We start from the raw sequence: 57149 nt of genomic DNA on the forward strand, positions 1-57149 counted from the left end.
CCTCCTGCGGCAGCGACCGCATCTACAACGGCCGCTTCGAGGGTCTTTCTGTGGCGGGCGAGGGCATGACCACGGCCCTGCTGCGCCACCACGGCATCCGGGTATTCAGCGAGGATCAGCTGCCCGAGCTGGCCTCGGCGCTCGCCTTGGCTGCCTGCGGCTCAGCCTGAGCCGCCGCATCGGCTGCCTGCCACTGCGCCAGCACGGCGTCCTTCTCCTGCCAGCGCTGGTTCAGCCACTGCTGGAAGCCGCGTTTGAACTGCTTGTCGTTGAAGTAATCCCCCACCAGCTGCTCATCCACCGGCAGCTCCTCGATCCGTACCCGGATGCGCTTCATCCGCCCCATCAGGAAATCCTTGAAGGGGGTTTCAGGGTTGTCCGGGTAGCTGATGGTGACGTTGATCAGGCTGTCGAACTGCTCTCCCATGGCCGCCAGGGTGAAGGCCAGCCCTGCCGCCTTGGGCGACATCAGGTGCTGGTAACGGGAGCGGGAGGCGTCGCGTTTCGCCTCGGTGAAGCGGGTCCCCTCCACGAAATTGATGACGGTGGTGGGGATGTGGCGAAACTTCTCGCAGGCGTTGCGGGTGGTTTCGATGTCCTTGCCGCGCAGGTGCGGGTTCCTCAGCAAAAATTCCCGTGAGTAGCGACGCATAAAGGGCATGTCGAGCCCCCAGCAGGCCAGCCCCAGCAGCGGGATGTAGATGAGCTCGTGCTTCATGAAGAACTTGGGCACCGGTAGCCGGTCGCGAAACAGATGACCCAGCACCACGATATCGGTCCAGCTCATGTGGTTGCTGACGATCAGATACCAGCCATCCTTGCGCAGCCGGGTGTCATCCTCCACCTGCCAGTCGATGCGGGTGGTGAGGCGGATGACCAGGGCGTTGCAGGCCAGCCACAGGCGCATGAAACGGTTGTTGAGGCGACTGCAGGCACGGCCAAAGGCCGGGATCGGCAGCAGCAGCTTGGCCAGTGACACCAGCAGGATCAGGCTGGCGCACAGGGCGGTAAACAGTATGGTCAGGCCGGCGCTGATGAGCAGCACCAGCGGACCCGGGAGCAGGGTTAGCATGGCGTCGTTGAGGGCGTCTTGTCCGCCAGCAGCTGATCCAGGGTCTGGTCTTTCTCGTGCCAGATCCCGTTCAGCCACTGTTGAAACTCTTGTTGGAACTCGGGGTCATTGAAGTAATCCCCCACCAGATTGCGTTCGATCGGCAAAAAGCGGACTCGAACCTTGATCTCCTTGACCCGACCGCACATGAAGTCCCAGTAACTGGGGATGCCGTCCGGATAGGCAATGGTCACATCCACCAGCTTGTGCAGCTGATCACCCATGGCCGCCAGGGTGAAGGCGATGCCGCCAGCCCGCGGGTGCAGCAGGTGGCGATAGGGTGCTGCCTGTTTGTCGTGTTTGCGGGCGGTGAAGCGGGTGCCCTCCACGAAGTTCATCACACTCACCGGAATATGGCGGAACTTGGCACAGGCCTGGCGCGTGGTCTCTATGTCTTTTCCCTTCAAATGCGGCTTCTTTTCCAGCAACTTGCGCGAATATCGCCGCATGAAGGGGAAATCCAGCGCCCACCAGGCCAGGCCGAGAAAAGGTACCCAAATCAGTTCTTTCTTGAGGAAAAACTTCAGGAAGGGGATTTTTTGATTAAAAATCCGCTGCAGTACCAGTATGTCGACCCAGGATTGATGGTTGGCAATCACCATATACCACTCATTCCGGCGCCCTTTGTCCACTCCGACCACATCGAAAGGGGTTCTGATGATGGTTTTCTGGATCAGGTTGTTGAAACCGATCCAGCAGCCGGCACTGCCATCCAGCAGCGCGTTGCAGAGGGTGCGCCAGCCCTTGAGGGGCAGCAACAGCTTGAGCAGGCCCAGCGTGAGGATGGGGATAAACCAGAACAGGGTGTTGAAAAAATAGAGCAGGGTCGAGAGGCTGCCACGCAGTCGCTCAATCAGCTTGTTGGGCATGGGTCGGGTCCGTCTTGCTGTCGATAAGGGGCCATCAAGTGGTCAGATCTGTGGGCATAATATCAGCCGACGGCCCGCGAGACCATGCGAGGGGCCATCGTGGTCGCTTCCTGCCCCGTATCAGCCGCTGCGCAGCCGTGACAGCAGCCGGTCCATGGCCCGGTAGCCGAGCGCCTCGATCAGGTGCTCCTTGCCGATGGCGGGTTGTCCGGCCAGATCGGCTATGGTGCGCGACACCCGCAGGATGCGGTGCCAGGCCCGGATGCTGAGCCCCAGCTTCTGGATGGCGTTCTCCAGAAACTCGGCATCCTGTGACGACAAGCGGCAAATTCCTTCGATTTCACGGCTATCAAGCAGGTTGTTGAGTTTGCCGTTGCGGCTCAGCATGCGCTCCCGCGCCCCCAGCACCCGTTCTCGGATCTGCTGGCTCGACTCCCCCCGCTCCGCCTTGCCGGTCAGGCTGCCCTTGGGCAGCAGTGGCACCTCTACCGTCAGGTCGAAGCGGTCGAGAAAGGGGCCGGAGAGCTTGCTGAGGTAGCGCAGGATCTGATCCGGGCTGGAGCGGGTCTGGCCATCGCCATAGTGGCCGCAAGGGCTGGGGTTCATGGCGCCGACCAGCTGGAAGCGGGCGGGGAAATCCACCTGGCGGGCGGCCCGGCTGATGGTGATGTGGCCGGTCTCCAGCGGCTCGCGCAGGGAGTCGAGCACCTTGCGCTCGAACTCGGGCAGTTCATCCAGAAACAGCACCCCGTTGTGGGCCAACGAAATTTCACCGGGCCGCGGGTGACTGCCACCTCCCACCAGCGCCACCGCCGAGGCGCTGTGGTGCGGCGTTCGATAGGGCCTGTGATGCCAGTGACCGGCGCGCGGGGTGAGGCCGCCGATGGAGTGAATGGCGGCGGTCTGCTGTGCCTCCTGTTCGCTGAGCGGTGGCAAGATGCCGGGCAAGCGGCTGGCCAGCATGCTCTTGCCGGTGCCTGGCGGGCCGATGAACAGCAGGTTGTGGCTGCCGGCGGCGGCGATCTCCAGCGCCCGCTTGGCCTGGGACTGGCCGATCACGTCCTGCAGGTCCGGCACATCGGGCAGGGCATCCGTGGTCTGGGGATCCGGCAGCGGCAGCTCGTACTGGCCTGCCAGCCAGGCGGTAACGGCCAGCAGCTGATGGGCGGTACGCACCTCGGCATCCTGGATTAGCGAGGCCTCGGGGCCGTTTTCTCGTGGTACCAGCAGGGTGCGACCCGCATCGCGGCAGGCGAGCACGGCGGGCAGCACGCCGAGCACGGGACGGATCTCGCCGGTCAGGGCCAGTTCACCTAAAAATTCGTGATCGAGCAGGTATTTTGCGGGTATTTGCTTGGAAGCTGCGAGAATGCCGATGGCGATGGCCAGATCGAAGCGGCCCCCCTCCTTGGGCAGATCGGCGGGGGCCAGATTGACCGTGATGTGTTTGCTCGGGAACTCGAAATTGCCGTTGAGCAGGGCGCTGCGCACCCGATCCCGCGACTCCTTCACCGAGGTTTCCGGCAGGCCCACCATGTTGAAGGCGGGCAAACCGTTGGAGAGGTGCACCTCCACCGTCACTTGCGGGGCCGCGACACCCAAGCTGGCACGGCTATAAACCACAGCTAATGACATAAATCCCGTCCTTGGTTTGATATATGTGCTGGTTAACCGTTTTTTATTAGTTTTTTGTTCCAATCGACGCGTTCGGACTCAGTCAAAATCAGAGTCTTGTCAGGCAAAAAACGCTTGCCCAATAAAAGTCACCGTGCTAGTTCTAATAGCCATTCGCGGTAAAAACCGCCCAATTTCACAGGATTTCCGGTTGTAACTATGAACATGGCCTCCCGTTTCGTCAGCATTATTGTGGTCCTAGTGGTGATTATTATCTCACCGCTCGGGGCTCGTTTAGCTGCACGGAACAAGGGATAGACCCACCACCGGACAGAACGAAACAAGCGACCCCCGAGCCTCACAGCTCGGGGGTTTTTTTTCGACCACAGGACAGGATTTTCCAGATGAACGGCGCGCAGTTTTTGGTACAGGCTCTCAAGCAACAGGGTGTGACTCAGGTGTTTGGTTACCCGGGCGGGGCCATCATGCCGGTCTACGATGCCCTGTATGACGGTGGCCTAGCCCATCAGCTCTGCCGCCACGAGCAGGGGGCTGCCATGGCGGCGGTGGGTTATGCCCGTGCTTCCGGTCAGGTGGGGGTCTGCATCGCCACCTCCGGCCCCGGCGCCACCAACCTGGTGACAGGCCTCGCGGAGGCGCTGCTCGATTCGGTGCCGCTGGTGGCCATCAGCGGTCAGGTGCCGTGTGCCGCCGTCGGGACCGATGCCTTTCAGGAGGTCGACGTGCTCGGCATGTCCCTCTCCTGCACCAAGCACTCCTTCATGGTGACGGATGTGGCCGATCTGCCGCAGGTGATCGCCGAAGCCTTCGCCATCGCCAGTGAGGGGCGCCCGGGCCCGGTGCTGATCGACCTACCCAAGGATGTGCAACTGGCCAAGGTGCCAACCCAGAGCCCGCTGTTTGCGGTGGCTGAGCCCGAGCATCTGAGCCAGGCCGAACTGATGGCCGCCCGCACCTTGCTGGCCGCCGCCGAGCGCCCGGTGCTCTACGTCGGTGGCGGGGTGGGCATGGCCAATGCAGAGCAGCAGCTGCGCGAGTTTGCCGCCGCAACCGGCATGCCGGCGGTCACCACCCTCAAGGGGATAGGGGCGCTGGATCCCGACAGCCCCGTTTATCTCGGTATGCTCGGCATGCACGGCACCAAGGCTGCCAACTATGCGGTACAGCAGTGCGACCTGCTGCTGGTGGTGGGTGCTCGTTTCGATGATCGGGTGACCGGCAAGCTGGAGGAGTTCGCCCCCGAAGCCAAGGTGATCCACCTTGATGTGGACGCCGCCGAGTTCGGCAAGCGCCGCGCCGCCGAGGTGGGTATCACCCAGGATCTCAAACAGGTGCTGCCGCGCCTCGCCATGTCCCTCTCCATCGACCCCTGGCGTGAGCATTGCGCGAACATGGCCCGCGAGTACGCATTTCGCTACGACCATCCCGGCCAGCCCATCTATGCCCCGGCGCTGCTCAAGCAGCTCTCCGCCAGGTTGCCGGAGAGCAGCGTGGTGGCCTGCGACGTGGGTCAGCACCAGATGTGGGTGGCCCAGCACATGCGCTTCACCAGCCCGCGCAACCACCTCTCCAGCGCCGGTCTCGGCACCATGGGCTTCGGCCTGCCGGCCGCCATCGGCGCCAAGATGTCGCGTCCGGAGGATGAAGTGGTGCTGGTGAGCGGTGACGGCTCCTTCATGATGAACGTGCAGGAGCTCGGCACCATCCGCCGGGCCCAGCTCAAGGTGAAGATGGTGCTGCTGGACAACCAGCGCCTCGGCATGGTGCGTCAGTGGCAGGAGCTGTTCTTCGACGGCCGCTACAGCGAGACCATCCTCTCCGACAACCCCGATTTCATCGCCCTGGCTGCCGCCTTCGGCATCCCCGGCGAAACCATCACATGCAAGGATCAGATAGCCGGCGCCCTCGATCGCCTGCTGGCAAGCGAGAGTGCCTACCTGCTGCATGTGGCCATTTCAGAGGAAGAAAACGTCTGGCCCCTGGTTCCGCCAGGAGTCGCCAACCACCAGATGATGGAGCAACGCCCATGAGTCAGTTCAATACCTTGCAAATCCATGCCCAGCCCAGACCCGAAGTGATGGAGCGGGTGCTGCGGGTGGTTCGTCACCGCGGTTTCAACCTCTGCGCCCTCAACATGGAGCAGGATTGCCAACAGCTGCGGATCACGGTTACTGTCGAGTCGGTGCGTCCCATCCAGCAGTTGTGGAGCCAGCTGGTGAAGCTGGTGGACGTTTCCCGGGTCGATGCACTGGAACAGCAACCCCGGATCAGAGCTTAAGGAGCCAAGCCAATGTCACAGCCTTCCCAATCCGCCACCCACCCGCAATACATCTGGTTCAACGGCACACTGGTGCCCTGGCAGGATGCCCAGGTGCACGTGATGAGCCACGCCCTGCACTATGGCTCCTCGGTGTTCGAAGGGGTGCGCGCCTACGATACCCCCAAGGGCACCTGCATCTTCCGTCTGCAGGAGCATACCCGCCGCCTGTTCGACTCCGCCAAGATCTACTGGATGGACGTCCCCTACAGCGAGGCCGACGTGAATGAAGCCTGCCGCACCGTGGTGCGCGAGAACGGCCTGAAGAGCGGCTATCTGCGCCCGCTGGCCTTTGTCGGCAACGTGGGGCTGGGGCTGCATCCGCCGCTGGATGCCAAGGCCGACCTGATGGTAGCTGCCCTGCCGTGGGGCGCCTATCTGGGGGAAGAGGGGCTGAAAAACGGGGTGGATGTCTGTGTCACCTCCTGGAACCGGCTCGCACCCAACACCATTCCCACCGGCGCCAAGGCCGGCGGCAACTATTTGTCCTCCCAACTGATCAGCCGCGAGGCCAAGCGCAACGGCTTCGCCGAGGGGCTGGCGCTGGATGTGAACGGCTACCTGAGCGAAGGGGCGGGGGAGAACCTGTTCCTGGTGAAGAACGGTGTGCTGTTCACCCCGCCCGCTACCGCCGCCATCCTGCCCGGTATCACCCGCGACACCATCATGACGCTGGCCCGCGACTTGGGTTATGAGGTGCGCGAGCAGGCGCTGCCCCGCGAGGCCCTGTATGTCGCAGACGAAATCTTCATGACCGGCACGGCGGCCGAGGTGACCCCGGTGCGCTCCGTCGATCGGATGAAGGTGGGCGCTGGCTGCCGCGGCCCGGTGACCGAGCAACTGCAAAACGCCTTCTTCGGCCTGTTCAACGGTCAGACCGAAGACAAGTGGGGCTGGCTGACGCCAGTCAACGACTGATGAGAGAGGGGAGGCATCATGCCTCCCCTAGTCGCTTCCGGTCAGGGCACTGCGCTGCGCCCTCACCAGGATCGATTCCCGATCCGAGAGTCACTTTTTCATTTCCAAAGATAATGAGCCCGCTGGGCATTCAGGGAGTAGAGACATGCCGAAGTTGAGATCCGCCACCACCACCCACGGACGTAACATGGCCGGGGCCCGCGCCCTGTGGCGCGCCACCGGAATGACCGATCAGGATTTCGGCAAGCCCATCATCGCCGTGGTCAACTCCTTCACCCAGTTCGTACCGGGCCACGTCCACCTCAAGGATCTGGGCCAGCTGGTGGCCCGCGAAATCGAAGCCGCTGGCGGCGTCGCCAAGGAGTTCAACACCATCGCCGTGGATGACGGCATCGCCATGGGCCACGGCGGCATGCTCTACTCCCTGCCGTCGCGCGAGCTGATCGCCGACTCGGTGGAGTACATGGTCAACGCCCACTGCGCCGACGCCATGGTCTGCATCTCCAACTGCGACAAGATCACCCCGGGGATGCTGATGGCCGCCCTGCGCATCAACATCCCGGTGATCTTCGTCTCCGGCGGCCCGATGGAAGCGGGCAAGACCAAGCTCTCCGACCAGATCATCAAGCTGGATCTGGTGGACGCCATGATCCAGGGCGCCGATCCCAAGGTCTCCGACGCCCAGAGCGAACAGGTGGAGCGCAGTGCCTGCCCCACCTGCGGCTCCTGCTCCGGCATGTTTACCGCCAACTCCATGAACTGCCTGACCGAGGCGCTGGGTCTTTCCCAGCCGGGCAACGGCTCGCTGCTGGCGACCCACAGCGACCGCGAACAGCTGTTCAAGCTGGCGGGCCAGCGCATCGTGACCCTGGCCAAACGCTGGTATGAGCAGGACGATGCCTCGGCACTGCCGCGCAACATCGCCACCAAGGCGGCGTTCGAGAACGCCATGGCGCTCGACATCGCCATGGGCGGCTCCACCAATACCGTGCTGCACCTGCTGGCGGCGGCCCAGGAGGCGGGCGTCGACTTCACCATGGCCGACATCGACCGCATGTCGCGCAAGGTGCCCCAGCTGTGCAAGGTGGCGCCCTCCACCCAGAAATACCACATGGAAGATGTGCACCGTGCCGGCGGCGTGGTCGCCATTCTGGGCCAGCTGGAAAAAGCGGGTCTGGTGCACGGGGATACCCGCAACGTGCTGGGGACCTCGCTGGTGGAGCTGCTGGCCGAATACGACGTCAGCCGCCAGCCCAGTCAGGAGGTGGTGGACTTCTATCGCGCCGGCCCGGCCGGGATCCGCACCACCAAGGCGTTCAGCCAGGATTGCCGCTGGCCGGAGCTGGATCTGGACCGCGCCGAAGGCTGCATTCGCTCGCTGGACAACGCCTACAGCCTAGAAGGGGGCCTGGCCGTGCTCGCCGGCAACCTGGCGCTGAACGGTGCCATCGTCAAGACCGCCGGGGTGGATGAGGAGAACCTCACCTTCCGTGGCCCGGCCCGGGTATTCGAGAGCCAGGACACGGCGGTTGCCGGCATTCTGGACGGCACCGTCAAGGCCGGTGAAGTGGTGGTGATCCGCTACGAAGGCCCGAAAGGGGGCCCAGGCATGCAGGAGATGCTCTACCCCACCACTTATCTCAAGTCCATGGGGCTCGGCAAGGCGTGCGCCCTGATCACCGACGGTCGCTTCTCCGGCGGTACCTCGGGCCTCTCCATCGGCCACGTCTCGCCGGAGGCGGCCTCCGGCGGCACTATCGGTCTGGTGGAGGATGGCGACATCATCAACATCGACATTCCGGCCCGCAGCATGGTGCTGGAGGTGGCCGACAGCGTGCTGGCCGCCCGCCGCGTTGCCGTCGAGGCCCGTGGCTGGAAGCCGCTCGATCGCCAGCGTCAGGTCTCCTTTGCCCTGCGCGCCTACGCCATGTTCGCCACCAGCGCCGATAAAGGTGCGGTGCGCGATCGTTCGATGCTGGGGGAATAAAAATGAATGCCAATATGAAATATGAGCAATCGCCCCGGTTGGTCGGTCTTTGCGCCGACAAAGGGTTGGTGTGGCGCAATCGCTCGATGCTGGGGGAATAAACCATGGTCTCTGCGGCTGATTATCTACGCAAGGTGCTGCTCTCCCCCGTCTACGAGGCGGCACGGGTCACCCCCCTGCAAACCCTGAAGAAACTCTCCGAGCGGCTCGGCAATCACGTCAGCCTGAAGCGGGAGGACCTGCAACCGGTTCACTCCTTCAAGCTGCGCGGCGCCTACCACAAGATTGCCACCCTGACCGAGGAGCAGAAGGAGCGCGGCGTCATCGCCGCCTCCGCCGGCAACCACGCCCAGGGGGTTGCCCTGTCGGCCGCCAAGCTCGGCATCAAGGCGATCATCGTGATGCCCAAGACCACGCCGGACATCAAGATCGACGCGGTGCGCCGGCAGGGCGGCAACGTCATGCTGTTTGGCAACAGCTTCGATGAGGCGTACGGCGAGAGCCGCCGTCTCGCTGAATTGGAAGGCTACACCCTGATCCCGCCGTTTGACGACGTCGAGGTGATCGCCGGGCAGGGCACCATCGGCAAGGAGCTGCTGGAGCAGGATACCCACCTCACCCACGTGTTCGTGCCGGTGGGTGGCGGCGGACTGGCCGCCGGGGTGGCGGTCTACATCAAGCAGCTGCTGCCGGATGTGAAGGTGATCGGGGTGGAGGCGGAGGGCTCCGCCTGCCTCAAGGCCGCGCTGGCAGCGGGCGAGCCGGTCAATCTGGAGCGGGTCTCCCTGTTTGCGGACGGGGTGGCGGTCAAGCGCATTGGCGAGGAGACCTTCCGGCTGTGCAACCAGTATCTGGACGAGGTGGTGACCGTCTCCAATGACCAGATCTGCGCCGCGCTCAAGGACATCTTCGACGACTGCCGCGCCATTGCCGAGCCGTCGGGGGCCCTGTCGCTGGCCGGCCTCAAGTCCTACAGCGAGCGGGAGCAGGTCAAGGGGGGGCGGATGGCGGCCATTTTGTCCGGCGCCAACGTGAACTTCCACAGCCTGCGCTACGTGTCGGAGCGCTGCGAGATTGGCGAGAAGCGCGAGGGCATGCTGGCGGTGACCATCCCCGAGCGCAAGGGGGCCTTCCTCGACTTCTGCCGTCAGCTCGGGCCGCGCATGGTGACCGAGTTCAACTACCGCTATGCGGATGCCGAGCAGGCGTCGCTGTTTGTCTCGGTGCGCCTCACCGGCGGTGACGAGGAGCTGGGCCAGATCATCGATCAGCTCGGCGGCAACGGCTATCCGGTGGTCAACATGACCGAGAGCGAGCTGGCCAAGAACCACGTGCGTTACATGATTGGCGGCCGCCCGGCCCGGCCCCTCGGTGAACGTCTCTACAGCTTCAAGTTTCCGGAGCAGCCTGGCGCCCTGATGCGCTTTCTGGAGACCCTCGGCTGTCGCTGGAACATCAGCCTGTTCCACTACCGCAACCACGGTGCCGACTATGGCCGGGTGCTCTGTGCGTTTGAGCTGCCGGACGAGGACGTGGCGGCTTTTCACGACTACCTGCACGAAATTGGCTACGGCTGGAAAGAGGTGAGCGACGATCCCGCCTACCGGCTGTTTCTGGCCAGTTAGGCGCGCTGCAAGCAGCAAGAGGGGGGCCATCGGCCTCCCTTTTTCATGGCGCTGGCCGGCACATCCGCGGATACCCCCTGCATGGGGCGTTTTCCTGCCGGGAATGCCGGGCGCTTCACACTCTTGAGTCCCAAGTCATTTGAGGCTGGCAACAGATGGGATAACCTGATGGACGGGGCCGGGTTTGCCCCATCAGGGAAGAGAGGCGCAAGAGCGCCCATCACGACTCATTGCAGAGGCTTTCACCATGAACAAATCGATACTTGCCGTGCTGGTCAGCGGCCTGCTCGTCAGCGGGGCCGTGCAGGCTGCCGCTCAGGACAACACCTGGTACGTCGGCGGCAAGGCCGGCTGGTCCAAGTTCTTCGACGTGGATCAGAAGCAGGTCGTCTCCGACACCCTGGGGGCGCTGCAGAACACCAGCACTAGCAAGGATACGCTCGGGCTGGGCGCCTTTGCCGGCTATCAGCTCAACCCCAACCTGGGCTTCGAATTCGGTTATGACTGGTTCGGCAAGTACACCTCGTCCGGCGAATTGAGCGGGGTGAGGGTGGAAGGGGAAGCCAAGAGCCAGATGATCCAGACCACCATGAAGATAGGGTTCCCGGTCAACGATGCGCTGGATCTCTATGGCCGGATCGGCGGCGGCTACGCCTGGACCAACAGCGAACTGTCGGCCCAGACGGCCACCGACTTCATCAAGGATACCGGCAACAAGCATGGCGCCGTGTTCGTCGGGGCGCTGGGGGCTGAATACGCCATCGACCGTGACTGGGCTGCCCGCCTCGAATACCAGTACACCACCCCGCTCGGGGATACCTCCCTCGATCGTGCCGGCATCGAGATGGACAACGGCATGCTGGCGTTTGCCATGCTCTATCGCTTCGGCCAGCAGGGCGGTGAAGTGGCGGCGCCCGCACCGGCCCCTGCTGCGGCGCCTGCTCCCGCCGTGGTGGTGGTGCCCAAGACCTTCAGCCTGAGCTCGGACGTGTTGTTCGAGTTCAACAAGGCGACCCTGAAGCCGGCTGCCAGCCAGGCGCTCGACAACCTGTTCAGCCAGATAGTGGCGGCCAATCCGAAAGACGGGGTGGCGACCGTGATCGGCCACACCGATCGCATCGGCTCCGACGCCTACAACCAGGCGCTCTCCGAGCAGCGCGCCCGCAGCGTCGCCGACTACCTGATCGCCAAGGGATTGTTTGCCGACAAGGTGCGGGTCGAGGGACGCGGCAAGTCCTCCCCGATCACCGGCAACAACTGCAGCAGCGGCTCCAAACCGGCGCTGATTGCCTGTCTGGCACCGGATCGGCGGGTGGAAGTGCGGCTGGAAGGGGTCTCCCAACCGGCGCAATAACTACGGTGACAACATGAACGACAAGGGAGGCTCAGGCCTCCCTTTTCATTGCCGCCAGCGGGAGCGGTTATGTACAGAGGCCGATGCCGCAGCCCCCTGATATAGCCAATCGGTGTTAAGCCCCCCTCGGCAACTGGTCGATAACTGACCAGATGTATGGCGCCGAGGGCGAAGATATGCGCATCGATCACTACGACCTCCAGGGGGAGGTGCAATACCAGCAGCAACAGGCGCAGTCCCGCAAGGTGCGCCGGCTCGGCCCCGTGCCGGCTGCCAGCCAGGCGCAGTCCCCTGCCACGGCGCCTGCGGACTCGACGCCAGCGGCTGGCGGTGGCAGCCAGCTCACCTTCACCCGCAGCAGCCTGCTGACGCTGCAGATGGCCAGCCGCACTGCTGCCGGCCCGGTGCCAGCCGCCCCCACACCGGCACCTGCCAAGCCTGCCGAGACCGGCAAGGGCGAACAGGATGGCATTCCCAACGACGGGCTCGACAACCGCCAGCGGCTCATCAAGCTGATGATCGAGGCGATGTTGGGTCACGAGATAGAGTTGCCGGACCCGATCAAACCGGCCGACCAGAGCGCGGAGGGAGTCCCCGCGCCGACGGGTGAGGGGACCCAGCCCGCCGCCGAGCCGGATCAGCTGGTGGAGGTGACCGACAGCCTGCTGCAAAAAGAGCAGCTCAACGTGGTGGCGGCGGCAAACGTGCAGACCCAGGATGGCCAGACCCTGCAGCTGGATCTGGGTTTTGTGCTGGACTGGCGCCAGCTCGACATCAGCCAGCGCCGCACCACCCTCAATGCCCTCAAGGATCCGCTGGTGCTCAGCCTGGACGGCAAGATAGCCGGCCTGACCGACGCCCGGGTCAATTTCGACATCGATCAGGATGGCAAGGTGGACAGCCTGCCCGGCCTCGGCGAGGGGAGCGGCTTCGTGGCGCTGGATCGCAACGGCAACGGCACCATAGATGACGGCGGCGAGCTGTTCGGGGCCCGCTCCGGCAATGGCTTCGGCGAGCTGGCGACCCTGGATGAGGATGGCAACGGGGTGCTGGACGAGCGGGACAGCCAGTTCTCGGCGCTGCAGTTCTGGCAGCCGGAACAGTCCCCCATCGCCCTGGTGGAGCTGGGGATCGGCGCCATCCTGCTGCATCCCCTCGACACCCCCTTCAACCATCTGGGGGAAAACGGCAATCAGGGGGTGCTGCGCCAGTCCGGTCTCTATGTGACCGAGCAGGGCAAGGGAGGCTGGGTGCAGCAGGTCGATCTGCGAGTCTGAACCCTGCACCCGCATGGCAAACCCGGTCGCTGACGCCGCGCGCCAGCGACCGCTTCACCGTCAGCGACCAGAATCCGACTCAGTTCAGCTCGGTGGGGTCGATATCGAGACTCCAGCGTACCCGCTTGGTCTCGGGCCACCCCTCCAGTTCCTTCACCGCCCAATCCAGCAGTTGGGCCAGTGGCGCCCGGTTCGGCCCCTGCACCAGCAACTGCATGCGGAACTTGCCCGCCTTGCGCTCCATGAAGCCGCTGATGGGCCCCAGTACCTGAACATGGGGATAGCGGGCGCTGCGCAGGGTATCGGCGAGACGGCTGAGGAACAGTTGCACCTCGTCGCGACCGTTGGCCTCGGCCCGAAACAGCCCCTGGTAGCTGAACGGCGGCAGTCCCAGCAGGCGACGCTCTTTCAGCGCCGTGTCGGCGAAGTGGCCATAGCCGTTCTGGGTCAGATCCTGCAGCAGAGCGTGTTCGGGATGGTGGCTCTGCAGCACCACCAGCCCCGGCTTGCTGGCGCGGCCGGCGCGGCCCGCCACCTGGGTGTAGAGCTGTGCCAGCTTCTCGGCGGCGCGAAAATCGGCGCTGAACAGGGCGCCATCCACATCCAGCAGTCCAACTAATGTGACATCCGGGAAGTGGTGGCCCTTGGCCAGCATCTGGGTGCCGATCAGGATCTTGTACTTGCCTGCCTTGATGTCGCCGAGGTGGGTCTCCAGCTCCCCCTTGCGCCGGGTGTTGTCCCGATCGATGCGCACCACCGGATATTGCGGGAACACGGTACTGAGCAGCTGCTCCAGCTGTTCGGTGCCGACCCCGGATCCGATCAGATCAACGCTGCCACACTCGGGGCAGTGGTGGGGCAGCGGACGCACGCTGTCGCAGTGGTGGCAGTGCAGCCGTCGCCCGGCCTGATGCCAGGTGTACCAGGCGTCACAGCGCTCGCAGGCGGCGCTCCAGCCGCACTGGTGGCAAATCAGAGCCGGAGCATAGCCACGGCGGTTGAGAAACAGCATCACCTGGTTGCCCGCCGCCAGATGTTCCGCCATCAGCTGTTCCAGCTGGGGGGAGAGCCCGGCCTGCAGCCGCACGTTCTTGATATCCAGGATCACCTGGCGGGCGGTCTGGGCATTGCCGGCGCGGCGAGTGAGAGTGAGGTGGTGATACTTGCCGCTGCGGGCGTTGTGCAATGTCTCCAGCGACGGGGTGGCCGAGCCAAGCAAAATGGGGATGCCGGCGCGATGGGCCCGCATCACCGCCAGATCCCGCGCATGGTAGCGAAAGCCGTCCTGCTGCTTGAAGGAGCCGTCGTGCTCCTCGTCGATGATGATGATGCCGAGGTTGTGAAACGGGGTGAACACCGCGGAGCGGGTGCCGATCAGGATGGCGGCGCCGCCATCGCGGCAGGCGAGCCAGGCGTCGAGCCGCTCCCGATCGTTCATGGCGGAGTTCATCGCCACCACCGGCACGTTGAAGCGGCGCCGGAAGCGGTTGATGGTCTGCGGAGTGAGGCCGATCTCGGGTACCATCACCAGTGCCTGCTTGCCCGCCTTGAGCAGGGGCTCGAGGATGCTCAGGTAAACCTCGGTCTTGCCGGAGCCGGTGATGCCATCCAGCAGGAAGGCGCCAAACTGGTCGCTCTGGCTGGTGATGGCGGAGACCGCCAGCGCCTGTTCGCCGTTGAGGCGCAGCCCCTCGCCCGGCTCGAAGCGAGCGACCCAGTCGCCGTCATGGCTCGGCTCCAGCGAACGCTTCTCCAGCAGCCCCTTCTTCTCCAGGGCGGTGAGGGCTGCACTCTGGATCTCCTCCTGCTTGAGGGCGGAGGGGGTCTGTGGCCCCTTGCGCAGCAAGGCGAGCGCCTGCTGCTGCTTGGCCGCCCGCTTGAGCTCGTTGAGATCGACCGCCATGCCGGCCTCGGTGGCGAACCAGAACTCCAGCTCGCGATAGGCGGCGGGCTCCCCCTTGCGCACCAGCACCGGCAGGGCGTGGGGCAGCACTTCCCCCAACGGATGCTGGTAGTAGCTGGCGCTCCAGTTCATCAACGCCAGAATGTCGGGCCCCAGCACGGGGGCGCCATCAAGCACGCGTTTGATCGGCTTGAGCTTGTTGCGCGGCACCTGGCTGTCGGCCGGGTGATCCACCACCAGCCCGACCAGGGTTTGCGGGCCGAACGGGATCTCGACCCGGCAGCCGGGGGCAGGCAAAGGCAGGGGGGAGAGATAGTCGAAGTGACGGCGTAACGGCACCGGCACAGCCACACGAACCAGATCCAGCGTTTGGGAAGAATTCACCAGAGATTGCCTATTTTTTCTGCGAAGCCACTTGCCTGAACTCAGGCATTTCCTATATTATTCGCAGCCTTTGAAACTGTGTTCAACAATCGTGTGGTGTCCGACAGAAGATCGGATAGCGACACGGCCTGATAATTGAGGTTGTCCATGAAAGCTGGTATCCATCCTGACTACGTAGCCATCACCGCCAAGTGCTCTTGCGGTAACGTCATCAACACCTTCTCTACCCTGGGTAAAGATCTGAACCTGGACGTGTGCTCCGAGTGCCACCCGTTCTATACCGGCAAGCAGAAAGAAGTTTCTAGCGGCGGCCGCGTAGACAAGTTCAACAAGCGTTTCGGTGCGATGACCACCAAGAAGTAATTCTACTTCTGAAGAATTCTGAAAAAGGCGCCCAATGGGCGCCTTTTTTATTGGTCGGCGTTCTGTAACGGCCCGCTTTGCCCTATGGTGGGACTCTCCTTTCTCCCTTCGTGGGAGCAGGCGTGGGAGCAGGGGCGAAGATGAGGGGCGGTAACATGGGCAAGACAGGGAGTGGGCAGATGCGTGATTGTCTGGTGATGGGGGCGGCGGGCTACATAGGTTCTTACCTGGTGCCCCATCTGCAAGAACTGGGTTATCGGGTGATTGCCGGGGCGCGGCGCCCTTGCCGTCTGCCGCCCGGAGTGGAGTTTCGCCTTGCCGACAGCCTCAAGCCGATCACCCTGCTGCCCGCCCTGGCCGGCATCGATACCGTCTTCTATCTGGTGCACGCCATGGGGGCGGGGGCCGACTTTCACCGGCTGGAGCAGCAGGGGGTGAAGAACTTCGCCGCCGCAGCCCGCGCCGCCGGGGTGCGCCGCATCATCTATCTGGGCGCGATCCAGCCGACGCAGTGCAACAGCCGTCACCTCAACTCCCGCCGTTATTGCGGCGAGCTGTTTCGGGGCGCCGGTGTGCCGACGGTGGAGCTGCGCGCCGGCATCATAGTGGGGCCCGGCTCCGCGGCGTTTGAGGTGATGCGGGATCTGGTGTTCAACCTGCCGATGATGGTGACGCCCAAGTGGGTGCGCTCGCGTACGCCGCCCATTGCGCTCTCCAACCTGCTGCACTATCTGGGCGGACTGGTGGAGGCTGAAGGGGTGGACGGCCAGATCTTCAACGCCGCCGGTCCCGAGCTGCTCAGCTATCAGCAGCAGTTGCAGAAGTTCGCCGCCCACATCGGCAAGCGCTGCCCCATCATCCCGCTGCCGTTTCTCAGCCCGCGCCTCTCCGCCTGGTGGCTGCAGTTTGTCACCTCGGTGCCGCAGCCGGTGGCCAAGGCGCTGGTGGGCGGCCTCAAGCACGACATCCCGGCCGATGACGGCCCACTGCGGGCCCTGCTGCCGCAAACCCTGCTCAGCTTCGACGAGGCGCTGGCCGAGAGCCTCTCTCTGGAGCAGCGGCTGGGGGCCGAGCAGCAGGGGGAGGAGACCCCGCTCGGCCTGCGCTGGCGCCACCCCGAGTACGGCTTCTATGACCGCACTGCCAGCGGCGATGCCATCTGCCTCGCCTCGCCCGAGGTGGTGTGGCAGGTACTGCAACAGCTGGGGGGCGAGCAGCGCTACTTCTACATGAACCAGCTGTGGGTGGTGCGGGAGTGGATGGATCACCTGATCGGCGGCCCGGCGCTGACTCGCGGCCGCACCAACCCGGATCGCTTCGTGAAGGGGGACATGCTGGACTCCTGGCAGATCCTCGGGGTGGACGAGGGGCGCAGGCTGGATCTGCTGTTCAACATGCGGGCCCCCGGCGTTGGCCGGCTGGAGTTCAACATACTGCCGGAGGAGTCGGGGCTGACCCGGCTCAAGGTAACGGCCCACTGGCATCCACAGGGGGCCTGGGGGCTGGCCTACTGGCTCGCCATGCTGCCGTTCCACCTCTTCATCTTCCAGGGCATGACGGAGGCGATCGCCAGACAGGCAGAGGCGAAAGCCGGCATTCCGGTGATGGGGTGAAACCATATCTATAACTAAATGGGTATTCGTGGTTGGCATGACATGCTAATTACTGGCTTGTCAGTGGCTGGGTGACGATACTTTCCTCTGTGAAAGCCCGATGGTTTTCTTTATGATCCCCAGCCCTCGCCCGTGGGCGAGCCAATGCACCACTCAATTCACTACCGTATCGGGGTCCCCCATGTCCGATCAGCGTCACGATCTTCGTCAACAAGCACTCGATTACCACGCCCAGCCCGTGCCGGGCAAAATCGCCATCGCCCTCACCAAGCCCGCCGAGACCGCCCGCGATCTGGCGCTGGCCTACAGCCCGGGCGTTGCCGAGCCGGTGCGCGAGATCGCCGCCAACCCGGCCGATGCCTACCGCTACACCGGCAAGGGCAACCTGGTGGCCGTCATCTCCAACGGCACCGCCATCCTGGGGCTGGGCAATCTGGGGCCGCTGGCCTCCAAGCCGGTGATGGAGGGCAAGGCCCTGCTGTTCAAGCGCTTTGCTGGCATCGACGCCATCGACATCGAAGTGAAGCACGAGACCAGCGCGCAGTTCATCGACACCGTTGCCGCCATCGCCGACACCTTCGGTGGCATCAACCTGGAAGACATCAAGGCCCCCGAGTGCTTCGAGATCGAGCAGGCGCTGATCGAGCGCTGTGACATCCCGGTGTTCCACGATGATCAGCACGGTACCGCCATCGTCACCGCCGCCGGCCTGCTCAACGCGCTGGAAGTGCAGGGCAAGCAGATTGGCGACAGCCGTATCGTCTGCATGGGCGCCGGGGCTGCCGCCACCGCCTGCATGGAGCTGCTGATCAAGTGTGGCGCCAAGCCCCACAACATCTTCATGCTGGATCGTCAGGGCGTCATCCACAGCGGTCGTACCGATCTCAACCAGTACAAGCAGCGCTTCGCCAACGACACCCCCCTGCGCACCCTGATGGAAGTGATCGACGGGGCGGACGTGTTCGTCGGTGTCTCCGGCCCGGATGTGCTGCCCGCCGAGGCGGTGGCGCTGATGGCGCCCAACCCGGTGATCTTCGCCTGCTCCAACCCGGATCCTGAGATCAAGCCCGCCCTGGCTCACGCAGTGCGCGGTGACCTCATCATGGGTACAGGTCGCTCCGACTATCCGAACCAGATCAACAACGTGCTCTGCTTCCCCTTCATCTTCCGCGGCGCCCTCGACGCCCGTGCCAGCCGCATCAACGATGCCATGAAGATCGCCGCAGTCGAGGCGATCCGTGGTCTGGCCAGAGAGCCGGTACCGGCCGAGGTGCTGACCGCCGCCGGCGTCAGCGAGCTGGCCTTCGGCAAGGACTACGTCATTCCCAAGCCGATGGATGCCCGTCTGCTGCCGCGCGTCGCCCGTGCCGTGGCACTGGCAGCGGTGGAGTCCGGGGTGGCCCGCATCGCCCTGCCGGCGGACTACATGCTGGGCTGAGCCAAGGCAAGCGCACAGAAAACAGAAGGGGCCCCATGTCGGGGCCCCTTTTCATTACGGGAAGCTTGTTGGTCGATTACTTGGTCTTGGGAGCAACCTTGACGGCCGGTGCCTTGGCGTGGGCAGCCTTGTGGTGTTTTTTCACGACCTTGGTCTGGGTAGCCTGGGGAGCGGCAGCCTTGGTCGGGGTGGCAGCCATGGTGAAGCCGGAGGTCAGGGCGAAGACAGCAGCCAGGCTCAGGGGGATCAGCTTGTTCATATTCCAGTTCCTCATTCGGGTTGATGACATGGAGCGTTTCTCCATGACTTCATCCTAGGGCTGTTCGACCTGCGGTTCAGTGAGTGACTGGTGACGGTTTGTATCCAAATGTACAGGCAGCATCAGGCAGAAACGGGCACCGCTGCTGCTCGGCAGCAGCTGCACCTCGCCGCCGTGGTGGCGGGCGATGCTGCGCACGATGGTTAGCCCCAGCCCGGCGCCGCCGGTACGTCGGTCGCGGCTCTGATCCAGCCGCACGAAGGGCTCGAAGATCTGCGGTGCCAGTGCGGGATCGATGCCGGCGCCGTCGTCGGCCACCTCCAGCAGATAGTGATCCTGCTGGCGCGCCATGCTGAGGGTCACTCGGCCGGCGGCGTGGCGCAGGGCGTTGCCGATGAGGTTCTCCAGCGCCCGATCCAGCAGGCGAGTATCGCCGCGCCAGGGCAGGGCCATGGCCGGGCGCACGAAGTCGAGCCGCTTGTCCGGCCGCAGCGCCTGCCAGTCGGCAAGGCGGCTGCCGGCCCAGCTGCCGAGCTCCAGCTCGCTGCATTGCAGCGGCAGCTCGGGGCGATCGAGCCTGGCGTAGGTGAGCATCTCCTCGATGAGGGCGTCCAGCGCGCCGAGGTCCCGCTCCAGCCCCTGTTGCTCCTCGGCCGAGGGCGCCGGATCCAGCATGGCGAGCCGGTAGTGCAGCCGCACCAGCGGGGTGCGCAGCTCGTGGGCGATGGCGTCGGTCAGCTGCTTGCGGCTGGCCAGCATGGCCTGCAGCTGCTCGGTCATCTGGTCGAAGGTGCGGCCGACCCGGCCCAGGCTGCTGCCGGGTGGCAAACGGGTGCGGCAGGAGAGATCGCCGTCGCCGACCCGGCGGGCGGTCTGTTCGAGCTGCTGCAGGCCGCGCCAGTGCGGGCGCAGCCAGAGCAGGATCGGCAGTCCCAGCGAGAGGCCGATGACCAGCAGCAGCCCCACGTCGACCCAGTGCAGCTCGTGCAGGTAGGAGAGGTAGGGGACGGGGCCGACGATCAGCACCTGATCGGTGCCCGGGATGCGCTGCAGGAAGGTGTCATCCTCCTCGACGATGACAATGTTGCCGGCCTCCAGGAAGGCCTGATCCTCGTTGGCCAGGGGCTGGTTGGCGAGGGCGCCGATCTGCAGCGGCAGGGTGAGCTGGCGGCTCTGCTCGGCCATGCGGGCGGGCCAGTGCTCCGGCGGCAAGCGGGCCAGCTCGCCGGTGAGCAGGCCGAGGGAGCCCTGCATCATCCGCTCCAGATAGCGATCTCCCGCCCGCTCGGCGGTGACCTGATAGACCATGCCGACCAGCAGGATGGCCAGGGTGAAACAGCCGATCAGCAGCAGATAGAACTGGATAAACAGACGGCGCATGGGGCTCTCCTCTTGCCTGGATTGCGTCTGGGCATTGCCTTGTTGCCCCCTCATCCCCAACCCTTCTCCCGCAAGGGGAGAAGGGAGCAGAGAGCATCAAGGTCATTCGGCGGGGCTTATTCCCAGGCGTGGGGCACCAGCAGATAACCCTTTTGGCGCACCGTCTTGATGCGGGTCGGGTTACTGGTGTCGTCCCCCAGCTTGCGGCGCAGGCGGGAGATGGCCACGTCCATGCTGCGATCCTGGCCGTCGTAGTCGCGACCGCGCAGGCTGCGAAACAGCGCCTCCCGCCCCAGGATCTGGCCGGCGTGGCAGGCCAGCTCCCACAGGAGATCGAAATCGGCGGTGGAGAGCGGAATGCTGTCGCCGTCGAGGCGCACGTCCCGGCCCGGGCCGTCGATCTGCAGCCGGCCGAACTGCAGGCGCTGGGGCGGCGTGCAGGCGACCACGGGCAGCGGGGCCTGTTGCCCCTGCTGGCGGAACTGGACCCGCAGCCGGGCCAGCAGCACGGGGGGCGGTGTGGTTTTGAGGATGTAGTCGTTGGCGCCCAGCTCCAGGCTCAGGATCTGGTTCATGTCGCTGTCCAGCGAGGTAAGCATGACGATGGGGCCGGCGAAGCGCGGACGCAGATCCCGGCACAGGGAGAGACCATCCTGACCCGGCAGCATGATGTCGAGCAGCACCAGGTCAGGCTGCTCGGCCTCGACCCTGGCGAGCGCCAGATCGCCCCTCGGCTCCAGCAGCACTTCCATGTCGTGGCGGGCCAGCCAGCTGCTGATGAGCTGGCCTATCTCGGGATCATCTTCAACAAAAAGAATGCGTTGCATGGTGGCATGACACCCAGACTGTGGCGCGGATGCGCGTGCCGCCAGCATAGCGGCTCCGGCCGCCCCATGCACAGGGTTAAATAATCAAACAGGGCCCGCGGGCCCTGTCTTGCTGGTCGAGCTGGGAATTATGCCCCGGCGGCATCAACCCGCTTTGCGCTTGAGATAGACCCCGGCTTCCATATGGTGAGTCCAGGGGAACTGATCGAACAGGGCGAAGCGGGCGATTTCGTGGGTTTCGCCGAGTACCGCCATGTTGGCCTGCAGGGTCTCGGGGTTGCAGGAGATGTAGAGGATGTTGTCGTAATCCTGCACCAGCTTGACGGTGGCGTCGTCGAGGCCGGCCCGGGGCGGGTCGACGAAGATGGTGTTGCACTGGTAGGCGCCGAGATCCACCCCCTTGAGGCGGTTGAACTCCCGCTCGCCGCGCATCGCCATGGTGAACTCCTCGGCCGACATGCGCAGGATGATCAGGTTGTCGACGCCGTTGGCGGCGATGTTGAACTGGGCGGAGTCCACGCTCGGTTTGGCGATCTCGGTGGCCAGCACCTTGCGGAAGTTCTGCGCCAGGGCGATGGAGAAGTTGCCGTTGCCGCAGTAGAGCTCCAGCAGGTCACCCTCGCTCCCCTTGGTCACGTCCAGCGCCCAGCCCAGCATCTGTTCGTTGATGGCGGCGTTGGGCTGGGTGAAGCTGTTTTCCACCTGCTTGTAGACCAGCTCGCGGCCCTGCACATTCAACCGTTCGATGACGAACTCCTCCCCCAGGCAAATCTTCTGCTTGTGGGCGCGGCCAATCAGCTGCAGCTCGAATCCCTTGGCCCGCAGGTCGGCCTGCAGCGCTTCGGCGGCCTGTTGCCACTCGCTCTCCAGCTTGCGGTGGTAGAGCAGGCTGACGCAGATCTGGCCGGACTGGGTGGAGAGGTAGTCGATCTGGAACAGCTTGCGGCGCAGCACGGGGTGCGGGCGCAGCCCTTCCAGCAGCACTGGCATCAGCTGGTTGATGAGGCGGCTGGCAGTGGGGAACTGATCGACCCGGATGATCTCCTTGGTGGCCGGTGCATACATGCAGTGGTACAGGTCGTCACCGTCGTGCCAGATGCGAAACTCGGCGCGCATCCGGTAGTGTTCGGCGGGGGAGGCGTGCACTTCCAGCGCAGGCAGGGTGAAATCGGCAAACAACCCGCAGAGGCGCTCGCGCTTCTCGTCGAGCTGGGCCTGGTAATCGGCCGGGGTTCGAAGGGGCGCCGGGTCGGCGGAAACCTGCTGGGATTGGGTCATGATTTACCTCACATGCACACCGGTCTGGCCGGGTCGAAATCGGGGGAAGCCTGCAGCCACCCAAAGGGGGCCGATTTTAAAAGGCCGTCGCAGATTGTCCAGTATTTTGTGGTCAAGAAGTGTGCAGTCAGGCCGATAGCTGATCTACAGGCATGGTGGGAGGACACATTATGCAGATCGACGGAGTGGGCGCGGCCCAACCCAAGGGAGTGGGTGTTGCTCCCAAATCGCCCCAGCAGGCGGACTCGAAGCCGGTAAACAACGAGGACGAAGTCTCGTTGCACAAGGCGCCGAAATGGGCGCAGGTACTGGTGCAGCAGGCGCTGCAGTTCGCGCTGGAGATCAATGGCCAGGGCTACAAGGCGCCCAAGGCGCAGGATCAGCCGGAGGCGGTGACCCCGGATACCCTGTTCGACTTCCAGTCGGTGGCCGACAACGTGCTGCAGTTTGTCACCGGCCGGCTGGGGGCTGCCCGGGCCGACGGCAAGTCGGACGACAGCCTGACCGGCATGATGGAGCAGGCCCGCAAGGGGGTGGACAAGGGCTTTGGCGACGCCAGGAAGCTGCTCGGCGACTGGGCGGACAATTCCGACATCAAGACCGGCATGGATCAGAGCTACAAGCTGATCCAGGAGGGGCTCGATCAGTTCGAGAAGGAGTTCTTCGGCAAGGTCTCCACCACCGACATGGGGCAGGCCGAAATGGCCAGTCGCCAGCAGGGTTCGCTGGAGATCCAGACCAAGGATGGCGACAAGGTGGTGCTGCGCTTCAACGACAGCTGGCAGACCAAGTCCCAGAAGGATGACAGCGGCAGCCAGTTCAGCCTCAAGTCGAGCCAGAGCTTCAGCTTCTCGCTGGAGGGCAACCTGAGCAGCGAAGAGATGGACTCCATCGGCAAGCTGGTCAAGGGGATCGACGATCTGGCCGGCAACTTCTTCTCCGGCAATTTCGACGACCTGTTGAAGAAGGCGGGCGAGCTGAAGCTGGATGACAGCCAGCTGGCCTCCTATTCGCTCAAGCTCAAGCAGAGCCTCAAGCTGAGCCAGACCTATCAGGGGGCGCACTCCCTGCAGGAGATGCTCAAGCCGCTGGCGGACTACCTGCCCAAGCTGGATCAGGTGCAGCAGCAGGCGGATTCTCTGCTGCCGGCATCCCAGCAGCAGGCGCTGACGCCGGCGGTGTTGGCGGCCCGTGGCCAGAGCGATCCGGCCCAGGTGGGCAGCTTCACCAGCTTCAACCAGCGGATGCTGGATGCGCTGCGGATGATCGGCCAGTTCCAGCCGGCGACGGATGCCAGCAGCAAGAGCGTCTGAACCGTTTCGAATCGAGGACCATGACCGGCCGTTTGCCAGCTCCTGCGGGGGCTGGCAAACTGGCCTTTTTCCCGATCCGGCCAGCCCATGAACCCGAAAAAGCCCAGAGACAAGCGCGAGCTTTGCTACCCCTTCATCTTCGAAACCCAGTTCCAGTGTGACTACGAGATCGCCACCGATGAGCTCTGCTGCCAGGTGGGCGCCGTGTTGTCACACCTGGCTCCGGATGCCGAGATTGCGCCCATGCAGGCGGATCTTGCGGCGCTGCAGCGGCTTATCTACAACCTCAACGGCTCGGTGCGCGGCAGGCTCGGCATCTTCGAGGAGGATCTGGCATGGCTGAAGGGGCGTTACGATCACTACAACGAGGCGAGCCGCGGCCGGGTCACCGGTTTCGTGCTGCCGCAAGGGCCGCAGCCGATCCCGACCCTGCATCTGTGCCGCTGCGGCAGCAAGAAGGTAGTGCGGCTGCTGGTGCGACTGGAAGAGAGCGGGGTGCGCTTCGACCCCATCCTCTATCGGTTCGCCAACCTGCTGGCCAACTTCTTCTTCGTGCTGACCGTCTACCTCAAGCAGCTGTGGCAGGTGGACGAGGTACCCTACGTCAGCATCAACTACTGAATACGGCCAAAAAAGCTTTTGTTTTTCATGAAGATCAAACACGATCATCCCATTTGTCGGTCGCCGGGATGGTTCCGGTAGCGCAGTGGGGAAGGTCATGACCATGCTTCATCTCAGTGGCAGTTCGTTCTTGATGCCGGGCAACCTCGCCTGGCGACCCCTGGCTGAATATGGCGAAGTGCAGGTGGCCCCCCATGGCCAGTGGTTGCAGACCCTGATGCACCAGAGCGCCGATGCCGCGGCCGGGACCCACATCATCATCTGGCTGTGGGAAGATCTGGTGCCCGCCCGGACCCTGCAGGAGTGGGGCCGTCTGGCGCAGGACGATCAGCAACTGGCGGTTGCCGCCTTCGTCGACGCGCTCTGCCAGCCTCTGTTGCAGCATCTGCTGCGCCGCCCGCAGGATCATCTGCTGGTGGGGGCCTGCAGCCATTCCCCACTCTCTGTCTATGGCCCGGCCCCTGCCGTGCTCGCCGCGCTGGCCAGAGCGTTCGAGCAGCAGATGGCCCGCCTGCGCCAGCAGCAACCCGGCCTGGACGACCTGCACCTGCCGCTCTGGCTGCAACAGCATGGCCGCCAGCACTGCTTCGATCGGCGCAACCTCTATCTGATGTCCTGCCCCTTCTCCATGGCCGGTCTGGCCAGCCTGGCGCAGTGGATTCTTCCCTTGCTGCAGCGGTTGCAGCGACCCGCCCACAAGGTGCTGGTGCTCGACTGCGACAATACCCTGTGGGGCGGCGTGGTCGGCGAAGACGGTGTCGGCGGCGTCCTGCTGGGACAGGACGGGATGGGCCGGCTCTACCAGGCCTTCCAGCAGGCGGCCAGCCACTGGCACGGACAGGGCATAGTGCTGGCGCTCTGCTCCAAGAATCTGGCGGACGATGTGTGGCGGTTGTTTGACGAGCATCCGGGCATGGTGCTGACACGGGCGCAGATCGCCGCCGCCGAAATCGGCTGGGAGCCAAAATCCCTGGGGCTGCGGCGGCTGGCCGCCCGCCTCAATGTCGGGCTGGACAGCCTGGTCTTCTGGGATGACAGCGAGCTTGAGCGAGCCGAGGTGCGGGCCAACTGCCCCGAGGTGATGGTGATGACCCCGCCGGCCGATCTCTGGAGCTGGCCGGATGCCCTGCTGACGCTGCCGGCCCTGTGGAGTCGCCACCAGAGCCGGGATGACGGCCTGCGACAGCACTCCTATCAGGCCCAGGCCGAGGCCGAGGCGGTGCGCCGGCAACTGGGCGACGAGCACGCCTTCCTGCGGCAATTGGCGCTGCAGGCCGACTGGCAGCCGCTCTCCCCGGGCAACCAGTTGCGAGCCGAACAGCTCAGCCAGAAGACCAATCAGTTCAACCTCTCCGGCCGCCGCTATCAGGCGGCGGAGCTGGCCCGGCTGGCCGCCGAGGGCGGTGACGTCTGGCTGACCAGCCTGCGAGACCGATTCGCCGATCACGGCATGACGGCCCTGCTGGTGGTGCGCCCGCTCGATGAGGGCAGGGCGCTGCTGGATACCCTGGCCATCAGCTGCCGGGTGCTGGGGCGCGGCTTTGAATACTGGCTGCTGGCGCAACTGGCAAACCATCTGCGGGCGCAAGGCGTGACCGAGCTGGTCATCAGCCTGGTTGCCACCACCCGCAACCAGCCGGCACGGGATTTTCTGGCGAGCCTGCCAACCCGGCCGATAACCACTCCAGCGGGGTTGCTGCCGCTGGCGGACGAGGTGTTCCTCAGTCTGGATCTCTGCTCTCTTTCTCTCCCGTTTTTGGAGTTCTACGCCCATGAATGACCTTATCGCGCTGGCACACCAGCAGTTCCCCCAGGCCAGCGTCAATGCACAGTCTGCCCTCGGCAGCTTTCCCGAGTGGGATTCTCTGGGTCACTTCAACCTGCTGTTGCTGGTCGAACAGCACTATGCCGTGCGGTTCGAGCCGCACGAGCTGGCCGAGTTGAAGAGCCTGACCGACATCCAGCAAGCCCTGTTGCACAAAGGGGTTGCCGTGTGAAACAGGCACTCGAGCAGGCGCTGACCGAGCTGGGGATCCCCAGAGGCGGCGCCCTGATGGTGCACTCGGATGCCATGGTGGTGGCCCAGTTTGCCGGCATGGGCAACGCCGCAGGCATCGCGGCTTTCTGGACATGCCTCGAGCAGTGGCTGGGCGGGCACCTGCTGGTGCCGACCTTCAGCTACAGCCCGATGGCGGACGAGTGCTTCGATCCGGCGCAGACCCCGAGCAAGGTGGGCTTGATGACGGAGCTGTTTCGCCAGCGGGAAGGGGTGGTGCGCACGTGGGATCCCGTCTTCAGCATGGCGATCAGCGGCCCGCAGGGGCCTGCACTGGTCGCCCGGGAGTGTCACGACTGTTTCGGTCAGGAGAGCCCGTTCGGCTGGCTGGCGGAGCAGGACGGCTGGCTGCTGGGGCTGGGTTGCCACCCCGACCGCATCACCTTCACCCACTATGTGGAGCTGCGGCTGGCCGTCTCTTATCGCTATCACAAGATGTTTGCGGGCCAGGTGCGCGTCGATGGCCGCGTGCGGGAGTGGCAGGCGGATTACTATGTGCGCGACCTGTCGCTGGCCAGCGAAATCGACCTCTCCCGGTTGGTGGCCCTGTTGCAGGAGCGGGGCGCCTGGCGCCAGACGCTGTGCCAGCGGGTGCCGGTCTGGGCGGTGTCGTGCCGCGACTTCATCCTGGCTGCCAGCGAGTTGCTGGCGGCGGCCCCATACGCCCTGATCCGGGCGGGAGGAGAGTCCCATGCAGTTTGATCACATCGGACTGGTGGTGCCGGACCTGGCGAGCGGTGTGGCCTATTGCCGCGACGTGCTGGGGCTGAGCCGCTTCTCGGCGGCGGTGGAAGATCCGCTGCAACGGGTCTGGGTGCAGTTCGCGCATGACGACCATGGTCTCTGCTACGAGCTGGTCGCCCCCGCCGGCGAGGAGAGCCCGGTTGCCCAGGTGCTCAAGACCCGGCGCAACGTCATCAACCACCTTGCCTATCGGGTGAGCAACCTGCAGGAGAGTGCCGAACGGCTGCGCACACAGCGCCATCTGCCCCTCGGGCCCAGCCAGCCTGCCATCGCCTTTGGCGGCGCCCACGTCCAGTTTTTCCTGAGCCCCCTTGGCCACATTGTCGAATTGATCGAGGCATCCACCCCATGAGTTTTTCACCCAAGAGTGGCTATCTGCCCACCGACTGGGACGACCAGGCACAAGTCGGTGAACAGCTGCATCGACTGCTCACCCTGCTGTTTCCGCTCAATCGCAGCCTGACCGGGGACGGGGTTCGGCAGTCGCTGGCCCTGTGGCGCGAGCACTGCCTGCCCGAGCTGCAGATCCATGAAGTGGCCAGCGGTACCGAGTGCTTCGACTGGACCGTGCCTGACGAGTGGAACGTGCGGGAGGCCTACATAGTGGGGCCGGATGGACGCAGGGTGGTGGATTTCCAGGACCACAACCTGCATCTGGTCGGTTACTCGGAGCCGGTGCGCTGCACCCTCTCACTGGCCGAGCTGCAGCCCCATCTTCACTCTCTGCCCGAGCAGCCGGACGCCATTCCCTATGTGACCTCCTACTACAAGCGCCGCTGGGGCTTCTGTCTGCCCCATCGGCTGCGTGAGGCGCTGCCGGAGGGAGAATATCAGGTGGTGATCGATGCCACCCTGGCCCCGGGTTCGCTCACCTATGGTGACTGGGTACTGCCGGGGGAGAGCGAGCAGGAGGTCCTGCTGTCGAGCTACACCTGCCACCCCTCCATGGCCAACAACGAGCTCTCCGGCCCCTGTGTCGGCGTCTTCCTGATGGCCTGGCTGGCGTCACTGCCCACACGTCGTTATAGCTACCGGCTGATGCTGGTGCCCGAAACCCTGGGGGCCATCGTCTATCTTTCTCGCCATCTGGAGCAGCTCAAGCAGCGTACCCTGGCCGGGTTCAATCTGACTTGCCTTGGCGATGACCGCAGCTACTCCTTCCTGCCTTCCCGCCAGGGCAACACGCTGGCGGATCGCATCGGTCGCCATGTGCTGGGTCATCTGGCACCGGGTTACCATGCCTACAGCTTCCTGGAGCGAGGCTCCAACGAGCGGCAGCTGTGCGCGCCCGGCATCGATCTGCCGGTCACCTCGGTGATGCGCAGCCGATACGGCTGTTATGCCGAGTACCACACCTCGCTCGATGACCTCTCACTGGTGACGCCGGCCGGTCTGGCGGGCGGCTTCATGGCGCTGCGCCGTGCTATCGAATGTCTGGAGCTGGACGAGCGCTGCGAGGTCACCGTGCTGGGTGAACCTCAGCTCGGCAAGCGGGGGCTCTACCCGGACTTGTCGACCCGCTATTCGGGCTGGCAGGTACGGGAGATGATGAATCTGCTGGCCTACAGCGACGGCAAGCTGACCCTGTTCGAGATCGCCGAGACCATAGGGGCGCCGTTCTGGCGGGTGGAACCGCTGGCGCGGATGCTGCTGGATGCCGGGCTGCTGCGTCGCCTTAGCCCGCAACCGGACTACTCGATCACCAGATAGGCTGGTCCCGGGTTGTGCGGGGTGCGGCGGATGGCGTAGCGATCCAGCCCCAGCACCTCCTTGAGGGCCAGGGTCTCTCCCGGAAAGGCGGGCCAGTTGAGCTCATCGAATGCCAGCACTGATCCTTTGGTCAGGTGCGGCTTGATGAGCTCGAGGCAGCGGCGGGTCGGCTCGTAGAGATCAAAGTCAAAATAGGCCAGCGCGACCATGGTCTCCGGCTGACGAGCCAGATAGGCCGGCAGCGTCTCGGTCACATCCCCCTTCACCAGTTCATGCTTGACGATATGGTCCAGCGGGCTTTCCGCCTCATGGGCGGCGAGCAGTTGGGCTAGATGCTGCTCATAGCCCGGCGTCACCCCGTAGGCACCGGGCTGGATGGCGGCATCGCTGCCATCTTGCGGAGCGTGGGAGGGGAAGCCGCTGAAGGTATCGAATCCCACCAGCTTGCGGTTGTAGTTGTAGGGCTCATACATGCCGCGAAACGAGGAGAAGAGCGCCAGGTTCTGACCCCAGCGGGTACCGAAATCCATTATGACGCCGTGGACCGGCACGATCTTCTGATACAGCTCGTGCATGAACAGGATGCGGGAGAGCGACTGGCGCTTGAGGTAGAGACCCAGGTTGTTCTGCAGCTCGGCCGCGGGCAGCGGGCTGGCGTGCAGCAACTCGCTGAAGGTCTGGCGACGTGACAGCTCCTGCTCGGAGGCGTTGGAAATGGCCTTGATCATCAATGGTCTCCTGTGGTGTCGCCGGTCGGGGTCGACAGGCAGTGCACCACTTCATATTCGAGGTAGTCGGCCAGCCCCAGCCAGTCCTGGCGCTCCTGGCACTGCAGCAGGGCGGCCACCAGTCCGGGTGGCAGGTTGCCCTGCTCGGTGAGCACCTCTTGCAGCAGATCCGGCAATGCCTGACTGGCGGCGACCGACTGCCCCAGTCGAAACTGGTGCGCCAGGGCGGTGAGGCGGGTGATCTGGCCGTTTTTCATTGCACGTACTCCGGGTGATAGCGGCAGCCAGCGATCTCCGCCCCTTCCCGGCTGCAGTTCCAGAACTGCACCTCGGGGTGGCGCGCTATGTAGCGCTCGAGCTCGGTGCGGTAGGCGGAAAAGTTCGGATTGGTCTTGACCCGCCGGCCATGGCCGTCGAGGGTCCAGCTGAGTGCCAGCGCGGCGCTGGGGCCGAGGGCACCGTCGGCCCAGCCCGAGTGGGTGAGCTCGCCGGGAAAAGCGAAGTCGGTGCCCAGCAGGATGACCTGGCGGCAACCCATCTGCACGGCGAGATCCACGGCGGGATGAATGACGCTGCCGCCCGAGTGCAGCACGCCCTTGGGGAGCGTTTGCCGCAGCTGCTGATACATGGGGCTGCGGGAGTAGGCGGTCTTGCGCGGCCCCTGCCAGGCCAGCAGGGCCGCCGTGGGTACCGTGGGGTAATAGACCAGGGTGGTCTGGGCCGACTGGGCGGCGGGTAGCCGGTTGCCGTGGATGGCGTCATCTATGGTGACGACGATGTCGGGCCGGATGCCGTGGCCAAGCAAAAACGCCAGCGCGGTATCGACGCTGATCAGCAGGTAGTCCTGCCGACGGCTCTGCAACTGGGCCTGCAGGGTGGCCAGGTTGTGCTGCAGGGTCGGGCCGCTCGCCACGATCAGTGCCTGCTTGCCCTGAGCCAGACCAAACAGGGAGGCCACATCGCCGTCGCTGGCCAGCAGATCGCGATTTTCGGCCAGCCTCCTAGTTACGTCGGGGTGCTCGGCGTCGAACCTGGCCCGGGCGAACGGCAAGTCTATTTCACTCACCAGCCGGTCGCGGATGCGGGCGGCGGCATCTTCCACCAGCAGCAGCTCGGGCGGCAGGGCGAAGAAGGGCAGCCGTACCTCCCCTTCGTCGCCGGCCATCATCAGCTCGACCCTGGGATCCGCCAGCCAGTCCTGCTGATCCAGCAGCCGCAGCACCAGGGCAAACAGGGCGCCATTCATGATCTTCACTTCCAGCCGTTTGAGGCTGCTGCGCCCCAGCAGGGCGCGCGGCAGATCGCCGAGCCCGGTGCCGTAGAGGTGCAGCACCGGCTGCTCGGGCAGGCTGGCGGCCTGCTGTTCAGCTTCTTTCACCCGGTCGTGCCGGCTGGTGAGCTGGATGCCGTGGAGGCTGAGGGTGGAGCCGAGCCCTTCGGTCAGCTCGGCCGGCAGGCTTTCCACGTCCTGTGCCAGCAGGCGGGGCCAGAGGGCGGGCCAGCGCTGGCTGATGAGCCTGCCGTGCTGGTTGAAGAGATCATCACTCATCCTTATCTATCCACTCCCAGCTCAGCGGTTGGTTGGCGCTCAGGCTGCGGTTGACCCGCTTGCCGATGAGCCGATCGTAATCGGCCGGGGGCAGGCCGAGGGCGGGGCGCACCGACTTGATGTGCGCTGCGGTGAGCACCTCGCCGGCGGCCATCTCCTTGACCAGATAGAGGGAGCGGCGAAACGCGCGGTTACCCTGTTCACTGGCGGTGAGCTGGTAATCGGCCACCCCGAGGGCGGCATGGGCGGTATTGACCGAGGTTACCAGCTCGGTGAGTTCGGCCGGTTCCATGGAGAAAGCGCAATCCGGCCCGCCGTCGGCGCGGGCCAGGGTGAAGTGCTTCTCGATGAGGGTCGCCCCGAGCGCGGTGGCGGCGATGGCCGTGGCCGACCCCAGGGTGTGATCGGAGAGCCCCACCTCGACCCCGAAGCGCTGGCGCAACATGGGGATGGTGCGCAGGTTGTATTCGGCCGCCGGCGCCGGATAGCCGCTGACGCAGTGCAGCAGGGCCAGCTGGCCGTTGCCGTGCTTGAGCGCCATCTCGACCGCGGCGGCGATCTCGGCCTCGTTCGCCATGCCGGTGGACATGATGAGCGGCTTGCCGGTCTGGGCGGCGTAGCGGATGAGGGGCAAGTCCACCAGCTCGAAGGAGGCGATCTTGTAGGCCGGGCAGTCGAGGGATTCCAGCAGATCCACCGCGCTGAAGTCGAACGGACTGCTGAAGACCGTCAGGCCCAGCTCGCGCCCCTTGGCAAACAGGGCCTGATGCCACTCCCAGGGGGTGTGTGCCCACTCATAGAGGTCATAGAGGTTGTGGCCATCCCACAAACCGCCATGGATCTGGAACTCGGGCCTGTCACTGTTGAGGGTGATGGTGTCGGGCCGGTAGGTCTGCAGCTTGACCGCACTGGCCCCGGCCTCCTTGGCGGCGGTCATGATGGCCAGTGCACGCTCCAGGTTGCCGTTGTGGTTGGCCGACAGTTCGGCGATCACATAGGGAGCCTGCGCCGGGCCGATGGATTGATGGGCGATCTGCATCTGTGTTCAGACTCCTGTGCCAAGTTGCCAGCCTTGCGGCGCCGGCTGCCAGGGGGCAGGGGGCACCATCTGCGGTGGCTCGGCAAGATAGAGGGGAAATTGGGAGAAAATTGTCTGCAAGCGATGTGCCAGCTCTTGCCACTCCGTGGGCTGAAGTGGCTGGGTGGCCTGCCATGTCAGCCGCTGGCCGTTCAGCGTCAGAGTGAGCAGCAGTTGGTCATCATGGCGTAGTTGCCACTGTTGACCATCCGGTAACAGCTGATAATCCGATTGTTGCAGCAATCGGGCGGTGAGGCGATCCAGCCCCAGCCCGTCCACCTGCTGCTGGCCACGGCGGCGGTAGTCGTCTGACTGTTGTTCAAGGCGTTGCAGAGCCTGCAGCAGCCGCTCAGGCTCGGCCAGCTCGCTCAGGGTCAGCCGCTCGGCCAGCTGAAAGCGGGCGATCACCTGGTCGTTGAACTGCTGGTTGTCGACGATGGGCACCGCCAGGGTCGGCAGGCCGAGACAGGCCCGCTCCCAGGTCATGCCGCCGGCGGCGCCGATGGCGAAGTCGTGCCGACTCATCAGGTCGGCCATCTGGTCACTCTGGCGCAGCAGCACCAGGTCGAGGTCGGCCAGTTCGGCCACTCTCTGCTCCAGCTCGGGCCAGAAGGGATTGGCGCCGCCCGCCACCAGGGTCCACTGGATGGTGCGGGCCCAGGGCAGCCGGGCCAGGCTGTTGAGGGTGATGAGGCAGGCGCCAGCCGGGTCGGCGCCGCCAAAGCAGATAAGGCCCCGTCGCCACTGACTGGCGTGTTGCCGCGCCAGCTGGCGATAGGCGGGGCGCAGCAGGGCATAGTCGGTGCCCAGCAGCAGCCGGCAATCGGCTGGGGTGAGCGGCTGGTAATCGGCGGCGCGGCGCAAGGGGCCCTGATCCAGCAGCAGCTGGCAGTGGTGCGGCCGGTCGGCCAGATCATCGATCACCAGCACGCGGTGGCAGTGGGCGGCCAGCTGGGTTTCGAGCCGCTGGTCAATCTGGTAGTGATCGAACACCAGCCAATCGGGCTGCAAGCCAGGCAACGGGCCGGCGTCATCGAACGCGCTCAGGGGATGATGGTGATGGGGCCGCAGCAGTGACAGCAGGTGCGCGGGCAAGTCGTGGCAGAGGAAGTGGCACTCGGCCCCGGCGGCGTGTAGCCGATCGGCGATGGCCAGACAGCGCATCAGGTGGCCCAAGCCGATATCGGCGCCGGCGTCGAGCCGGAAGGCAACCTTAAAGGTCATCTTGGGCCAGCACTTGATAGAGCAGTTCGGCCAGGTGCCAATCTTCCGGCGTGTCTATGTCGACCACCCTGTGCCGCGGCAATATGTGGCCGATCCCTTCTCCTCCCACCGGGCTGATCCCCCCCAGCCAGGCCGCGCGGCTGCCCCAGTAGAACTGGCCAGCATCCTGATAGGCGGGCTCCAGATCCTGGGAGCGTTTCGCCATCTGCTCCGGCCAGAACGGCGTGACCCGGCCCTGCTTGTCCATGCGTACCGCCCGCTGGATCGGGAAGCCGAATTCGGCCACCGTGTAGACGAAGGGAGCCTGGCTGGCGAGCAGGCGGGCGTGGGCGGCGCGCAGGTCAGCCGCCTGGATCAGCGGCACGGTGGCATAGATGCAGCAGTAGTGTTCTGCCTGGATGCCGAACTGGTCGAGCCGCTGGATGGTGTCGATCACCACAGGGGTGGTGCCTGTATGGTCATCGGCCAGCGCGGCGCCCCGCAGGAAGGGCACGTCAGCCCCGAGGCGACGGGCCACCTCGGCGATCTCAGGGTCATCGGTGGAGACCACCACCCGACTGAAACAGCCCGAGTCTCGGGCCGCCTCAATGGCGTAGGCAATCATGGGCAAGCCGCAGAAGGGACGGATGTTCTTGCGGGGAATGCGCTTGCTGCCGCCCCGTGCCGGGATGATGGCGATGGCCATGATGCTCTCTCCCTGAGGAGCCCGACGTGGTCGCCGGGCCGGATAATTGATGACAACTCGTTGATTATTTTTGAGATTATACCGAGTTTTCATCTTATATTATTGAGCTTTGCTACGGAATTGCCCGGCGATGGTCGATAACATGGGCAAGTGATGGGACGTCATTGGTATTGAACATGAGTTATGGTGTCGAATTGCGCCCGCTCCAGCCCTGGGATCTGCCCACTCTGCGACGCTGGCGCAACCAGGACGAGGTGCGGTTGCAGATGGTGGAGCAGGCGCTCATCTCCCCCCGCCAGCAACGGCAGTGGTTCGTCAGCAGCCTGGAACGGCCTGACCAGCAGCACTGGGTGCTCTGGTGCCGCGGCCTGCGGGCCGGCTACGTCAACCTGAAAGGGGAGACGCGGCAATCGTTGCAAGGGCAGCCGGTGGCTGATGCCGGTCTCTATCTGGGCCGCTCCAGCGTGCGTCATCCCATGCTGGCCGTCGCCGCCGCCCTGTCACAGCTCGATCAGGGCTTCGATACCTTCGAGCTCGGCTGCATCCGCACCCTGGTGCGCACCGGCAACGACGCCGCCCTGCGCCTGAACGCGCAGCTCGGCTATCGCCAACAGGGGCAACAGGGCGACTTCATCGCCCTCGAACTGCAGCCCGCCGACTATTATGCCGCCCGAGAACGGCTACGGAGATTTTTCAGATGACTACAGCGTTGGAACAGGTTTTTGCCGATGCCCTCGGCATCGACGTCGGCAGCGTCAGCGACCAGCTGGCCTACAACAGCATTCCCCAGTGGGACTCCGTCGCCCACATGGGCCTGATCGCCCAGCTGGAGGACTGCTACGGCGTGTTGCTCGATACCGATGACATCATCGACATGAGCTCGGTCGCCAAGGCGCGGGAGATCCTCGCCAAGTACGGGGTCGCCCTCTGATGCAGGGGCTGCTGCAAGGCAAGCGGGTGTTGATCACCGGCGCCGGGCGCGGCATCGGGCTCGCCATTGCCCGGCTGTTTGCCGCGCAGGGGGCCGAACTGTGGCTGGCGGGACGCGATGAGGCGGCCATGAGCAGGCTGGCCGATGAGCTCGGCGCCGAGTTCGGCGTGCCTTGTCACTCTCTCTGTGTCGACGTGGCGCAGCCGCAGGCAGTCAAACAGGCCTTTCAGCAGCTGTTTGCCCAGACGCGTCAGCTGGACGTGCTGGTCAACAATGCCGGCATGCTGGAAGAGGGGCTGCTCGGCATGGTCAATCAGGCCCAGCTGGAGCAGACCTTCAGCCACAACACCTTCAGCGTGGTCTATTGCAGCCAGTATGCCGCCCGCCTGATGCAGCGCAGCGGCGGCGGCAGCATCATCAACCTGGCCTCCCTGATGGGGCGGGTGGGTGCCGCCGGCCTTTGCAGCTATGCCGGCAGCAAGGCGGCGGTGATCGGCATCACCCAGTCGCTGGCCAAGGAGCTGGCCGCCAGCCGGATCCGGGTCAATGCCATCGCCCCCGGCTTCATCGACACCGAGATGGCCCACGCCATCCCGGACGACAAGTTTGCCGAGCGACTCGCCAGCATCGCCATGGGGCGCATCGGCACCCCGGACGAGGTGGCCAAGGTGGCGCTGTTTCTCGCCTCCGACCTGGCAAGCTATGTGACCGGTCAGGTCATCGGCGTGGATGGAGGCATGACGGTCTGATGGATCACGCGCACGCACTGCTCGCCCACCTGCGGGCAGACAACCCGGCGCCGGCCTGGCGCGACCCGCAAGAGGGCTGGCTCTCCTACGGCGAGCTGGCACGGCGGGTGGCACGGCTGGCTGCCAGCTATCCGGACGAGCGCAGCCTGGTCTATCTGCCCTTTTGCACCCGCACCGTCCACCTGCTGCACTATCTGGCCGCGCTCAAGCTGGGGCATGTCGTGATGCTGGCAGACCCGGCCCTCCCAGCGAGTCAGCACGATGCCAGCTGCCGGCAGTTTGGCGTGAGCTGGCGGGTCAATGACGCCGGTCAGCTGGAGCGGCTTGCCGCGACGACGCCCACCCTGCACCCGGCGCTGTCAGTAATGCTGCCGACCTCGGGCAGCACCGGCAGCGCCAAGTGGGTGCGGCTGTCAGGGCGCAATCTGGCTGCCAACGCCGCCTCCATCGCCGACTATCTGGCGCTGACGGCGGCCGAGCGGGCCATCACCAGCCTGCCGCTGTACTACTCCTACGGCTTGTCGGTGCTCAACAGCCATCTGTTGGTGGGCGCCTCCCTGGTGCAGCACGAAGGGAGCGTGCTGGAGCGCGACTTCTGGCAGCAGGTCGATCTGCACGGCGTGAGCAGCTTTGCCGGGGTGCCCTTTACCTATCAGATGCTGGCCCGGCTGCGCTTTGACTGGGCCCGCTACCCCTCTTTGCAGACCCTGACCCAGGCGGGCGGGCGTTTAGAACCCGCGCTGGCGCAGCAGTTTGCCGAGCAGGCCTTGCGGCTGGAGCGGCGCTTCTTCGTCATGTACGGCCAGACCGAGGCCACCGCCCGCATGGCCTGGCTGGCGGCGCCCGAGGTGGCCGCTCATCCGGATGCCATCGGCCGCGCCATTCCCGGCGGCCAGTTCGCTTTGCGTGCGCTGGAGGGGGGCAAGCCCGGGGAGGGGGAGCTGGTCTATCGCGGTGACAACGTCATGCTGGGTTACGCCGGTGCGGCCGAGGATCTGGCGCTGGGCGCCCAGCTGCAGGAGCTGGCCACCGGCGATCTGGCCCGTTGCGACGAGGCGGGCCGCTACTACATCTGTGGCCGGCTCAGCCGTTTTCTCAAGCTGTTCGGCAAGCGGGTCAGCCTGGCGGAGGTCGAGAGCCAGCTCCATCGTTGGGGCTGGACAGGGGCCTGCTGCGGGCGTGATGACAGCCTGCTGGTGGTCGTCGAGCCCCGCGGTGACCAGCCGGCCGACGGCTTGCAGCGCGAGCTGGCGCAGTGGCTGCAGGCCCCGCCGCGCGCGGTGCAGGTGGTGCAGGTGACACAACTGCCGCGCACCGCCAATCACAAGATTGACTACGCCGCTCTGGCCAGGCTGGCGGGGGAGGCGTGATGGATCACTTGCTGAGCGCGCCGGTCTTTGCGCTGCCCCAGGCCGCCAAACAGGCGCTGTTGCTGGCGCGGCTCAATGCGCTGACTGCGCACCATCGGGCGCACTGCACGGCCTATGACAATGTGCTGCAAGCCTTCGGCTGGACGGCCGCGGCGACCGACTACGCTGCGCTGCCCTACCTGGCGGCCCGGCTGTTCAAACTGGCCCAATGGCAGAGCGTGCCGCAGAGCGAGGTGTTCAAGGTGCTCACCTCGTCGGGCACCACGGGCTCGCCATCACGGATCGTGCTGGACCGGGAGACCGCCGCCCTGCAGAGCAAGGTGCTGGTGAAGATCCTGCAGGAGTTTGTCGGCAAGCAGCGCCTGCCCATGCTGCTGGTGGAGCAGCCCGCCCTCATCCAGAACCGCAGCGGCTTTTCGGCGCGCGGCGCGGGCGCCCTGGGGCTCTCTTTCCTCGGTCGTGACCACACCTATGCCCTCGACGAGCAGATGCGGCCCAACTGGCCCGTCATCGAGGCCTTTTGTGACAAATATGCCGGCCAGCCGGTGCTGCTGTTCGGCTTCACCTTCATGGTCTGGCAATGCCTGCTGGAACCGCTGCGCGAACGCGGCCTGCAACTGCCGCTGACACAGGGCATGTTGTTTCACAGCGGCGGCTGGAAAAAGCTGCAGCATCTGGCAGTGGACAATCCCGCCTTCAAGGCCCGCTGCCGTGAACAGCTGGGGCTGGGTCGGGTACACAATTTCTATGGCATGGTGGAGCAGGTGGGCTCCATCTTCGTCGAGTGCGAGCAGGGTCACCTGCATGCTCCCGTGTTTGCCGATGTACAGGTGCGCGATCCGCTCACCCATCAGCCGCTCGGGATTGGCAGCCCAGGCTTGCTGCAGGTGCTCTCCGCCATTCCCGGCAGTTATCCCGGCCACAGCCTGCTGAGCGAGGATCTCGGCGTGCTGCTGGGGGAGGATGACTGCCCTTGTGGCCGCCATGGCCGTTATTTTCACGTAGCGGGACGCCAGCACGGCGCCGAGGTGAGGGGATGCAGCGACACCTTTCAATGACCCCATCCGGGGCGCCCACCGGGCTCTGGCAGGAGGGGCCGGCGGTCGGCTTCGTGGCCCCGACGACGGGCTGGCAGACCTTCTGCCCGCAGCCCTTGCCCTGCTTTGCCCCCGTCATCTGCGACTTCGTGGCGGCGCTGTCGACCCGCCTGCAACAGGAGGGTCGGCGTCACCCCGATCTGGCCGCGTTCGGTTTCTGGCTGCGGCCGCGCCAGCTGGCCAGAGAACAGCAGCGTTTGCAGGGACGGGGACCGCTGGGGGTCACTTTTCACCTGGTGCCCTCCAACGTGCCGACGGTGGCCTTCTACTCCTGGCTGGTGCCTCTGTTGATGGGCAATCCCTGCGTGGTGCGGCTGTCGTCACGCCGCGATCCGCAGCAGGAGGCCATGCTGGCGATCCTCAACGAACTGTTCAGCCTCGGTGAATGGCAAGAGATCGCCGCCCGTACCCGCTTCATTCGCTATGACCACGACGAGGGCATCACCGCCTGGCTGTCGGCGCGCTGCCGGCTGCGCATCATCTGGGGTGGCGACGAGACCATTCGCCAGGTGCGGGCCATTCCCCTGGCACCAACGGCGCAGGAAGTGGTGTTTCCGGATCGCCGCTCGATGGCGGTGCTGGACAGCCACTGGCTGGCCGGGCTGGATCCGCAGGAGTGGCAACGGACGCTGGCTGCCTTGCAGCAGGACTGCACCCGTTTCAACCAGCAGGCCTGCGCCTCGCCAACCACCCTCTGCTGGCTGGGTGAACCCGATGAGGGACTGCGCCACCGCTTGCTGGAAGCCCTGTTTGCTCCCTTTTCCGCCGATCCCGCCCTGGCGATGGAACGACTCATCCACAGTCAACAAAATGCCGCCGAGCAGGGGGCAATGAAGGTGACCAGCTTGCCCGGCGTCACCTTATTGACTCCGGCGAGCGCGCTGCGGCTCGCACACGTCGGAGGAGGTACAGTTGCCGAATTTGTGGCCGATACCCTGAATGAGCTGCTGGCACAGCCCTGGGACATGCAGACCTGCGTCTGGGTCGGCGGTGACAGGGCCGGGGTCGAAGCGGCGCTGCCGACTGCCCCCACCTGCCGGATTGACCGGGTGGTGGCGCCGGGACAGGCGCTCGCATTCGAATGGCTCTGGGATGGCATCGACATGCTGCAACTGTGCAGCCGTGGCCTCAGCCGGCGTGAATAATCGGGTGTGGCTCACATAAATCCAGCAGCTTCAATGGATTAGCTTGGTCAGGCATACCTCTTGCAGTAAAACCTGACAGAGAGGGAGAAGGGTTGACAGGGACCGTGCGGTAGCCTTGCCCATTTTCTCCCATCCGCTTCTTTTCTATTCATTTTCCCTTGGATTTCCCTATGAAAGTCAGCGTATTGGTGCCCGTCTACAACCTGGCGCGCTTCATCGAACCCTGCCTGCTCAGCCTGCTCGAGCAGCAGACGGATTTCGAGTTCGAGGTGATCGCCATCGATGACGGCTCGAGTGATGACTCCTGGTCCATCATGCAGCGACTGGCACGGCAGTGGCCGGCCCTGCGGGCCCTGCAAAACGAACGGAACATGGGGCTGGCCAGAACCCAGAAGCGGCTGCTTGGCGAAGCAAAAGGGGCCTACCTTGCCTATGTGGATGGCGACGACCTCGCCTTGCCGGGCAAGCTGCAGCGTCAGGCCGACTATCTGGACACGCACCCAGGCTGCACGCTTTGCTATCACGAGGCGGAGATGTTTGATGATGAGACCGATGCGCGCATCAAGCTCTTCACCCGCGATTATTACAATGCCCCTTACCTCGAACCCGTGATGACGCGGGAGGCGCTGATCCGCTTCGGGGTCTTCGTCAATGCCAGCTCCATCATGTTCCGCCGCTATGACGGCATGGCCGATGCCATCGATGAAGGGTGCAAGATCATTCTCGATTATCCCTGGCACATCCTGAATCTCTCCCGCAACCCGGGTACCCTGGATTTCATCCCCGAGCTGCTGGGGCGTTATCGCTACCATACCCAGAGCTTCGGCGGGCAGACCCGCAAGTCGGCAGAACGCCGTGAACAGTCGCTGCGCGATCTGCTGCGCGCCTGTGACAATGCGGCTGCGTTTGGCGCTGACCCGGTGATCATTGCCCAGGGTCGTGCCCATCACTACTACTCTGCCGCGCTCTATTTTTTGCGGCAGGATGATGTCGCCCGCTTTACTCAGCTCATCGAACAGTCGGCGGCAGAGGTTGCGGAGCTGGCGCCAGGCTGGTTTTTCGACGAGCGGCATCAACTGGCGTGGGCGCAGCGTGCCCATCCCGCCCGGGTCGTGCAACAACTGTTTGGAGAAGCGGCGTGAGCTATCAGGCAATCGTCATTGGCGCCGGGCTTTCCGGTGCCGTCATGGCTGAACGAATGGCCAGCCAGCTTGGCTGGAAGGTGCTGGTGCTGGAACAGCGCGATCACATCGGTGGCAACTGCTTCGACGAGTATGACGAGCACGGCGTGCTGATCCATCGCTATGGGCCGCACCTCTTCCATACCGACAGCAAGGTGGTGTGGGATTACCTGTCGCAGTTTACCGAGTGGTTGCCTTACGAGCACCGGGTGCTGTCACGCATCGATGGGCAGCTGGTGCCTATCCCGTTCAACCTCACCAGCATCGAACGCTGCTTCCCCGCCGACAAGGCTGGCGCCATGATTGAGGCCCTGCGCACCCGGTTCGGGGATGGCGCCAGAGTGCCGATTCTCGAACTGCGCAAGGAGCAGGATCCCCTGCTGGGTGAACTGGCGGATTTCATCTATCAGAAGGCTTTCGTCAACTACACCAGCAAACAGTGGGGGGTTCCGCCCGAGCAGATATCCCCTGAGGTGACGGCGCGGGTACCCGTGGTGGTCAGTCGGGATGACCGCTACTTCACCGACCCCTGGCAGGCGGTGCCGGCTGCAGGCTATACCGCCATGTTTGAGCGCATGCTTGCGCATCCGCTGATTGACGTGAGGCTGTCGACCCCCATGGCACAGCATGTCAGGCTGGATTGGCAGCAGAAGCGGGTGCTGCTGGATGGCGTGCCGTTTGACGGCCCCTTGATCTATACCGGGATGCTGGATCATCTGCTGCCGGCAGAGGAGAATTACCTACCATACCGCTCACTGCGTTTTGAGCATCGCCATCTGGCGCAGGAACAATTTCAACCGGTTACCACCGTCAATTATCCGAATGAAGAAGCCTTCACGCGGATCACCGAGTTCAAGCATTTCAGCGGGCAGGTACATCCCGGTACCAGCATCGTTTATGAATATCCCTGTGACTATCAGCCAGAGCTGGGGTTGGAGCCTTACTACCCGCTATTTACCGATACGGCCAAACAGCATTATCAAGCGTGCCGTGATGAGTTGACCCGCTTTCCGCAGTTGATCGCCTTGGGCCGCCTTGCCGAATATCGCTATTTCGATATGGATGATGCGGTGAACAATGCGTTGAATCATTTTTCCAAGCAAACGACAACTCTTTGAACCTTGGATGGACATGCCGTGACCAAACCACTGTTATCTGTATTAATGCCAGTCTATAACTGTGCAGAATATATCGAAGAAGCTCTTGCTAGTATCCAGGCTCAAACTTTCACAGACTTTGAAGTGCTGGTGATCGATGACGGTTGCAGTGATGAGACACCTGCAATTGTTCGGCGTATAGCTTGTCATGATCAACGGATCAAGATTATTTCCCGGGAAAATAGCGGAATTGTAGATTCTCTTAACGAAGGGGTGGCATTAGCCCAGGGCAGATGGTTGGCCCGCATGGATGGCGATGATATTTGTGAGCCTCATCGTTTCTCTTGTCAGTTGGCTTTTCTCAACGCTCATCCAGAGATAGACATTGTTGGAAGCTGGGTGCAGCTTTTCGGGGTTCGCAGCGAGATCTGGCATCACCGCCGTGAAGATACATTTATTAAATTCATGCTGTTGTTTCGTTCATCTGGGTTCAGCCATAGCTCAATCATGGGCAAAATCGAGTTGTTTCAGAAATTTTCATATGACAAACATTATGAAGATGTTGAGGATACTGAGCTCTGGTCCAGAATGGCGCTTTGTCGTGGAGTTAAATTTGCCAACATTCCGGAAGTATTGGTCCATTACAGAGTTCATGATGCTCAAGTTTCAAAAATAAAACGTGCGCGTCAAATGATCCTGTATCGGCAGATAATGACCAAATACATGCAAACACTCGGCGTTGTGGACATAGATATTGAGGCACATGAATGGTGCTGTGATCTGCGAAGTGATTTAAGTGACACAGAGTTAGAACGCATTTATTTATGGCTAGAAAAACTCAGCAGCAGTATCAGAGCTGACTGGCCGGATGATTTTGGCGTGATATCTGAACGTTGGGCCAGGCTTTGTGCGTTGAATGGGCATGTGAATAAGAAAAATGATCTGTTTGGGTTTCGCCCCGTGACCTGGCTGTACAATATACCATCCGTATTGAACTACAATAAATAGGGTTGACTCATGAATCTCATACTGTTTCCCTTCGAGCGCGTCATCAAGGGAGCAAACATTGCTATCTATGGTGCTGGAGAAATTGGCGAATATTTCCTTCGTCAGTTGGCTGCAGTTCCTTTTTGTCATGTGGCTTGGCTGGTCGATAGAAAATTTAAGTCCTTGGGAAAACAGCAACAACTCATTTCTCTACCACCGGATTTGATGGATTGGCAACAACCTGAGCAAATTATTATTGCTTCTCAATTATTTGAAGAAGAGATAACAGAGTATCTTGTTAGTGAGGGCGTTGATCCTACGAGAATTGTAGGTATCGGAGCTGAGCAGAAAATTGATGTGCTAGACCTGATTCAAACCAGACTGAGTGCTACCCCGGCAGATGATGAATGGGATGCCTACTATAAATTGGCAGAGAATTCAGCCCAAGCCCAATATAATAGATTCATTCAACCTGTATTGAGCCGGCTGGAAGGTGTGTTGGATTATAGCAATGTCCTTGATTTTGCCTGTGGTAAGGGACGTATTGCAGAGATAGTGCATACACGTTGTCAGTATCTGCAGTTGGTTGATGCCAGCTTTGACGCAATAGAGTTCTGCCGCCAGCGCTTTGCTAAATATTCAAATATCAGTATGCAATGCAATGGTACAGATCAGTTACCTCAGCAAACCAGCTCTCTAAGTCTGATATATTCTTGGGATGCGATGGTTCATTTTTCCTATAAAAGCTTGGATTTCTATCTCGGCGAGTTCAATCGTGTACTGGAAGATCAGGGGTATGTTGTAATGCATCACTCTAATCTTGGTGCATTGGTGGATAATATGAGAGTATTCGACCAATGGAATCTGAATCCGGCCGGACGTAGTAGGATTTCAAAAGATGATGTTGCTTTCATTGCCCAGCACCATGATTTCGAGGTGGTGGAGCAAACACTCATCGATTGGGAGTGCAAGGATATGGATTGTATCAGTGTATTGAGAAAAACGGCAGGTGTTCGTGGCTGACCTCTGGTTTTAGAATGCACTTTATATTGGTCTAATGGATGAAAATTGAATGAAAGTTTCTATCATCACAGCAACATATAATAGTGCTGCAACTATCGAAAGATGCTTATGTAGTGTGGCTAAACAAACAGCCATTTCCCAGATAGAGCATATTATTATCGATGGCCGATCTTCAGATCAAACACTTACCCTAGTGTCTACATTTCCACATATAGCGAAAGTGGTGTCAGAAGCAGATAACGGTGTTTATGATGCTTTCAACAAAGGATTAGCTGCTGCAACGGGTGAAATTATTTATTATCTTAGCTCAGATGATCATTTCTGTGACTCAGATGTTATTTATGATATTTTGACCAAATTTGTAAAAGACGATTCTCTCGATTATTTGGCTGCTAGAGTTATTATAAAGGATCCTGCGACCAATGCTGAGTGGATTTTGCATGGAAATGAATTGCGTAATGGTGAACAGGAATTTAGCCATCCTCATCATCAAGGCTTTTTCATGAAACGAGCCCTGCTGCAGGAATATGGTGGTTTTCCCCGATCTTTTAATATAGCAGCTGATTCTTATATTATGTTGAAGACCATTCTTTTTAAGCGTGGGGATTTTTCTGACAGGATAGTGGCCCATTTCTATCTTGGTGGGTTGAGCAGTAATATTGAAAACTATAACCTAATTAATCGGGAAACCAGGATTATTTACGAACTTCTGGATTTGGAAAGGGCAAACCAACAAGATGTAGCTTTGGCATTGGCAAATAAAAATATGACGTTATTGAAGCGGCTTTTTCATAGCTATTTGGAGAAGGAGCAAGATGTTTCAGTATTGAAAGGAAGACGTATTGGTATCTTTGGTACCGGGATTATGGCTAACATAATATACATGCTGCTTGAAAAATCGGGTATTGTGACAGACTTCTTTATTACCTCTCTGGGGAGTGATAGTACCTTTAATGGTAGACAAGTCTGGTCTTTACATGATTTCCCCTCCAATGTGGATATTTTATTTAACTCCGTAGAGGGAGAGCATGGTGATGAAATAGTCTTGAAGTTACAACACAAGGCTCCTGTAGCACGGATCATCAAGTGGCATGAAATTTATGAATAAGAAAGTCGCACTTATCACTGGTGTAACCGGGCAGGATGGCTCCTATTTGGCCGAGCTTCTATTAGAAAAAGGGTATCAGGTGCATGGGATCAAGCGTCGAGCTTCATCGTTCAACACTCAACGTATAGACCATATCTACCAAGACCCTCATATTGAACATCAAAATTTTGTACTGCATTATGGTGATCTGACGGACTCCTCTAACTTGACCCGTATTATTCAAGAGGTTCAACCAGATGAGGTATATAATTTGGGGGCTCAATCTCACGTAGCAGTCAGCTTTGAGTCTCCTGAATATACGGCCGATGTAGATGCTATGGGCACACTGCGCCTACTAGAGGCTATCCGGTTGTTGGGATTGGAGAAAAAAACCCGGTTTTATCAAGCTTCGACGTCAGAGTTGTTTGGCCAGGTCCAAGAGATACCGCAAAGAGAAACCACCCCCTTCTATCCACGCTCTCCTTATGCCGTTGCCAAACTTTATGCATACTGGATCACGGTGAACTATCGTGAGGCTTATGGTTTATATGCATGCAACGGTATTCTTTTCAATCATGAATCTCCCCGTAGGGGAGAAACTTTTGTTACTCGAAAGATTACCAGAGGCTTGGCCAATATTGCCCAAGGTTTGGATAGTTGTCTCTACATGGGGAATATTGATTCTCTACGGGATTGGGGTCATGCAAAGGATTATGTACAACTACAATGGCTCATATTACAGCAAGAAAAGCCTGAAGATTTTGTGATAGCGACTGGCGAGCAGTATTCTGTGCGTCAGTTCATTCTTTGGGCAGCAGAAGATGTTGGTATACAATTACGTTTCGAAGGCAAGGGTGTTGAAGAAGTTGCAGTGGTGGTATCAGCCAAGGAAGAGCTGGCCCCGGCAGTCCGTCCTGGTGATGTGGTTCTTCGTATTGACCCCAGGTATTTCCGTCCTGCAGAAGTTGATTCTTTGTTAGGTGATGCGAGTAAAGCACGAGAAAAACTGGGTTGGAAACCCAGTATTACAGTAAGAGAAATGTGTGCCGAAATGGTTGCTGCTGATGTGAAAGTGGCGCAGTGCCATGCCTTGTTGAAAAAACACGGATTTGAGATTGGTGAGTCCATGGGGAACTGAATATATGGCTAAGAAGAGAGTCTTTGTTGCTGGACATCTCGGCATGGTAGGACAAGCCTTGTGTCGGCAACTTGCGATGCTGGATTCAGTTGAACTGGTGACCGCTACTCGAGGTGAACTAGATCTGACAGATCAACAAACGGTAAAACGTTTTTTGATGCGTCAACAAATAGACGAAATATATGTGGCGGCCGCCAAGGTAGGAGGAATTTCTGCAAACGAAAGTTTCCCAGCAGAATTCATCTACCAAAACTTGATGATTGAAGCTAATTTGATTCACAATGCACACCTTGCTGATGTACAGAAATTGTTATTTCTGGGTTCTAGTTGCATCTATCCAAAGTTAACCCCACAACCCATTTCGGAAGAGGCACTTCTTACTGGCCCACTGGAGCCGACTAATGAACCTTATGCTATTGCCAAAATTGCCGGTATTAAACTGTGTGAAAGTTACAATAGGCAATATGGAAGAGATTATCGCTGTGCTATGCCGACCAATCTCTATGGCCCATATGATAATTTTCACCCTCAGTACAGTCATGTTATCCCTGCCTTAATAGGAAAGTTCTATCGAGCCATTGAACAAGGCGATAAATTTGTAGAGATCTGGGGTAGTGGCAACGCCCGTCGTGAATTCATGTATGTCGATGACTTGGCGGCAGCATGCTTACATATTATGTCTATATCGCAGCAAAACTTACAGTTACTGACTGGTCCTAGATGCTCTCATATTAATATTGGAACTGGTATTGATTGCTCTATTCGTGAAGTGGCAGAGCTTCTTAAATCTATCAGTGGTTTCACCGGAGAGTTTTGTTTTGATGAGAATAAACTTGAGGGTACTCCTGTAAAAAGACTGGATGTAACAAGATTGAATAAATTGGGTTGGCAGGCAACCACTACATTGGAGTTAGGCATGCGAAATGCGTGGGACTGGTATGTTAATAATGTTAATTTAAAAGAATAAGGTTTTTTATGAGTGTTGTGTGGATTGGTGCTTCAAGCTTGGCTGAAAAGCTTTTTAATAAATGGGTTCGTATTTATGGTGATACTGTACCTAAAGTTATTTTGGATAATGATCCAAAGAAAAGTGGTCGCTTGTTTAATGGTATAACTATTGATCTGGTCACTAATATAAATGAATATTTGCAAAGTGATAGTAAGATAATCATTACGTCATCTTATGTGACAGAGCTCCAGTGCCAACTAAGTGAGTTGGGTGTTAAACACACCATCATGGATTATAGTACATATGATAGTATTATTTCTAGCCATGTGTTGAACAAGAATAAGAAACTTAAAGATAAGCGAAAAACTGATCGTTGTTTTATCATTGGCAATGGTCCTTCACTGAAAACTATAAATTTAAGCAAGTTAGCCCAGTTTGACTGTATTGCGGTTAATCATGCCTATAAAAGCCATGAGATTGTTAAATTATTACCTCAATTCTGGATATTGGCAGACCCTCTCTTTTGGTTGAAAAGTGATTTATTACTAGAGCCAATAATGAACGTGTTATCGACTAAACTTCCTGATACCAGATTAGTAGTCAATGCTGATGCTTTACATTATTTTGACAGGCAAAAAGCGGAAATGGAGAACCTCTATTTCTATGATATGTCATCTGGGCTTGCTACAGATGAGATAATAAGTTGTGACTTTAGTGCGAAAATGCAGCATTGTGCTCAGAATGTATTATGTCCTGCGATACTACTGGCCCTTTATATTGGATATGAAGAGATTTGTTTGGTTGGATTTGATCATACTTGGTGGGCTTTTACTAGGGAGGATATATTGTCCGGAAAGGTTATTCCGCATGTTTACCAACATACTTCGGTGGATGATAAAATATCACTCGATGCATATAAGGAATTGGGTTTTCATGGACTGCGAGAAACTATTGAACGACAAAAGTTAGAGTATGGTTATATTCGTCGACTTGCCGAAAGAAGAGGGCAGAAGATATACAATATAACGTCTGGTGAGCTAGATTGTTTTGTTAATAAGAAGGCAGATTTTTTTCTATAAGGAAAGCCTTTATGCTAATGTTACATCGCCTTATGATTGAAGAAAAACTATCTCGTGGTAGAAATTTAATCATCTATGGTACTGGGTCTGCGGCAGAGAATTTTATTAATAAAAATTCTTGGTTGTATTCACAAGTGACTTTTTTTATGACTACACGTCCTGAGAAAGAGTGCTTTCTTGGCAAAGAAGTTGTTACTCCGGATAGTTATTCACAGTCCATTAATGAGGCTTTTATAGTAATTGTTAGTTCGTTTTTTATAGAAATAAGTCAATATTTGCGTGATATTGGCTTAAAGGAGGGGGAGCACTTCATTCAGGTCTTTAAAAATGTAGATATATCGACAACCTCAAAACGTAGCATCAATGGCGTTGAGGTTGGAAAGTATACATACGGCTATGAACGCCATTGTTTCAAAGGTTCATTACTTGAAAGCATTGGTGCTTTCTGTTCCATTAATGAGTCAGTTAAAATCGGCGAGTTCAATCACCCTCTCGATTGTATTACATCCCATCCCCTACTCTATATATCTAAACATGATATTCTAGGTTATGAAGGTGTTCCTGGTATCTGGGAGAATGACGATCTATTGGATTTGTATAACATGTCTTCCAATCAAAAGATTACGATTGGCAATGATGTATGGATTGGTGCTAATGCAATTATATTACCTGGGGTGACAATTGGCGATGGTGCTGTGGTCGGGGCTGGTGCTGTAGTAACTCGTGATGTACCTGACTATGCCATCGTGGTGGGAGTCCCGGCTAAAGTTATTCGTCAACGCTTTAATAAAGAACAAATTTCAATATTGAAAAGAATATGTTGGTGGGATTGGGATGATGAGCAGATTCAAGAAAAAGCAGGGCTCATTAAGAACCCAAGCCTTTTCTTTTCATACTATAGTAACTAGGACAGTGATCAGACTTTGATAAAGGATGGTATATCACAAAAAGATAATTTTTGGATATTTAAATTATGTTTCGCTAGAAACTCATCTACAGCGCTAGTTTCTCCCTCAACAGTGCCGTAATCGTCCATTATAATCAGACCACCTCTCACCATGTGAGGGAACAGAAGGTCTAGCGCAAATTTACTAGGGCTATAAACATCGACGTCAATATGCAGCAATGCAATACGTAAATGTGGATTATCCTTAAGATAAGCAGGTAGGGTTTTAAATATGTCACCAGCCATCAGCTCGATATTATATAGACGTTTATGATCGAGAAACTGTTTGAGCTCATCTTTTCCAATACCTTCTCCAGCCACAGATTCAAATTTTTCGATAAATTGGTTATCAGCATCCGTCCCATGGTCAGGGCGAGGAAAACGTCCAAAAGCGTCAAATCCAAGAATTTTACGTGAATTTGTAGTCTCCAGCATATCCCTGAAAGAGGCAAAACGGATAAGTGATGAACCTTTGAATACGCCTAAAGAATGGAGCCCGGTATTGTTGAGATCATTTTATACAGCTCATAATGAGCTATCAGTTTCTGTAGCCTTTTCTGTTCAGCAGTCAAGTAAAAACCATTTTCATAGGTGAATACCTGTTCAGTGTCAAAGCCAAATGCTTTCATAGCTATCGCCTCATTAAAGCTTAAATTGCTCGAGTCTCTCTAGTGCTATCCAGAATCCTTCGCCGTTATTTTTGTGCCCTTGCCATATTTCAGGAATAAAGGATGCTGTTGGTGCATGTTGCTTCAATAATCCAGAGACCTCGTCAAAGTCTATCTCTCCCTCACCGATTTGCAGCCCTTCGCCATCAACATCCTTAGCATCAACAAGGTGCAAGTGAGCCGTATATGGAGCTATTTGTCGAATAAATCTTGCAAAGGAATCCTTATTCAGGTTACAGGCAAGTTTTGAATGTGATATATCCAAACATACTCTCATCCCCTGTTTTTCACAGAAGTCAGAAATCTCGTCGGCCTCCATGAATAGATTGTGATAGCGTTGCCCACCAAAATGCCATGGATAAGGAGGCATTGTCTGAGGAATAATTTCGACCCCTTGGCTGTCAAGTTTTTTTATAGCTTCCGCGATTAACTTATATTTAACCTCGCGCTCTGAACGTGGCATGAAACTATCTAAAGTGAATCCACCTGCATTAATGATGATTAGAGGTTTAGTCGCGCGATGAAAGTAAGAGGCTATCTGACGAGTTTTATCAATAACCCTTTGCAATTCTTTAAGAGAGTGTTCACGATATATTTTATCTTCTGAACAGAGATCCATTATATGGTCTCCATAAAATAACTCAGGACTATGTACTATTACATCAAGGTCATAGCCTTCAGATGCTAAATAATCTGCAGGATCAAGATCTAGGTCCTTGTAGCTAAGGTGAAACTCAACTAAATCTAGATTAGTCTTCCCAAGCATATCTTTCAGGTCATGGTAGCGAACTGGGATACCAAAAGGACGATTGAATGAATATTGACGAGCCTGTGTGGTCTTTTCATTAAGATCAGATGGATAGAAGAAATCACCAACAGCGATATCTCGTCGAGCAACCATACCTATGAGTTTATTTTTTTCATATGGAGGTAATCCTTTTCCGGGACTACGTATATCTACAGCGTTCGACGTGATAATTTCTCCAATTTTTAGATCCCTGGTACATATTAGACTCTTTCCAAGCACTTCTCGATTCATCATTTCTCCCTGAGTGACTTCTCTAGCTTTGCGATGTCCCATAGCGAGCTCTATTTCACGAATTCCCTGAACCATCATAGTGAATTCATCTGGCAGCAAACTGACTCGATGGTCATTGCCTTCCATGTTTCTGTCCAGAGTGAAGTGTTTTTCAATAATCTTTGCTCCCAAACTAACTGCTGCCATAGCGACCGATGTTCCACGTTCATGACCAGAATAACCAACATGGCCACTTTGAATGAGTTCCTGTAAGCGACTTATGTATTTTAGATTGATGTCTTTGAAGGGTGCAGGGTAAGTCGAGTTGCAATGTAAAATTATGAATTGGGTACCATTTCTCTGAAAGAGAGCAATAGCATTTTTTATTTCTTGCTCACTGGACATCCCAGTAGAACAAATCAGTGGTTTACGTGTAAGGATCAGTTTTTCTAGGAATTCATGATTTGTCAGGTCTGCCGAGGCTACTTTGTACGCCGGCATGCCATAGTTTTCCAATTCATCAAGGCTAGTTGCATCCCAAGGTGTGCAGAGAGGGATAATGCCTTTCTCTTTGCAGTAATCGAATACTTCAATCAGTTCCTTAGTAGTCAGCTGGAAGCGCTCCAGCAACTGAAGCGTATACTCTGATCCGAGATCTTCTCCAGCCGTTTTTTGGGGTGTATTTTGACGATACATGGAAGCTAAATGGCGCATTTGAAACTTGGCACAATTGGCCCCACTTGCAACAGCCAAGTCTACCAGTTTTTTTGCCAATACAATGTCACCGTTATGGTTGTTGCCAATCTCGGCTATTATAAAGGTCGGACTTTCTTCTGCTATTACGAAATTATCTATCTGGATTGGCTGGTTGTGTTGTGTAGCAACTGCCATCAAGCGATGTTGTTTATCGAGTAGAGGGAGATATTTAATTCGACTTGAAAATAGAGCGGAAATACTCTCGTGAGGACTTTCTATGTCTGCACTCGTAAAATTATGGTTGCTAACTATGGCAACTGGTAAGGACAAGTCGAAGTTACTTTCCTCTAGTAACCAGCGTCTTAAGTCACCATCTGTCATGACTCCTTCGAGAACACCATTTTGAGTCAAAACAAAAACGATACCACTCTTGTTCAGACTCATTTTTTGTAATGCATGCATTATGGTTTCATCGCTGAAAACAACATAACGAGTAACGTTTCTATCAATGATCATTAAAGATATTCCCGCATCAGAGTTTCTACAATAGCAAAGTCAGTTAGAGAGTCTATTTCCCAAGACTCATATTCTTGCATAGAGTACATAGCTATTTTACCCCCAAGACGATTTTCCCTCGCTCTTAGCAAGGGGATTTTAGTAAGATATATGGACCCATTTTCACGATACTGACGATCTGCTTCTCGAATATCCTGCCTTCTGGGGCGATTCGCATAATCGTAAAGCGCTCTAGGTGAAGAAGGAGATTTCCAGAAAAAAGCATGACTCTCGCAAACGGATACGAGTGAATCAGCTCGTTCGCGGCAGAACTGATCTATGGCGTTGGCTATGCTTTCCGGCATGCGTAAAGGTGAGGTAGGCTGAAGCAGCACGACAACTTCATCATCATCAGCGTCTAACCAATGTTCCATGGCATGGAGCATGACTTCTTCAGTTGAAGTGTGATCTAGAGCAAGCTCAGAGGGTCTGAGTTCTGGTACTTCAGCTCCCCAACTCTGGGCGACATTGGCGATGTGTACTGAATCAGTAGAAACAATCACTCGACTAATCTGGTTACAAGCCAAGGCTTGACGGATACTCCAACTGATGAGTGGCGCCCCCATGATAGGCCTGATGTTTTTATCAATGACACCTTTTGAGCCTCCCCTTGCAGGGATAATTGCAGTGAATTTCATTTATCTTCTTCCTGAAGCTTAACGACGAGCAATAAACAATAAAGTGTCAGTACAATTTCTTGTGGCATTATAATTACCATAAGCCTCATGCAGTATACGTGCCGATTCATCCATTATCGTATTGCCCATCCCAGAGGGCTTTTTATCAGTCAGCCAATACAGGTGATTCCATACGGGATAACGCTGTACAGCTACTTCCGATTGTACTGTCCAACCACTTTTTTCAAGTAATCGGTGTAACGATGCCCTTGTATGTAAGACAAGATGCTCTGACCAGAAAGTAAATTGACGATATTCTTCAGGGCCATTCAACAACAACCAATCCTTGGCGTGCGGAACCTCAATGATTAGTTGGCAGCCTTTGGATGCTATCGATTTTAGTTCTTCCAATATATGTTGAGGGGACAGCAGATGTTCTAAAACATGAAAGAGACTAATCACTTCAGGCTGAAATTTAGTAACTTGTTCCAAAGATGACTCGATATGGAAGCCATCCTGCCGGAGTTGATCCCTATCTCCTTCGTTTATCTCTATACCTATCGCAGAAGAACAAAGATGAGCATCTTTGCGTAACTGGTAACCAGGGCCACATCCAAAGTCTAGCCAGCGACGTCCAGGTATCAGAGAGGATAAAACTTTCGCTCTTCTTTCTGCATCAAGCAGGTCTACTTCATTGCGATACTTTCCACACCCCATCGAGTTTTTTTGTGTGTAATAATGAGCTGCTTTACCGGCATGTGTGGGGTCTAGATAGATTATGCCAGTTAATGTATCTTTGTATACGGCTACATTCAGGTCTCTGCATGTTGGACTTATAATTATACTTCTGTTTGGTGAAATTAGGTCTTCAGCTAACAAAAAGTCAAAAATATTATTCATGGTCCTTTGCCCTGTCTGAAATCTGATGATAATATAAATTAATGTGAAGCTATGGTCGAAAAGTTTAGAAAGTCATCAACGAAGTCACCAATTACTTAAGACTTGTTGAGGAAATATATTTTTACTCCATATCGATCAGTCGTTTAATAAGCTTCAGGTTGTTATTTACTAATGTTATGGCTTGAGCTTGGGTATTAGCCTCTGCATAACAGCGAAGTTCCGGCGCATTGGCAGAAGCTCGCAAGTGTAAGATATTGTTACCCGTAAGCTGGATTCTTATTCCATCAGTCAGATCTATATCAAGATACGCATCTGTTGCCAGCCCCAGTAACTGAAGAAGCCAAGTGGGCTCATTGCTGGCTTTTTGCATCAAGGCCGTCGGATTAACCTTGATCCGGTCGCTATGAGTAAAGCGGTTTGGTAGCGTGGCCAAGATGGCAGCAAGCCCTTTTTCTCTTGCCTGGATCAATGCAGCCAATGCTGGTAGCAGGGCATCACGAGTGGGGAGGGCCGAAAGATGCCGCCCTTCATGATCAATGCTACTGCCTAACATGAAGCCTCCATTTGCTTCAAAACCGGCTACTTTGCCTGCGAGGGCCCCCATTGCTTCCAATACATAAGGAGATCCAATCCGAGTGCGTATGACTCGTGTGGCTATCCCTGATTGCTCAACGGCACTATTGCAGTTAAGTGGCATGGCCACGCTCTGTATGCCTAGGTATTGGCAACAGAGCAGCCCCAATATGTCTCCTTTTATCCAATGGCCCTGCTCGTCGGCGAGCATGGGCCTGTCACCGTCACCATCGGTTGAAAAAAGAGCATCCAGACCATATTGGAGGGTCCAATCGATGGCTATCTGTTCATCCTCTGTGCTCAAGGCTTCGGTATCGATGGGGATAAAGTCGTCACTCCGCCCCAGTCGTACAACTGTTGCTCCTAATGCTTGGAAAATCGACGGGTAAATATCTCGCCCGGCACTGCTGTGTTCGTAAATGCCGATCCGTTTATGTGCCAGTGCATTCTCGTTGAAAAAATGTAAGTAACGCTCTGTATAGCGTTCTGCTGCCTCTGTGGAGGGCAGAAGCGTGGGTTGTACCATTCTCTTGGAGAACACTATGTCCGCGTCTAGGATCTGTCGTTCTTCAGTTTTGGTGATCTCTCCACCAGGGCTATAGAACTTGAGACCATTTCGGTCATGTGGGATATGACTACCGGTAACCATGATGGCAGGAATGCGGCAATGCATGGCTTGTAATGCCAAGGCTGGTGTTGGTAGTACCCCATAGAAGAGGGGCTCGATGCCAAGTTGTTGCAGGGTGGCGGCGCAGGCGCCTGCCATGCCGAGACTGCTGGGTCTGTTGTCTATGCCCAACGCTACATGCTTAAAGGTGTAGCGATCACGCATGACAGAAATAAAGGCATGCGTAAATGCTTGGCAAACTTCTGCTGTCAACTGGTTGACTAACCCTCTGACACCGCTGGTACCAAAGCCCAAACCACTATGCTGGATAATCGTCTTGGTACTTAGCATGGCTCGCTCCCATCTTTGTGGTAGTGCTCCCCCAGCCTTACAATGTCGTCTTCCCCCAGATAGGAGCCTGATTGAACTTCGATAAGTACCAAGTCGACTTTACCCGGGTTTTCCAACGAGTGAATGGTTGCAATAGGGATATAGACGGACTCATTTTCCGTGATAAAGCGCTCGACACCATTCAGTGTCATCCTGGCTGTTCCGGAGACTACTATCCAGTGTTCTGCCCTGTGGTGATGCAGTTGCAGAGAAAGCTTGGCACCAGGCTTGACGGTGATGCGTTTGACGTGGAAACGCTCTCCGCTGTCGATAGCATCATATTTGCCCCATGGGCGGTAAACCTCGCGATGACGTTCGGTTTCTGTGCGATTCATACTTTTAAGACGTGATGTCAGTGTCTTGACCTCTTGAACCTTGTCGTGCGCGGCAACGAGTATGGCATCCTTGGTTTCCACTATGACTAGCTTGTCCAATCCAATGGTGGTTACTAGCCGGTAGCTGCTTTTGATATAACAATCTGTTGTGTCAAGCGCCAAGATGTCACCTTCTAGGACATTCCCTTGCCCGTCTTTCTCGTTCACCTCCCACAGGGTGGACCAAGAGCCTACATCGCTCCATCCCGCATCCATAGGAACGACGACGGCATCATGCGTTTTTTCCATCACCGCATAATCTACCGACTCACTGGGCGATTCCTCGAAAGCCGCGCTACCAACACGGATAAAATCGAGATCATGTTGTCTGGTGCTGAACGCTTTGTCACACGCGGCCAGGATATCGGGGCGATAAAGTTTAAGTTCCTCAAGATAGCGGCTGGCTTTGAACATAAAGAGGCCGCTATTCCAGAGGTATTTTCCAGAGGAGAGATACTGTTTTGCCGTGTCCAGATCCGGTTTTTCGATGAAGGCGTCGACGCGAGAAACGCCCCCCCCAAGAGATTCCCCTGCTCTGAGGTAGCCATAACCGGTTTCAGGTGTTTGGGGGACGATGCCGAATGTCACCAGTTTGCCATTGGCTGCAAAGGGGTATGCGGCTTCTATGGCTTGTCGGAAGGCGTGCGGATCCTTGATTGCGTGGTCTGCAGCCAGCACCAACAACACGGGGTCATCAGCGATCGTCATACCGTGCAGGGCCGCCACAGCGATAGCCGGGGCTGTATTGCGTGCTGAAGGCTCCAGCAGAATATGGTTCTCAATTCCGGCCTCCCGCAACTGCTCGGCGACAATAAAGCGATGGGCCTCATTGCAAACCACGGTGAACGGGTGAGCGGCAAGTTCTTTGACCCTGCCAATGGTATCCAGCAGCATTGAGGCTTCACCCAACAGCGGCATGAACTGCTTTGGATATAACTCACGAGAAAGAGGCCAAAGCCGACTACCTGACCCCCCCGCCATCACAACTGGCAAGATTGCTGTATCCGTCATTTTATCTCTCTGTATATCGACTATCTGGACCTTTTGAAGGCAAACTCAGAGCCTGTTTGTTCTTTTATGTACTGCTACGCATCGGCAGTTACCAATGTAAATACCTGATGTTGTTCCGCTGTCGTTAAATGAGGGAAAAGCGGGAGAGTGATGGCTCCGTAATAGTGAGCCTCTGCCATCGGTAGGGCTGACTGGTGGCCTTCTTGGTGCCAAGGTTGTTTGTAGATTGGCATATAGTGCACGTTGGCCCCAATCCCATGATCGCGTAGTCGCTGGAACAGGCCATCGCGTTGTTCGGGTACAACATGGTGTACATACAGGTGGAAGGCGCTGCGCCGCTCTTCGCCAAAATAACGGGGCAGACGCTCAGGGGATAAAGCTTCAAAGTAACGACGAGCGATCTCGCTACGCTTGGCGATCCAACCTTCCAGATTCGCCATCTGGCTCAACCCCAGTGCCGCCTGGATGTCGGTCATCCGGTAGTTGAAGCCCAGCATCTGCTGCTCGTAGTACCAGGGGCCATCCGGTTCGTTGATGAAGTCTTCCGGATCCCGGGTGATGCCGTGGCTGCGCAGCATGCTCATGGTTTTGGCAAGCGCAGGGTCATTGGTCATCGCCATGCCACCCTCGCCGGTGGTGATGATCTTCACCGGGTGGAAGCTGAAGACGGTGATATCGCTGTAGCGGCCATTGCCGGTGGGTTCACCCTGATAGC

At 59.0% G+C, this 57149-nt stretch carries 52 protein-coding genes and 2 pseudogenes (2 of these 54 cut by a window edge); 33 read left to right on the plus strand and 21 right to left on the minus strand.

Features of this window, described 5'->3' with window-relative positions; genetic code table 11:
- Positions 1 to 170, plus strand: partial view of a DUF523 domain-containing protein gene (locus R2E40_RS00630; RefSeq protein ID WP_318164512.1) — the final stretch only. 316 nt of this gene lie to the left of the window's left edge; 170 of the gene's 486 nt are visible here — the last part of the coding sequence; the start codon falls outside the window, past its left edge; its stop codon occupies positions 168 to 170.
- Here the strand turns inward: R2E40_RS00630 and R2E40_RS00635 are convergent.
- From R2E40_RS00635 to R2E40_RS00645, 3 genes are all read right to left on the minus strand, one after another.
- A complete protein-coding gene (locus tag R2E40_RS00635) occupies positions 116 to 1072 on the minus strand; it encodes an acyltransferase (protein ID WP_016352357.1) in 957 nt (318 codons plus the stop codon). The genes R2E40_RS00630 and R2E40_RS00635 overlap by 55 nt on opposite strands.
- The gene (locus tag R2E40_RS00640) at positions 1066 to 1980 is read right to left on the minus strand and encodes an acyltransferase (protein WP_318164513.1); all 915 of its coding nucleotides are present in this window, start codon (positions 1978 to 1980) and stop codon (positions 1066 to 1068) included. Before R2E40_RS00640 ends, R2E40_RS00635 begins: the two co-directional genes overlap by 7 nt.
- Positions 1981 to 2100: 120 nt before the next feature.
- The gene (locus R2E40_RS00645; protein ID WP_318164514.1) at positions 2101 to 3615 is read right to left on the minus strand and encodes a YifB family Mg chelatase-like AAA ATPase; all 1515 of its coding nucleotides are present in this window, start codon (positions 3613 to 3615) and stop codon (positions 2101 to 2103) included.
- 383 nt (positions 3616 to 3998) lie between these two features.
- Between R2E40_RS00645 and ilvG the strand changes: the two genes are divergently transcribed.
- From ilvG to R2E40_RS00680, 7 genes are all read left to right on the plus strand, one after another.
- Positions 3999 to 5645, plus strand: a complete 1647-nt coding sequence (ilvG, locus tag R2E40_RS00650; RefSeq protein ID WP_318164515.1) for an acetolactate synthase 2 catalytic subunit — start codon at positions 3999 to 4001, stop codon at positions 5643 to 5645.
- Complete coding sequence (ilvM, locus tag R2E40_RS00655) at positions 5642 to 5893, plus strand: acetolactate synthase 2 small subunit (RefSeq protein ID WP_005306810.1); 252 nt, start codon at positions 5642 to 5644, stop codon at positions 5891 to 5893. The genes ilvG and ilvM overlap by 4 nt, the downstream gene beginning before the upstream one ends.
- Before the next feature lie 12 nt (positions 5894 to 5905).
- On the plus strand, positions 5906 to 6850 hold the full coding sequence (locus tag R2E40_RS00660; RefSeq protein ID WP_011707859.1) for a branched-chain amino acid transaminase: 945 nt from the start codon (positions 5906 to 5908) through the stop codon (positions 6848 to 6850).
- A gap of 145 nt (positions 6851 to 6995) precedes the next feature.
- A complete protein-coding gene (gene ilvD, locus R2E40_RS00665; protein WP_024945527.1) occupies positions 6996 to 8837 on the plus strand; it encodes a dihydroxy-acid dehydratase in 1842 nt (613 codons plus the stop codon).
- A 104-nt stretch (positions 8838 to 8941) separates the two neighbouring features.
- Positions 8942 to 10462, plus strand: a complete 1521-nt coding sequence (ilvA, locus tag R2E40_RS00670) for a threonine ammonia-lyase, biosynthetic (protein ID WP_318164516.1) — start codon at positions 8942 to 8944, stop codon at positions 10460 to 10462.
- Positions 10463 to 10709: 247 nt separating this feature from the next.
- Positions 10710 to 11816, plus strand: coding sequence for a porin OmpA (gene ompA / locus R2E40_RS00675; RefSeq protein WP_085734452.1), 1107 nt, complete (start codon positions 10710 to 10712; stop codon positions 11814 to 11816).
- A 152-nt stretch (positions 11817 to 11968) separates the two neighbouring features.
- Positions 11969 to 13093: a hypothetical protein gene (locus tag R2E40_RS00680; protein WP_318164517.1), complete on the plus strand. Its 1125-nt coding sequence runs from the start codon at positions 11969 to 11971 to the stop codon at positions 13091 to 13093.
- 79 nt (positions 13094 to 13172) lie between these two features.
- Here R2E40_RS00680 and priA read toward each other — a convergent pair whose 3' ends face one another.
- Positions 13173 to 15380, minus strand: a complete 2208-nt coding sequence (gene priA / locus R2E40_RS00685; protein ID WP_318164518.1) for a primosomal protein N' — start codon at positions 15378 to 15380, stop codon at positions 13173 to 13175.
- Between the two features lie 147 nt (positions 15381 to 15527).
- On the opposite strand from priA, the gene rpmE reads away from it, so the two are divergent.
- The 3 genes from rpmE (at position 15528) to R2E40_RS00700 (ending at position 18794) form a co-directional block, all read left to right on the plus strand.
- Entirely contained in the window at positions 15528 to 15743 is a 216-nt protein-coding gene (gene rpmE / locus R2E40_RS00690) for a 50S ribosomal protein L31 (protein ID WP_016352348.1), read from the plus strand.
- A 179-nt stretch (positions 15744 to 15922) separates the two neighbouring features.
- Positions 15923 to 17356: a DUF2867 domain-containing protein gene (locus tag R2E40_RS00695; RefSeq protein ID WP_282467026.1), complete on the plus strand. Its 1434-nt coding sequence runs from the start codon at positions 15923 to 15925 to the stop codon at positions 17354 to 17356.
- Positions 17357 to 17537: 181 nt separating this feature from the next.
- Positions 17538 to 18794: a malic enzyme-like NAD(P)-binding protein gene (locus R2E40_RS00700; protein WP_318164519.1), complete on the plus strand. Its 1257-nt coding sequence runs from the start codon at positions 17538 to 17540 to the stop codon at positions 18792 to 18794.
- Between the two features lie 76 nt (positions 18795 to 18870).
- On the opposite strand, the gene R2E40_RS00705 is transcribed toward R2E40_RS00700, so the two are convergent.
- From R2E40_RS00705 to trmA, 4 genes are all read right to left on the minus strand, one after another.
- Complete coding sequence (locus R2E40_RS00705) at positions 18871 to 19053, minus strand: hypothetical protein (RefSeq protein ID WP_010635722.1); 183 nt, start codon at positions 19051 to 19053, stop codon at positions 18871 to 18873.
- Positions 19054 to 19107: 54 nt separating this feature from the next.
- Complete coding sequence (gene rstB / locus R2E40_RS00710) at positions 19108 to 20433, minus strand: two-component system sensor histidine kinase RstB (protein WP_318164520.1); 1326 nt, start codon at positions 20431 to 20433, stop codon at positions 19108 to 19110.
- A 116-nt stretch (positions 20434 to 20549) separates the two neighbouring features.
- Positions 20550 to 21260, minus strand: coding sequence for a two-component system response regulator RstA (gene rstA, locus R2E40_RS00715; RefSeq protein WP_318164521.1), 711 nt, complete (start codon positions 21258 to 21260; stop codon positions 20550 to 20552).
- 144 nt (positions 21261 to 21404) lie between these two features.
- On the minus strand, positions 21405 to 22538 hold the full coding sequence (gene trmA, locus R2E40_RS00720) for a tRNA (uridine(54)-C5)-methyltransferase TrmA (RefSeq protein WP_016352343.1): 1134 nt from the start codon (positions 22536 to 22538) through the stop codon (positions 21405 to 21407).
- A gap of 170 nt (positions 22539 to 22708) precedes the next feature.
- On the opposite strand from trmA, the gene R2E40_RS00725 reads away from it, so the two are divergent.
- The 7 genes from R2E40_RS00725 (at position 22709) to R2E40_RS00755 (ending at position 28982) form a co-directional block, all read left to right on the plus strand.
- Positions 22709 to 23851 (plus strand): DUF5610 domain-containing protein, encoded by a 1143-nt coding sequence (locus R2E40_RS00725; RefSeq protein ID WP_318164522.1) that lies wholly within the window; start codon positions 22709 to 22711, stop codon positions 23849 to 23851.
- A gap of 87 nt (positions 23852 to 23938) precedes the next feature.
- The gene (locus tag R2E40_RS00730) at positions 23939 to 24472 is read left to right on the plus strand and encodes an ATP--cob(I)alamin adenosyltransferase (protein WP_029304963.1); all 534 of its coding nucleotides are present in this window, start codon (positions 23939 to 23941) and stop codon (positions 24470 to 24472) included.
- Positions 24473 to 24569: 97 nt separating this feature from the next.
- Positions 24570 to 26252, plus strand: coding sequence for an HAD-IIIC family phosphatase (locus R2E40_RS00735; RefSeq protein ID WP_318164523.1), 1683 nt, complete (start codon positions 24570 to 24572; stop codon positions 26250 to 26252).
- On the plus strand, positions 26245 to 26469 hold the full coding sequence (locus tag R2E40_RS00740; protein ID WP_043164031.1) for an acyl carrier protein: 225 nt from the start codon (positions 26245 to 26247) through the stop codon (positions 26467 to 26469). The genes R2E40_RS00735 and R2E40_RS00740 overlap by 8 nt, the downstream gene beginning before the upstream one ends.
- On the plus strand, positions 26466 to 27230 hold the full coding sequence (locus tag R2E40_RS00745; RefSeq protein WP_318164524.1) for an AAC(3) family N-acetyltransferase: 765 nt from the start codon (positions 26466 to 26468) through the stop codon (positions 27228 to 27230). Before R2E40_RS00740 ends, R2E40_RS00745 begins: the two co-directional genes overlap by 4 nt.
- Positions 27220 to 27624: a VOC family protein gene (locus R2E40_RS00750; protein ID WP_318164525.1), complete on the plus strand. Its 405-nt coding sequence runs from the start codon at positions 27220 to 27222 to the stop codon at positions 27622 to 27624. The genes R2E40_RS00745 and R2E40_RS00750 overlap by 11 nt, the downstream gene beginning before the upstream one ends.
- Positions 27621 to 28982 (plus strand): DUF4910 domain-containing protein, encoded by a 1362-nt coding sequence (locus tag R2E40_RS00755; RefSeq protein ID WP_318164526.1) that lies wholly within the window; start codon positions 27621 to 27623, stop codon positions 28980 to 28982. Before R2E40_RS00750 ends, R2E40_RS00755 begins: the two co-directional genes overlap by 4 nt.
- Here the strand turns inward: R2E40_RS00755 and R2E40_RS00760 are convergent.
- The 6 genes from R2E40_RS00760 to pseF are packed head-to-tail and all read right to left on the minus strand — an operon-like array spanning position 28964 to position 34246.
- Entirely contained in the window at positions 28964 to 29710 is a 747-nt protein-coding gene (locus tag R2E40_RS00760; protein ID WP_017787046.1) for a crotonobetainyl-CoA--carnitine CoA-transferase, read from the minus strand. The two genes, R2E40_RS00755 and R2E40_RS00760, sit on opposite strands and share 19 nt — an antisense overlap.
- A complete protein-coding gene (locus tag R2E40_RS00765; protein ID WP_318164527.1) occupies positions 29710 to 29967 on the minus strand; it encodes a hypothetical protein in 258 nt (85 codons plus the stop codon). Before R2E40_RS00765 ends, R2E40_RS00760 begins: the two co-directional genes overlap by 1 nt.
- Positions 29964 to 31259: a motility associated factor glycosyltransferase family protein gene (locus R2E40_RS00770; protein WP_318164528.1), complete on the minus strand. Its 1296-nt coding sequence runs from the start codon at positions 31257 to 31259 to the stop codon at positions 29964 to 29966. Before R2E40_RS00770 ends, R2E40_RS00765 begins: the two co-directional genes overlap by 4 nt.
- Positions 31252 to 32298, minus strand: coding sequence for a pseudaminic acid synthase (gene pseI / locus R2E40_RS00775; protein WP_318164529.1), 1047 nt, complete (start codon positions 32296 to 32298; stop codon positions 31252 to 31254). The genes R2E40_RS00770 and pseI overlap by 8 nt, the downstream gene beginning before the upstream one ends.
- Before the next feature lie 6 nt (positions 32299 to 32304).
- Positions 32305 to 33561 (minus strand): UDP-2,4-diacetamido-2,4,6-trideoxy-beta-L-altropyranose hydrolase, encoded by a 1257-nt coding sequence (gene pseG / locus R2E40_RS00780; RefSeq protein ID WP_318164530.1) that lies wholly within the window; start codon positions 33559 to 33561, stop codon positions 32305 to 32307.
- Positions 33551 to 34246, minus strand: coding sequence for a pseudaminic acid cytidylyltransferase (gene pseF / locus R2E40_RS00785; protein ID WP_318164531.1), 696 nt, complete (start codon positions 34244 to 34246; stop codon positions 33551 to 33553). The genes pseG and pseF overlap by 11 nt, the downstream gene beginning before the upstream one ends.
- 164 nt (positions 34247 to 34410) lie before the next feature.
- On the opposite strand from pseF, the gene R2E40_RS00790 reads away from it, so the two are divergent.
- From R2E40_RS00790 to R2E40_RS22925, 15 genes and pseudogenes are all read left to right on the plus strand, one after another.
- The gene (locus tag R2E40_RS00790) at positions 34411 to 34947 is read left to right on the plus strand and encodes a GNAT family N-acetyltransferase (RefSeq protein WP_011707834.1); all 537 of its coding nucleotides are present in this window, start codon (positions 34411 to 34413) and stop codon (positions 34945 to 34947) included.
- The gene (locus R2E40_RS00795) at positions 34944 to 35177 is read left to right on the plus strand and encodes an acyl carrier protein (protein ID WP_005306726.1); all 234 of its coding nucleotides are present in this window, start codon (positions 34944 to 34946) and stop codon (positions 35175 to 35177) included. Before R2E40_RS00790 ends, R2E40_RS00795 begins: the two co-directional genes overlap by 4 nt.
- Positions 35177 to 35926, plus strand: coding sequence for an SDR family NAD(P)-dependent oxidoreductase (locus tag R2E40_RS00800; protein WP_017409718.1), 750 nt, complete (start codon positions 35177 to 35179; stop codon positions 35924 to 35926). Before R2E40_RS00795 ends, R2E40_RS00800 begins: the two co-directional genes overlap by 1 nt.
- Entirely contained in the window at positions 35926 to 37296 is a 1371-nt protein-coding gene (locus tag R2E40_RS00805) for an AMP-binding protein (RefSeq protein ID WP_318164532.1), read from the plus strand. Before R2E40_RS00800 ends, R2E40_RS00805 begins: the two co-directional genes overlap by 1 nt.
- The gene (locus R2E40_RS00810; protein WP_318164533.1) at positions 37296 to 38354 is read left to right on the plus strand and encodes an acyl-protein synthetase; all 1059 of its coding nucleotides are present in this window, start codon (positions 37296 to 37298) and stop codon (positions 38352 to 38354) included. The genes R2E40_RS00805 and R2E40_RS00810 overlap by 1 nt, the downstream gene beginning before the upstream one ends.
- Positions 38351 to 39538 carry an acyl-CoA reductase gene (locus tag R2E40_RS00815; RefSeq protein ID WP_318164534.1) on the plus strand — a complete coding sequence of 396 codons (1188 nt, stop codon included), beginning with the start codon at positions 38351 to 38353 and terminating at the stop codon, positions 39536 to 39538. The genes R2E40_RS00810 and R2E40_RS00815 overlap by 4 nt, the downstream gene beginning before the upstream one ends.
- A gap of 158 nt (positions 39539 to 39696) precedes the next feature.
- Complete coding sequence (locus tag R2E40_RS00820; protein ID WP_318164535.1) at positions 39697 to 40680, plus strand: glycosyltransferase family A protein; 984 nt, start codon at positions 39697 to 39699, stop codon at positions 40678 to 40680.
- Positions 40677 to 41837, plus strand: coding sequence for a UDP-galactopyranose mutase (gene glf / locus R2E40_RS00825; protein ID WP_318164536.1), 1161 nt, complete (start codon positions 40677 to 40679; stop codon positions 41835 to 41837). The genes R2E40_RS00820 and glf overlap by 4 nt, the downstream gene beginning before the upstream one ends.
- A gap of 18 nt (positions 41838 to 41855) precedes the next feature.
- Positions 41856 to 42824 carry a glycosyltransferase family 2 protein gene (locus R2E40_RS00830; protein WP_318164537.1) on the plus strand — a complete coding sequence of 323 codons (969 nt, stop codon included), beginning with the start codon at positions 41856 to 41858 and terminating at the stop codon, positions 42822 to 42824.
- Positions 42825 to 42833: 9 nt separating this feature from the next.
- Positions 42834 to 43826, plus strand: coding sequence for a class I SAM-dependent methyltransferase (locus R2E40_RS00835; RefSeq protein ID WP_318164538.1), 993 nt, complete (start codon positions 42834 to 42836; stop codon positions 43824 to 43826).
- A 49-nt stretch (positions 43827 to 43875) separates the two neighbouring features.
- Complete coding sequence (locus R2E40_RS00840) at positions 43876 to 44934, plus strand: glycosyltransferase family 2 protein (RefSeq protein ID WP_318164539.1); 1059 nt, start codon at positions 43876 to 43878, stop codon at positions 44932 to 44934.
- Positions 44927 to 46051 (plus strand): GDP-mannose 4,6-dehydratase, encoded by a 1125-nt coding sequence (gene gmd / locus R2E40_RS00845; RefSeq protein WP_318165525.1) that lies wholly within the window; start codon positions 44927 to 44929, stop codon positions 46049 to 46051. The genes R2E40_RS00840 and gmd overlap by 8 nt, the downstream gene beginning before the upstream one ends.
- 4 nt (positions 46052 to 46055) lie before the next feature.
- Positions 46056 to 47018 carry a GDP-L-fucose synthase gene (locus tag R2E40_RS00850; RefSeq protein ID WP_318164540.1) on the plus strand — a complete coding sequence of 321 codons (963 nt, stop codon included), beginning with the start codon at positions 46056 to 46058 and terminating at the stop codon, positions 47016 to 47018.
- 8 nt (positions 47019 to 47026) lie between these two features.
- Complete coding sequence (locus R2E40_RS00855; protein ID WP_318164541.1) at positions 47027 to 48079, plus strand: hypothetical protein; 1053 nt, start codon at positions 47027 to 47029, stop codon at positions 48077 to 48079.
- Positions 48080 to 48702: 623 nt separating this feature from the next.
- Positions 48703 to 48865: pseudogene (locus R2E40_RS22925) on the plus strand (DapH/DapD/GlmU-related protein); the annotation flags it as partial.
- Between the two features lie 130 nt (positions 48866 to 48995).
- Here R2E40_RS22925 and R2E40_RS00865 read toward each other — a convergent pair.
- The 7 genes and pseudogenes from R2E40_RS00865 to pseC form a co-directional block, all read right to left on the minus strand.
- Positions 48996 to 49502 (minus strand): annotated as a pseudogene (locus R2E40_RS00865) (TylF/MycF/NovP-related O-methyltransferase); the annotation flags it as partial.
- Between the two features lie 165 nt (positions 49503 to 49667).
- A complete protein-coding gene (locus tag R2E40_RS00870) occupies positions 49668 to 51923 on the minus strand; it encodes an N-acetylneuraminate synthase family protein (protein ID WP_318164543.1) in 2256 nt (751 codons plus the stop codon).
- Positions 51923 to 52600, minus strand: a complete 678-nt coding sequence (locus R2E40_RS00875) for an acylneuraminate cytidylyltransferase family protein (RefSeq protein ID WP_318164544.1) — start codon at positions 52598 to 52600, stop codon at positions 51923 to 51925. Before R2E40_RS00875 ends, R2E40_RS00870 begins: the two co-directional genes overlap by 1 nt.
- An 18-nt stretch (positions 52601 to 52618) precedes the next feature.
- Positions 52619 to 53479: a class I SAM-dependent methyltransferase gene (locus R2E40_RS00880; RefSeq protein WP_318164545.1), complete on the minus strand. Its 861-nt coding sequence runs from the start codon at positions 53477 to 53479 to the stop codon at positions 52619 to 52621.
- Between the two features lie 121 nt (positions 53480 to 53600).
- A complete protein-coding gene (locus R2E40_RS00885; protein WP_318164546.1) occupies positions 53601 to 55010 on the minus strand; it encodes a phosphomannomutase in 1410 nt (469 codons plus the stop codon).
- Entirely contained in the window at positions 55004 to 56434 is a 1431-nt protein-coding gene (locus R2E40_RS00890; RefSeq protein ID WP_318164547.1) for a mannose-1-phosphate guanylyltransferase/mannose-6-phosphate isomerase, read from the minus strand. Before R2E40_RS00890 ends, R2E40_RS00885 begins: the two co-directional genes overlap by 7 nt.
- 74 nt (positions 56435 to 56508) lie before the next feature.
- Positions 56509 to 57149, minus strand: the 3' portion of a protein-coding gene (gene pseC / locus R2E40_RS00895; RefSeq protein ID WP_318164548.1) for a UDP-4-amino-4,6-dideoxy-N-acetyl-beta-L-altrosamine transaminase. The gene runs 493 nt beyond the window's last position; the window shows 641 of its 1134 coding nt (coding positions 494–1134); the start codon falls outside the window, past its right edge — the gene reads right to left on this strand; it ends in the stop codon at positions 56509 to 56511.

The sequence above is a fragment of the Aeromonas sp. CD genome (assembly GCF_033349375.1).
Classification (GTDB): domain Bacteria; phylum Pseudomonadota; class Gammaproteobacteria; order Enterobacterales; family Aeromonadaceae; genus Aeromonas; species Aeromonas hydrophila.

Bases quoted from the DNA above. Each gene is read 5' to 3' on its own strand.
- ilvA (WP_318164516.1), top strand. From the start codon at position 8,942: ATGGTCTCTGCGGCTGATTATCTACGCAAGGTGCTGCTCTCCCCCGTC.
- pseG (WP_318164530.1), bottom strand. From the start codon at position 33,561: ATGACCTTTAAGGTTGCCTTCCGGCTCGACGCCGGCGCCGATATCGGC.
- gmd (WP_318165525.1), top strand. From the start codon at position 44,927: ATGAATAAGAAAGTCGCACTTATCACTGGTGTAACCGGGCAGGATGGC.
- R2E40_RS00880 (WP_318164545.1), bottom strand. From the start codon at position 53,479: ATGAATAATATTTTTGACTTTTTGTTAGCTGAAGACCTAATTTCACCA.
- R2E40_RS00660 (WP_011707859.1), top strand. From the start codon at position 5,906: ATGTCACAGCCTTCCCAATCCGCCACCCACCCGCAATACATCTGGTTC.
- R2E40_RS00725 (WP_318164522.1), top strand. From the start codon at position 22,709: ATGCAGATCGACGGAGTGGGCGCGGCCCAACCCAAGGGAGTGGGTGTT.
- R2E40_RS00815 (WP_318164534.1), top strand. From the start codon at position 38,351: ATGACCCCATCCGGGGCGCCCACCGGGCTCTGGCAGGAGGGGCCGGCG.
- R2E40_RS00640 (WP_318164513.1), bottom strand. From the start codon at position 1,980: ATGCCCAACAAGCTGATTGAGCGACTGCGTGGCAGCCTCTCGACCCTG.
- R2E40_RS00835 (WP_318164538.1), top strand. From the start codon at position 42,834: ATGAATCTCATACTGTTTCCCTTCGAGCGCGTCATCAAGGGAGCAAAC.
- pseI (WP_318164529.1), bottom strand. From the start codon at position 32,298: ATGCAGATCGCCCATCAATCCATCGGCCCGGCGCAGGCTCCCTATGTG.
- ilvM (WP_005306810.1), top strand. From the start codon at position 5,642: ATGAGTCAGTTCAATACCTTGCAAATCCATGCCCAGCCCAGACCCGAA.
- ilvD (WP_024945527.1), top strand. From the start codon at position 6,996: ATGCCGAAGTTGAGATCCGCCACCACCACCCACGGACGTAACATGGCC.
- R2E40_RS00765 (WP_318164527.1), bottom strand. From the start codon at position 29,967: ATGAAAAACGGCCAGATCACCCGCCTCACCGCCCTGGCGCACCAGTTT.
- rstA (WP_318164521.1), bottom strand. From the start codon at position 21,260: ATGCAACGCATTCTTTTTGTTGAAGATGATCCCGAGATAGGCCAGCTC.
- R2E40_RS00740 (WP_043164031.1), top strand. From the start codon at position 26,245: ATGAATGACCTTATCGCGCTGGCACACCAGCAGTTCCCCCAGGCCAGC.
- pseF (WP_318164531.1), bottom strand. From the start codon at position 34,246: ATGGCCATCGCCATCATCCCGGCACGGGGCGGCAGCAAGCGCATTCCC.
- R2E40_RS00795 (WP_005306726.1), top strand. From the start codon at position 34,944: ATGACTACAGCGTTGGAACAGGTTTTTGCCGATGCCCTCGGCATCGAC.
- ilvG (WP_318164515.1), top strand. From the start codon at position 3,999: ATGAACGGCGCGCAGTTTTTGGTACAGGCTCTCAAGCAACAGGGTGTG.
- R2E40_RS00760 (WP_017787046.1), bottom strand. From the start codon at position 29,710: ATGATCAAGGCCATTTCCAACGCCTCCGAGCAGGAGCTGTCACGTCGC.
- ompA (WP_085734452.1), top strand. From the start codon at position 10,710: ATGAACAAATCGATACTTGCCGTGCTGGTCAGCGGCCTGCTCGTCAGC.
- R2E40_RS00890 (WP_318164547.1), bottom strand. From the start codon at position 56,434: ATGACGGATACAGCAATCTTGCCAGTTGTGATGGCGGGGGGGTCAGGT.
- R2E40_RS00695 (WP_282467026.1), top strand. From the start codon at position 15,923: ATGCGTGATTGTCTGGTGATGGGGGCGGCGGGCTACATAGGTTCTTAC.
- rpmE (WP_016352348.1), top strand. From the start codon at position 15,528: ATGAAAGCTGGTATCCATCCTGACTACGTAGCCATCACCGCCAAGTGC.
- R2E40_RS00875 (WP_318164544.1), bottom strand. From the start codon at position 52,600: ATGAAATTCACTGCAATTATCCCTGCAAGGGGAGGCTCAAAAGGTGTC.
- R2E40_RS00840 (WP_318164539.1), top strand. From the start codon at position 43,876: ATGAAAGTTTCTATCATCACAGCAACATATAATAGTGCTGCAACTATC.
- R2E40_RS00730 (WP_029304963.1), top strand. From the start codon at position 23,939: ATGAACCCGAAAAAGCCCAGAGACAAGCGCGAGCTTTGCTACCCCTTC.
- R2E40_RS00850 (WP_318164540.1), top strand. From the start codon at position 46,056: ATGGCTAAGAAGAGAGTCTTTGTTGCTGGACATCTCGGCATGGTAGGA.
- R2E40_RS00700 (WP_318164519.1), top strand. From the start codon at position 17,538: ATGTCCGATCAGCGTCACGATCTTCGTCAACAAGCACTCGATTACCAC.
- R2E40_RS00855 (WP_318164541.1), top strand. From the start codon at position 47,027: ATGAGTGTTGTGTGGATTGGTGCTTCAAGCTTGGCTGAAAAGCTTTTT.
- R2E40_RS00770 (WP_318164528.1), bottom strand. From the start codon at position 31,259: ATGAGTGATGATCTCTTCAACCAGCACGGCAGGCTCATCAGCCAGCGC.
- R2E40_RS00680 (WP_318164517.1), top strand. From the start codon at position 11,969: ATGTATGGCGCCGAGGGCGAAGATATGCGCATCGATCACTACGACCTC.
- R2E40_RS00755 (WP_318164526.1), top strand. From the start codon at position 27,621: ATGAGTTTTTCACCCAAGAGTGGCTATCTGCCCACCGACTGGGACGAC.
- R2E40_RS00750 (WP_318164525.1), top strand. From the start codon at position 27,220: ATGCAGTTTGATCACATCGGACTGGTGGTGCCGGACCTGGCGAGCGGT.
- R2E40_RS00735 (WP_318164523.1), top strand. From the start codon at position 24,570: ATGACCATGCTTCATCTCAGTGGCAGTTCGTTCTTGATGCCGGGCAAC.
- R2E40_RS00805 (WP_318164532.1), top strand. From the start codon at position 35,926: ATGGATCACGCGCACGCACTGCTCGCCCACCTGCGGGCAGACAACCCG.
- R2E40_RS00800 (WP_017409718.1), top strand. From the start codon at position 35,177: ATGCAGGGGCTGCTGCAAGGCAAGCGGGTGTTGATCACCGGCGCCGGG.
- R2E40_RS00810 (WP_318164533.1), top strand. From the start codon at position 37,296: ATGGATCACTTGCTGAGCGCGCCGGTCTTTGCGCTGCCCCAGGCCGCC.
- R2E40_RS00705 (WP_010635722.1), bottom strand. From the start codon at position 19,053: ATGAACAAGCTGATCCCCCTGAGCCTGGCTGCTGTCTTCGCCCTGACC.
- R2E40_RS00645 (WP_318164514.1), bottom strand. From the start codon at position 3,615: ATGTCATTAGCTGTGGTTTATAGCCGTGCCAGCTTGGGTGTCGCGGCC.
- R2E40_RS00885 (WP_318164546.1), bottom strand. From the start codon at position 55,010: ATGCTAAGTACCAAGACGATTATCCAGCATAGTGGTTTGGGCTTTGGT.
- R2E40_RS00635 (WP_016352357.1), bottom strand. From the start codon at position 1,072: ATGCTAACCCTGCTCCCGGGTCCGCTGGTGCTGCTCATCAGCGCCGGC.
- R2E40_RS00870 (WP_318164543.1), bottom strand. From the start codon at position 51,923: ATGATCATTGATAGAAACGTTACTCGTTATGTTGTTTTCAGCGATGAA.
- rstB (WP_318164520.1), bottom strand. From the start codon at position 20,433: ATGCGCCGTCTGTTTATCCAGTTCTATCTGCTGCTGATCGGCTGTTTC.
- trmA (WP_016352343.1), bottom strand. From the start codon at position 22,538: ATGACCCAATCCCAGCAGGTTTCCGCCGACCCGGCGCCCCTTCGAACC.